This window comes from Paraburkholderia sp. BR10141, assembly GCF_056155635.1.
In genome coordinates this window covers 1-56877 of sequence record NZ_JBMIQH010000047.1, presented here as the reverse complement: position 1 = coordinate 56877, position 56877 = coordinate 1, and the positions used below count along the sequence as shown (strand labels likewise).

Here is a 56877-nt window from a genome sequence, read left to right as displayed (position 1 = left end):
GCGCATTGGCGCTGGCTGGAAGGCATCAGGTTCGCCCGGCCGGAGCAACAGATCGTCCTGCAGGAATATATCGACACAGTGCAGGCCTGCGGCGGGCGCGTGGTCAGCCTTGACCGCGAAGTCGAGACGGCCGCGCATGCCAGTCCAGCCTGGCCGGTGATCGAGGCCTTGATGGCGTTGCGCGGCATCTGTTTGCTCGCGGCTGTGACGGTGGTCGCGGAACTCGGCGATCTCGCACGCTTTGCTGGCGCGCCTCAACTGATGGCCTATCTGGGTCTGGTGCCCAGCGAACATTCCAGCGGCAAGCGCGAACGCCGTGGCGCCATCACCAAGACGGGCAACAGCCATGTGCGACGCGTGCTGGTTGAAGCAGCGTGGACCTACCGCCATGCCGCACGAAAAACTGCGATCCTGCAGCGGCGCGCAGAGCGTACACCGCCAGAGGTCCAGGAGATCGCGTGGTCGGCGCAAAAGCGGCTGTGCCAGCGGTTTCGAAACCTGATGGCACACGGCAAGCTAAAGAGCCAGGTCTGTACCGCCATTGCACGCGAGCTCGTCGGGTTTATCTGGGCTATCGGGCAACACGTCACTCCCCTCAAGCACGACTAGCCGGGATGTGACAAGTTAGTTGAACTCACAACAGGATGTTTGGGCCAGGACCAGGCAACGGTGGGAGAACCCTCGCGGCGACACTAGGAGGCAACTGGAAACAGCACAACCCTCGAATCTAGATTGAGGCAGCTCCCCGACGTTTCGTTTGTCATGCGGTAACCAATCCGCGCATATCAGAATGATCAACCGTCGGATAACCGCCTTGGTCCTGGCCCAAGCATCCTGTTGTTGACGACCGTCAGAGAGACGGTCTCGCATGGTCGTGAGCGTACAGGCGTCGCCCTCACGACCAATGCATAGCATGGGAAAACGACGTCGCGTCAAGGGTCCGCTACGCCGGGCTCACGCCCGCCCTTGACCCGTCAAACCTCGGAGAACCGCACTACTTGACACGGTCCATACATATCAGTGTTCTGTCCCAGAAATAACTTTACGTAAATTCAGATTGTTCTATGATCGAATCACGGTGAGTTGGGGGCGATCATGGGACGCAAAGGGATCGAGCTTGTCGTGTCGGATCTGGAGCGAGAGCAATTGCTCTCAATGAGCCGCTCGCGTTCGCTGCCTCACTCTCTCGTGCGCCGGGCAAACATTATCTTGATGGCCGCTGACGGTCATACGGGTCAAGAAATTGCGACGAAGTGCGAAGTAACACAGCCTGCAATTACGCACTGGAAGAAGCGCTTTGTTGCCCACGGACTTGCCGGTCTGCATGATGAAGCCCGTCCAGGCCGGCCTCGCACGCATGATGATGAAGCAGTCGCGGAATTGCTTGCGAGGATGTTGCATGAGAAGCCGGACGGGGCAACGCACTGGAGCGTGCGCTCCGCTGCTGCGCAGACAGGGATTTCGAAGAGTTCGGTGGCCCGATATCTGTCGTTGTTCGCCGCGCTCAATACGGCAACGGGTGAAGTTATTGCGCAATGTAAGCCGCGCCACCGACATCAGGAATTCCTGGCGTTTCTCAGGCATGTGGATCAGGCGGTGCCTGCCGATCTCGATGTGCATCTGATCGTCGACAACTATGCGACACACAAACATCCCAAGGTCTGGGCGTGGCTGGCCAGGCATACGCGCTACCACATACACTTCACGCCGACTTACTCAAGCTGGCTGAATCAGGTTGAACGCTGGTTGGGCCTGATTACACAGCAGGCGATCCGTCGAGGGTCGTTCAAGAACGGGCGGCAACTCATCACCAGCGAGCGATATATCGAGCAGTACAACCAACACGGCCGGCCGTTCGTATGGACCGCGACCGCCGATTCAATTCCAGAAAGTGGCTCGGCTATGCAAAGTTATTTCTGGGACAGAACACTGGATCCCGACATTGATCTGCCGAAAATTTGGGCTGATGAAGCGGCGGAGTATCGTACGGGAGTGGAAATGAAGTTTCCGAGGTTTAAGGTCAGTACCGATCAGCTGAAATCGGTGCAGGGACGCGGCGACCCAAGTCGCTTGCCATTCGACACCTCTTGCGAGTAATCGGTAGGAAGACGAGCTTCCACGAGTCAAATCGCAAGACGGCGCGCTTCGCAGGCATCAAAGGACAGCTCGCAGGTCTCGATGAAGACGCCCCGTACAGATCCTCGCCGGCGGCAAGCGTACGGAGGCGACCCTTAATTCCGCAACCGGAGCGCTCAAGGGGGCGGTGTATAGCGATATCTCGATTGCAAAAGTCGTTTGGCAGCGTAGGGCCGCTGACCAGAGTGTGGCTCCCGTTGCAAGCGATGCAGGGGTCGTCTAAGTGGGCGTGTGGGAGTTTCAAACGTGGTCGTATCTCCGACGGTCAGGGATGAGGGTAAAAGAATTGTGCCGGCAGGACTTGCACTCTGACACGATCTTTGTGTGCAATTTTTGGCGCTTGCGTTCCTCAGAGCCCCACGCTACAAGGCTTTGCTGACTAGCCGCAGGAGTGCAAGGTGGTGGTATTTAAGGTTTTTCGATCAGATCGCCAGAAATTGCACCAAAAGTACGAATACCCGGCTTGCGCCGGGGTGAGGCCGTTGTTGAGCACGATGCTCGAAAAGCCAGTTCGTGTCATCGGCAGGGGTTGGTCGATTTGGACGTCGGCATCCTTCGTCCCTAACCAGACGCATCATTCCGGAACTGGAATAGTTCGAGCCCGCTGACACGGGCTTTCAGGGATTCACCGAAGATTCGCATGCAACGAGGCGAAGGCGCGTCCGAGGTCAGACCTCGTCCTCAGCAAACACGCTGTGCTCGGCAAGCACGGTGTCCTTGTCGACGCACTGCACATGCCAGTGCCCTGCAACGACCGATCCGCTTTCGCATTCAGTGCAGCACCAGAGTGCCTCGCCTGATTCCCCCTCGAACGGGCCAGTTTGGGCTTCCACGGCGAGACCGTCGAGGATGAACAGGGGGCGCGCATTATGCGGGTCGCACACCAGCGTGCCGCGAGCATCGACCCGCAGCTTTCCCCAGTCGGGGAATTGGAGACCGGCATGACCTTCGCGCGACCACTTGTGGGTGTCGTTGTCGAGCCAAAGGATCGCATAGGCATTCGGGTCAAGGCGGTCGAAGGTGCTGAGATGGAGCGTGATGCGCATGAATTTCTCCGGTCGTGTTCGTGGCTTCGTGACCCGCCATAGTAATCGGCGGACATATCAACTGTAGGTGCAGCGGCAAGCTTGTGCATGCGTCAGGGTGTCGCTTGCTGCCGCTTTATACTTACTTGGGCGCCGGCACGGCGCTTCCGCGTCTACCGATTTAAATTCGGCAGGGCTCACGATTTCGATGTACTCCATGTCAGGCGCGTGTTCGAAACGGACGGCGCCTGATGCACGCAATCACCCGCTTCGACGAGCGTTTCCTTGTCGGTGTACACGAAGCTCGCCCCGACTTAGAGCATGCTGACGATATGAAAATCTGCTTCATGCGGGTGCCGGCCCGCGCCCGACTTTGGCGCAAGATTTGCCCTAATGTTGCGCGACCACCTTGTGCCCCTGACGATTTCCAGATCACGATAGACAAAGAAATCGCGCAGCCCACCGCGCGTGAGTGACGTGTCCTGCGGCTTGACGTGAGAAAAACCAGTGGTGAGTCCGGTTTGCATGACAGGTCTCCCGAGTGCGATGGAAGAAGGGGCACTAGGTTTGGGAAGCACGACGTCTTCCAGCATCCAGAATTTGACTTGGCACGCGGTGGTGGTTGCCCCTGTTTCCGGATTTGTGACAGACCTGGATCGACGTCAAGCTATCCATCGGCCGGCTCGCATCGACGCCAGGCTTCTGGCTGACGTACACCGTTCCTGCGAGAGCCAGCCCTCGTGGCACGTTGACTCTTATGTGATACCTGATAAAAGTGCACGAGAGTGCCCCGGTCAACGGCGGAGTATGAGCGCAGCGTCCGCCGTCCTTGCTGGTGCAAGCCGCTTCGGGCGGCATGTCGACTGCGCTCATTCAGATGGATTGTGCTGCCGGCTTCGTGGCCACGTCGCACAATGACGAGGGTGCCGCGATCGCCGAGCGCCTCGGCGCCAACCGGATATTCCGCCACGCCGATCAGTTGCCGCGCCGCACTGATGCAGTCGTGACAACATCGGGGCCGTGACCTGGGCGGACAGCCTGAGGGCTGTCAAACGTGGTGCGTCGTGGTGATCAATGGGGTCACGAGCCGCCCTGCCGCGGAAACCGATCTGCTTCGCATCTTTATCGAGCAGGTCGACATACGTGGCACGCTCGACGTAGGACGCAATAAATTTGACACTACCCGTTCCCTGTAACCAAGAGCCAAAGCGCGCCCCTCGTGACGGTTTTATTTACCTTTGAATCGTAATAAAAGCGTCAATTCGCATAAGTCCGCATTAAATTCGTCACTTCGCCTCCTAAACTTCGAATCCCGACCGTAACACCTGCGCACGCGTCTTCGCGTGCCTGCAGGCGATGCATGACGAGTTCCTGCGCCAGTGTCGCTCGGTGGACCTGACTGCAGCGGATTATCCGTTCAACATCGCGGGGCATGCGATCCGTTCCCTGTCGTGCCGGCTGAAGGCGGAAATGCTGCGCAGTTTCGGTACAGCCGCGCGCGCCGCCGGTGCATCGCACCTGAAAGGGGGTGCCGCGCTTTGATGACGACGTGAAGGTGCCGGCGACTCGTCCCTGTCAGGTCGTCGAATTCGACGGCCACCGGCTCGATATCTGCCCCAAGTCCGTGGTGCGCGATCCGCTGGGATTTGAACACGAATTCGAAATGGAACGTGTCTGGCTGCTGGTGATCATCGACGTGTGCACGCGCGTCGTGCTGGGCTATCACATCGTGCCGGCGAGCGAGTACAGCCGCTACGATGTCATCAAGACCATCGAAAACGCGCTTGAGCCTCGTCGCGTGAAGGACTTCACGATCGCCGGACTCGGCTACGGTGCGCAAGAGGGTTTCGCGTCGCAGCGTATGCCGGAGCTCGCGTATGCCGTGTGGGAACGTATGAAGCTCGACAACGCAAAAGCGAACCTGGCCGACGACACGATTAGGGCACTTTGTGAATTCGTTGGGTGCCTTGTCGATGCGGGGCCGCGCCACAGCCCGGACGAGCGACCCTACATCGAGCGTTTTTTCGGGACCGTCGCAAGCCGCCTGTCGTCGCGCCTGCCAGGCTACACCGGCTCGCATCCGCGCGATCTGCGGCGGGCGCTGGGTGATCCGAAGGGTAGCCTGCGTTTGTATGTTTCCCTCGACGAGCTCGAGGAACTGGTCGAATACGCGATCGCGAGCTACAACGGCACGCCGCACCGTCCGGGCCGCACAACGCCACGCGAAGCGCGCCTGCGGTAGCGCCCCGGGCCCTGGATCCCAGCCACGCGCTTCGCAGTAGCTGGGCCCCGCGCCCCCCTGCGCGCGCCGCACGTGCCCAGCCGCCTCCCCGCCCCCTGGCGGGTGCCGCGCCGGCCTAGGCGCCCGTCCTGCAGCAGTTCGAGTTTGCTCGCAGCTATGGCAGTCTTGACGAGTTTCTGGCGCAATCGAGCGCGGAGAAGGGGGGTGGCCAGCGGGGTGGGAAACAACTGCCTGCTGGATACAGTTCTTCAGTTCGTGCGCAACATCAGGCGACAGCCCGGGGTGGAAACGGAGCAGACGAGGGAACTCGAGGCGCAGGCGCAGGCATTGCGAAGCGGGCTGATCGCGGATGGCCTGGCCGATGAGCATGACTTCATCGACATCTACGCGGCCGGGGACAGGCTCGCGCGCAGCCTTGACATACGCATCCAGACCATTGAGGTCGATCAGAGTGGGCGGGTCACAGCGCATCCGGTTCTTGGTCAGCAAGGCCGGCTTGTGCATATCCTCCATACGCCTGCTCACTTTCAGCCATTATGGCCGCGCCCGCCAGGATCATAAAAAATCTTGGACGGCAGTCATATTGCACCTCCTGCCATGGGCCATGAGGGCGTATTCCACGCCAAACCGAACGCTGACTCCACGCCTGCCCGAGCGCGAATTCCACGCGTAACCGAGCAGTGAGCTGGAGGGATGGCGACGCGGGATAACCGTAAGCGCTAAATTCACCACACCCGATGGAGAATCGTTCGCAACCGAGAGGCGAGCGTGGCCGCATCGCGGCGGCCTGGCATGACCGACGATGTCCACGACTGCACTCGGGTATTGCGCGCCGACTTCATGGGTGGCGCGCAATTGGCCGATCAGTTCGCGCTCGTTTCGGCTTGCCGTTTCGCGTAGTTGAACGGCAGCAAATCGCTAATGTCGGCGTCCGGTGCTCGCTGCCACGGGGCGGCGTAATGGAGCCAGCGGAAGCGGGGGTAAAGCGCAGATTCGAACGGCTTCAAGAATGCCGTTTGTTGCCCGATTTGGCAACCGCGTTTTCACTGCTCGCCGGCATCGGTTTGGGCTTGCGGAAGCTCTCTCCCTCGATTACGACGCGATAGGCACCGTGTCGTAGCCGGTCCACATCACGGCGCCCAGAATGCGGTTGTCGGGGAACGCGTCGCCCCATTCACTCAGATCTAAATTTGACGTGACGGTCAAAGCCGCTCGCTCGTACCTGGCGGCGATCAGGTCGTGGAAGTCTTCGTCGTGGGGTGGGTGCAGCGGTTTGACTGCGAAGTCGTCGATGATGAGCAGCGGCACACGTACGAACTGCTGGAACTTGCGCTCGTCCAGGTCTGTGGCGCGAGCTGCGTGCAGTTTCTTGAGCAGATCAGTCTGTGAGATGAACAACACGTCACGCCCTTGCCGGGCCGCGCAGTGGCCCAATGCCTGCGCCAGGTGTGACTTGCCGACGCCTGTTCCGCCGACCAGCAAGACACAGACCTCCTCGTCGATGGAGCGACCGGTAGCGAGATCGTGGATATAGGCTCAGTCGAGCTTGGGCCCCAGATCGAAGTTGAACGTCTCGAGCGTCTTGCCCATCGCGAAGCCGGCACGGGCAAGCCGCACGCCCAACTTCTTCGTGTCGCGTCGAGCGATCTCGTCATGCAGCAGCATTGCGAGGAACTCGGTGTAGGCAAGCTGCCCGTCAATGGCTTCGCGGTTGCGCTGCTCGAGCGAGTCAAGGATGCCCGAGAGGCGCAGCTGCTTGAGGATGGGGTTCAGTTCGGGACTCGGATTCATGGCTGGCTTAATGGATCAGAAGGGATTGAAGGTCGCGGCCGAATCGGCCACCATTCAGGTTGGTATCGGTGGGCGCCGTTGCGGTAGATGGCGCCGCAGCCTCGCTGTCGAGCCCCTTGTCGAGGATCGTCTTGATGGTGCGATAGTGGGGACCGGAGAACGCGAGCGCACGCTCGCATGCGGGGTTCAGGCGCTCATCGCCCACCTTCTCGCGTAGGCGCACGATGCCCTTTGCGCCGCGCAGGTTTTCCAGCACCGTGTTGTTGAACATCGCGAGGATGACGGCGTGGCGGGCTGGCCCGATGTCCTTCGCGCGCGCGAGGCACCACTGGGGATCGTGCTCGAGCCAGGCCTGTGCCTCGGGCGGCTGGTGGTCGCGCACGGTGTGGCGGTCCCCCGGTTTGCGTAGCCGTGGATGGGTTGCGACGAGCTCGTGCCGGTGGAACGCCTGCACGACCGTGTCGGTGGCCTTGAGCCATAGCTGCTTGCCGACCAGCGTGAAGGGCACTGAGTACAGCGCCTTCTTGTAGACAACGTGGCCGTCCGTATACACCTTGACCTCGGACCACACGGCCAGTACTGGCGGCACATCGGGCAGGCGCGTGGGCAGCGGCCGCTCGATCGCAAAGCGCGTGAGCGGCCGCTCGTGCGTGGTGCCGTGATCGCGCACGCCGGCCTGCTGCAGGATCCGCTCGCGCAACTGACGGTTCGCGTCGGCCAGATCGCGGAACTCGCGTAGTGGTACGAAGGACTTCTTGGCGTACTTGACTCCGGATTCAACGATTCCCTTCTTGGCTGGGTCGTGCGGCGGACATGGTTCGATGCGGAAACCATACGTTTCGGCGACCCCCGCGTAGGAACGCTGGACTTCGGGGCTATGCATGCAGTGCCGGATGATCGCGCACTTGGCGTTGTCGATCGTCACCCGGGAAGGACAACCCCTGAACCATTCGAAGGCGCGGCGATGACAGGCCAGCCACGTCTCGACGGTCTGGTCAAGCACAACCTCGGCATACTGATACCGGGACCAGCACAGGGTCATAACGAAGATCCACGTCTTGAGCGGGATGCCGGACTCGTGCGTGAGCACGGGGCCGGCGCCGAAATCAACCTGGGTGGCTTCGGCGGCCGCGAATTCGAGGGGCGTCGTTGCCTTGACGACGCGTTCTGCCGCAAGCCGGCGCAGCATGCGCTTCACGGCGTCGTAACTGCCGGTATACCAACAGTGCCCCTTTCTCCCTTTCCCGGCCGCTCCAGATAGATTTTCCAACGTAGTTCCATGACCGTCTCCCCAGCGCCGCTCAACGGTCCAGTGTAGTCGTTGCCGTCGACTCCCGCCGGCCTCGTCCGCTCCCCCTAATTCAGCTAGCGCGATCAAGAGCGCGGGCGAGGGGGCACCATGGCGTCCTCTGACGAGATAGACAGCCGTGCCGCGAAGCTGGCGGCGGTGTTAGGTGTTGCGACCGCTCGGAGGGGGCCGCTGACTCGAGTTCAGCCTAAGCGCGCTGGACAGTTGCTTGACGTCCGGACAACTGCCTATCGGCTGCGGCAGCGATTTTTGGCGAACCCTGTGACGAGTGCTCTCGATCCGCAGCACCGTGGTCCGACGCCGGGCGTCGCCGATTAAAGCTGCGTGTCGCGCGGCTCGATCGCGGACGCCTGAGGCGCGTTGGCCTTACACTCCGGCTTTGGTGCAATTTTAATAGCAGCGAGAAGCAGCGTGTTTGCGGCGACCTCATTGAGCAGAAAGAACTGCCTTCCAAATAGCGGGCGCATTTGTATCTTCGAGGCGCAGGTTCGTAAGGTCAAATTGCGCCTTCCGAATGCGATGCATCAACTCGATGGCCGAGATCGTGACGGTCGCGTTTCTGAAGCATTTGAAGCCGAGCATCGCGTTGACCCTGGACTTGATGTTGCGCTGATCTTGCTCGATCAGATCATTCAAGTATCTCAAGGACCGCAACGTCGCGTCTTTAGGCAAGGTCCCATCGGCATTCATTTCGCACACCGCGCGGTAAGACGCGTAACCGTCCAGCGTGATCGTAGCCCGAGGGCGCCCCTGACTTCTGATCGTCTTCGCAAAGAACGCCTGGGCCGCAGCCACATTTCGCTTGGCGGGAGTCAAAGTCGACCGTTTTCCCGCCCGGTCAAGCCGCGGTAAAGATAGACACATTTGGCAGGGATCTTCACATAGGTCTCGTCGATCGGCTGACCGGCTTTCAAGGCCAGCCGATTCCAGCGTTTGACGAATTCCGGCGTGAAGCGCTGGGCCCAGCGCATGATCGTCGTGTGCGACATCGACAGACACGCTCGGCAATTATTTCAGCGAGGTGAAGTCTGAGTGTAACGCAGGTACCAGCGCACACAGAGGACAATAACTTCGCGAGCGAAGTGGCGCCCGTTGAGCAATCCGTCAATGTCTTTTAGCTTACGCATTGGCTCGTGCTCGTCAAAATCCCGAGCGTAACAGACCAGCGCACCCAAATTGCACCCTACCGTCGCGGAGAAGCGATCGCCGTGATAAAAGCAGTTCGGTATTTTGCGTTGCAAGTTGTCACCCGACGCCGCTGTCAGCAACGTGACATTGCTGAAGCTACCGGCTGAAAGCTGATTTGGCGAAGCCATCAGCGCGCATATTTCTCGCACGCATGCATTCGTTACGTGGATCTGTGTTATCCAAACAATCGATTTTTTAGTCGACATGGAAATGCCGCATAGTGCGTTCGGCGATGTACTGGGCGTCACGAATGCAAATTTTCATGACCTGCCTGAACGCAATTGGCGTTGTCGACGCGAATATGGTTGTGTCGCGTTAGTGCCGGAACGCTAGAATGCGCGTCTGACGAACTGGTACTGACCCGATGAATAAGAAGGCACTGACGCCACGAACGGCTCTTGCCCCAGAAGTTGCGAAGGTTCTGAAGCGACTGCACCATCCGCTCGATGTCATGCTGCTGATGTGCGTGCCCTCGTATGTGGACTATGGACTGAGCCTGCGAAATCTGGAAAAGATGATGGCTGAGTGCGGCACCGATGTCGATCATTCAACCGTGCACCGGTGGGCGATCAAGTTGCTGCCCGTTCGGGAAAAGCCATTTGGCGTCGCAAGCGCGAAGTCGTCAGGAGTTGGCGCGTGGATGAGACTGATATCAAGGTCAAAGGACAGTGGAAGTACTTGTACCGGGCCGTGGACAAAGCGGGAGACGCGATCGATTTCTGACAAGGCTGCCGCGAAGCGCCACTTTGAAAAATCGATCGAGCGCAACGGCGCACCCGAGGCGGAGACCGAACGACAAGAGTGGGGCAAATCTCGCTGCGTTTGAGTCTATCAACGCCGGGCGGGAGACGCCGATCAGTATCCGTCAGTCGAAGTATCTGAATAACATCGTCGAGCAGGACCACCGCGCGATCAAGCGCGGGACCCGCCCGATGCTCGGGTTTAAGAATTTCGTTGCGTCCGCATTCTCCTGGGTGGCATCGAAGTCATACACATGATCGTCAAGGGAAATTGAACGATGGCGGCGTTGGTGCAAACTCCCGCACAGCAGTTATGTTCGCTGGTTGGATAAGGAAATCCATACCATACCGGTCTTGGACGGCCTCTCGGTCTTACTGCGACAGAACCCGCCCGACCCCGGCATTGAATCAGCAAAGGGCGGAACGCGTGGCGGCGTCCCGATACAGCCTAACGACTTCGGACTGGAAGAGGTTATGAACCGGATGTCACGAGCGGCTAAGCGATCCAGTTCGCGTGCCGGTGAGCCGCTAACCGCGATCCCGCAAGACGGCCAATCTGGCCTGCGCGACTGGTCAGAACTGGCGGCCGGGACCGAGCGGGGCCGCTACGACGGTATCGCACGATTTTTCCATTGGACATTTGCTGTCTGGATTATTTACGCCAGTGTAGCGGGTTACTCGCTCACCCGGGTCGCCAATGGACCTGTGCATGATTTCCTGTCGCGACTGAACATGTCGATAGCAACGGTTCTGATTGCGCTTTTTCCGCTGAGGGTGGGTTGGAAGCTGGTCAGAATCGCGCCACCTGCGCTGCCCGATGTGTCCGTCGAACAGCAACTACTGGCACGCGTAGTACATGTCTTGATTTACGTCATGATCTTTGCAGTGCTGGCGAGTGGCTTCCTGATGGTGCCGAATGGCTATCCGTTTTTCGGACTGGTTGAAATCCATACTCCGTTCCAGAAAGGCCCGCTAACCGACGAATTGTTCGCGGTGCATCGCGCAAGTTGCGCACTGCTGGTTGGACTGGTCATGTTGCACGTGGCAGCGGTAATCAAGCACCAACTGATCTCGCGTAACGACGTGCTGCGAAGGATGCTTTAAATACGGTTTGTCTTTCATGGTCGCTGCATTTTTCATTGATGCCTGTATCTGGGAAAAGACCCGCCGGTCAAGGTGGGCCAAAACATCGACCTCATGGAGGTTAGCACATCTTGAATTTTCCGCACGGCGTTGCCGCGCAGCATGGCATGGATTCGCGAAACGCGGCGCCATCAAAGCGTATTTCACGGCACCCGAGCCTGGAATTAAGCCGCCATCGACAGGCGCGCCCGAAAGACCCTTTTGAACCGGCCGAGTGCCGCCAGCGCATGCTCAGCGCCCTACGGCTGCTCAATCTCGCGCTGCTGGACCGGCTGGGCACCCGTCGCGAGCAGTTCGTTTCCAAGGCGTGCGCCTATTTGTTCAATTCTTCACACTCCAGCTCGAAGCCCCCAACGTCCCGCGACAGGTGTACTGGATTCCTTGCGTTAGAGAGCATCAACCAGCACGGCCGGTCAGCGACAACTATTTTGGCCGGTCAACGGGGTAGTTGTCGTTCGATATCAGCTCATATTTGACGTTTCTCCTTCGTAGTTGTCGTTGCGTGATCGTGTAGTTGACGCACATCGTTACTGCGCAACGTTGTCGTGGTCAGGCAACTGGGCGCTGAACGGATTGGCAGGGTTGTCGTCGTGCAATTGACGCCGCAGTGCATTTTGTTTGTCGCCGGCCTTGCGGCGGCGGTAGCTTTCGACGTTGAGTTCGAAGGTCGTCGAGTGATGCACAAGCCGGTCGATGGCGGCGATGTCATGCCGGGGTCGGGGAACACGTCATTCCAGTCCGAGAATGTTTCGTTTGCAGTTATCGGAAGACTTTTTCGCTCATACCTCTCTGCAATCCGCTCGAACAGAACGCTGGTCTCGGCCCGATCCTTGCGAGCATACGACAGGTCGTCCAGTAACGTTTTGCATAACGTTACTCGATCTATGTGTAGTGCACCGTTATGTGGAGTCCGGTGGGTCAAGGCATAGTGATAGTCGGCAGCCGTGATTCGAACTCCACATAAGTATCAGAGTCGCTTCAACCAGTCGATAATCGGCAAGCGTCCGAATGTTCCTCGGTCGGCCGATACCTTCGTCAATATGTCGGGAAACACTTGAAGGAGTGCATGGCGCTTCATGTCGATGTCTGATACGAAGGTCGAGTACCTCCTGCACCCTTGCGCCGGTATTGAACATCAGTGAAAACAACGCGTAGTCACGCCGACCGGCGGCGGTCGCTCGATCGACCGCATTCAGCAGCGCCTCAACCTCGTCCTGCTCGAGATATTCGATCGGCGCTGACCGCGCCTCGCGTTTGAATGGAATGCTGAGGATTGCCTGCGCCACCGCCAGATGTTCAAGACGTTCAGTTGCCAAGAACCGCGCGAATGTATGAATCGCGGCAAGCCGGGCATTACGCGTGGCAATGCCGTTGTGCCGGTCTCGCTCGAGAGATGTCAGGAACTGTCCGACCGATTCGGCGGTGATCGCCGCAAGATCCAGACGTTCAATGCCGCAGTGTCGCTTCGCACTAAGAAATCGCATCAGAAGCACCAGCGTGTCGCGATAGCTATGGATCGTGTGCCGGCTCATCCCTCGCAACGTAGGTAGATAATCCTGGAAGAATCGGACAAGACTCCGTCCGAGCTCACCGGAGCAAGGACGCCGTTTCATCATTGCTCTCCCTGAACAAGATAGCCAAATCGTTTCGCGAACCTATCGCTCGCCAGCTCTCGGAGTTCCGGAATCCAGCGCAAATAGTAGGCAGTCGATACGATTGATACATGACCCATGTAGAGTGCGAGCTTTGGCAGGTTGGACTGGACGTCCGCCCCCTGACGATACCATCGCATCAGGGCTTCAATTGCAAGGGAATGCATAAAGTCGCGAATACGGGGAACCCGCCCGTCGGCATCCCGGAAGCCTGCTTCTTGCAGTAAGCCCGTGATACCTTCATGCAATCCCGTTCCAGGGTAGCCCCGCAGACCATGGTGCATATTGCACAGTAACGGTGACGACGGCGTAGTGTCGAGAGGGGTAGCGAGGCGGCGCGTGAGGTAGCGGCGCAGTTCTAGCCGGGCACCGCACGAAAGCGGAACCTATCTCGATTTGTGATACTTTGATTCGCGTATGTGCAGGACTCCAGCGTGCGAGTCTACATCGGCCAACGTTAGCCGTAGCAACTCCCTTCGCCTCAGCCCGGCGGTGTACAGCAGCACAAGCGCCAGGCGGAGGACATACGGCCTTAGAGGTGTTAACAGAATGACTTTTCAGGTGTCGCCAGCATATGATGCAGCAGGCGATTCTGAGGAAAGCCTCGTGGATGAAAGCGAGCTGTTCGAAGCGGATGCGCAGTCGACGGAAGTTGTGAAGCCAGGAGATGGTCCGCTCCACAACCCAGCGTGTCTTGCCTAGCCCGCTACCATGTGGCTGACCACGTCGAGCGATTTCGGTTGCAATGCCGGCGGCATGCAGTGGACGTCGATATTTGTCGTGGTCGTAGCCTCTATCGCCCTCAACGACCCGAGGCTTTGATAGTGGTTTGCCACGCTTGCCGCGGATTGGCGGAATTGCCTCGACCAGCGCTTGAAGTTGAGTGACGTCGTTGCGGTTGGCGCCGGTCAGAATCACCGCGAGCGGGATGCCCTGCGCTTCGGTGATGAGATGGTGCTTTGAACCGGGTCGCGCGCGGTCTGTGGGATTCGGTACTGTTTTTGACCTGAGCCCACAGCACGCACTGAAGAGGAATCGACGATGACGCGAGACCAGTCGATTTGGTCGGCTGCGCGCAATCGCGCAAGCAGAACCTCGTGCAACTGCTCCCAGACGCCAGCGGCTTGCCAGTCACGTAGGCGACGCCAGCAACTCATGCCGCTGCCACAACCCATCTCGCGAGGTAGCAGGTCCCAACGCAGGCCTGTCTGTAAGACGAAGAGAATGCCGGTGAGCACCGCACGATTGTCGCGCGGCTTGCGCCCCGGATAACGGGTTCGTCGTAGTTTGGGAGGGGGCAGCAACGGTTCGATGAGTGCCCAAAGTTCGTCGTCGAGTATCGGCTTGGCCATATCCTTTTCGTCGTCGAAACAATGAAAAGGTTAACAGCATTCATCGAGGGTTAACAGCCCCCTCATTCATTTTGTTAAGGGCTCTTAGTGGCGATGTCGCCGTGGCCTGACGCGTGTCTGCAAGTTCGAGTACCCGACCAACCTGCGCGGGAGTCAGGATAATTGGTGCGGCATGTGGTTGCGGGCGCACAAACTGGTTGATGTCCGGCACGAAACACCGGGGCTCGGTACGTTGCCGGTAGGCAGAAATTGCGCACGGCAACCTCGCGGGCCCGACGCACGTTCGAGGTGAGGGAATTGAAGGTCTTGCACCACGATTCGAACAGCGTGTTGTTCAGGTCCGATTCACCAGCTCGGGCGATGAAGTCCCTCATTGAATGCAAGGTGCGCTCCTGTTCGCTGTACTGACGCCCTAGCGCTCGGCGGTGCGCAAGGTATCGACTGATGAGCGGATCAAGTGCGGTTGAGCCGAGTTGGTGCTTCATGATGCCCCCTTCATTGAGACGCGACCACATCCAGGTACCGTTAGGGCAACCTGGCGCAGCGCCTCCACATGCAGGCGAAGATAGACATACGTGCTCTCGAGGGAGTGGTGACCGAGCAGATCGCCGATCATCTTTACTCCGACACCTCGCTCGAGCAAGCGCATGGCGAAGCTATGCCTCAGGCAGTAGGGACTGGTCTGTAGAATGGGCAGGCCACTGAGGCGTGCACGCTTGGCATAGATGTGTTCGATCGTTACTGCCTTGATCGGACCGGCCGGGCACCGCACTCTCAGGAATAGCTGGTGTGTGCTCGTCAGGGGTGGTCGACGGCGTAGATAGCGGTCGAGCACATGTCGCGTTCGGCCAGTGAGCGGCATTACTAATACCGACCGTGTCTTGCACTGGTCCACCCGCAGGATATCGTTCTCCCAGTCTATCGAATCGAGCGTCAAGCTGACGATTTCTGCTGGACGCAACCCATAACGTCGTGACACGCTTCCTGGATCACATCGAAGCTGAGCGATCTAATTCTGCGGCGACGCGCACCAGTCCTGCTGGCCACGCGGTTCGTCGTGCTGATCGGAAAGCTGTTCGCCGCCGAAGCTCGCAGCGCAAAGTGGAAGCCTGAATGTCGGCAGCGGCTGCGCGCTCGATACAGCGCCCACGTGCTTGCTGACATCGAACGCATGATGATCGAGCATCTGCCGACCGTCGTACCGTCGAGTCTGCTGGGCAAAGCGCTGCAATACATGCGCGGGCAGTGGCACAAACTGGTCCGCTACGTCGGGAACGGAAACTGGCCCATATCCAACAACCTCTGCGAAAACGCGATCAGGCCATTCGTTGTGGGCCGCAAAGGCTGGCTGTTCGCAGACACTGTTGCCGGTGCGCAGGCCAGCGCCAATCTTTACTCGCTCGTCGAAACCTGCAAGGCGAATAGCATTGACCCATACCGCTATCTCGTCTGGCTGCTCGCGAAGTTGCCGCTTGCTGTAACCGCTGACGACTACGCCGTACTCATGCCTTGGCTCATGCCTGCGCCACGAACACCCTGAATCTGAGAGGCGTGCGGCCGGCTAGGCTTCCTTATCCGAGCGCTCAGCAAACTCGGGCCACAACCTGCCGATCGTTGGCAAACGCACCTCGTTGAGCATCAGGGCTAGGCGGCCACCATCATGCGCGGGCGCGTTCACGCTGCCACCTTTTCGAGCAGTTCGTGATAGACGGCAACGGGCGGCATCTGAACCTCGACATCGGGACATTGCGCCTCACGGGGTGCGTATCGGTCAGGCAGCGCCTTGAAATCGGGAAGCTCGCCGGTTTCAAGCATCGCATCAAGCTGCCCGGCCAGTACGGCCAGCGCGCCATGCAGGCCCGCGAGCTCAAGCAGGCCGACCATCGTCTTACATGCGTCGCGTTGTGACAGGCGGGCATCGAGTTGCTCCCAGTTTTTGCGGTAAGCCGCACGTCTTCCAGGCACACCACAGGTGAGCGCAATTCTGAGATCTTGGTGCCGAAATCCACGTCCAGGATGTCACCGCGGGTCGGCATGTACAGAGTCGCCCAGACGGCGAACGGAGAAATGGTGCCCATCAGATCAGACACCGTATGATTGTCGCGGCACGATACGGACCCAGGTCCGCGCCAGCTTCCTCTACGGCCACGCCCGCGCGGTCAGTGAGATGAATTAACAACTGCACGTCGCTGTCGTTGCGATCACGTACCAGAACGTGATCAGGCACACGACGCAGAACCGCTCGGGTTGCCTCAGCGATACCCGGCTTCACGCGATTCAAGTTGGAGATGTCAAAGCGAGTAGCCAGCGAGGACACCGCGTCATCAGCGGACGCTTGGAGTTCCAATCGCTGTTCGTTGGTCCATGGAGTTGCGGGATAAACCTCGCCCAGCGCCCCGCGTTCGGCCTCGATCTTATTGATGAACTCTCGGGTTACATCATGCTTAGGCAGGTGGTCGTATGTCACGCAACCATGAAGCCCGCCTTGAGTCGGCCAGATGGTGCGGGATACTAGGCCGGACACGGTCGCGCCGAGGATGCCAGACGGAATTACCCAGTCCTCTGCAGAGCCAGCTAGCCAAGCGCGGCCGCAGGGGTCTGCCAGAACAACGAGGCGAGGATCTTCTGGGAAGCGCTTGTCGTCGTCCAAGGTGCGCTTGAGCTCACCGGAGATTGCGCCTTTTCCGGTCCAACCATCCACGAAGACGATCTTTTCGGGACCGTGCAGCTGGATGACGGCTTCCAGAGCCACCGTGTCGATACCGCGATCGCGAATGATGCTGACGCCGTAGTGGTGAGCATCGCGGCCCATTTCGACGAGTGCCCGGCGCAGCAGGACGCCGAGGGGTACGCCTGCGCGAACAAATGAAACCAGGGCGATGCTCGGCCCGGTGTAAGCGGCACTCAATGCCAAGGCCAGGGACTGAACATTGGAAGCCATACGAGCGCCGTTCTGCGCCAGGACATGGGTGTGGAAACGCTTGTGCACGTCGGTAGGAGCCTGCTCCAAGCTTATCATCTCGGAGTAATGTTTCTGATTCGTCTGGATCAGAAGTTCCTTTTCGTCAACGTTAGTGACGCTCAGCGGCACGCGCTGCAAAAGGAAATGCACATCTTCAGGGGCGTAGCTGCCGCTGCCGATGGTGCTCAGTGTGGCGAGAAGATTAGTCATTGATGAGCCCCTTCACTACGGTCGCCAGTTGACTGTGCGCCGGCGTCGACCACATATGACAGTGGTCCATGAACCCCAGGTCGGAGATGCTGTCACCGAAGCCTAGGACTGGCCGCTCGCCGTGGATCTCACGGTCGCGACGCAACCATTCTTGAACGGCGAAGCGCTTTTCCAAACCCTCAGGCAGGAAGGCGAGGTTGTTGCCGTTAACGTGGGTGTGCATGCATTCCAACATGCTTCGAGATTGAACTTCGGTCAGCAACTCGGTGAGCACCGAGTCGTTGGACTCGTTGTGCTTGGTCACGACGTAGTGGCGCAGACCTTTCTCTCCAACTACCCAACTGCGCACGGAGTAGCCCAGTTCTTTGCCGATTTGCAGGGTGGCTTCGCTCAGTGTCGACAGCCGGTCTTGAAAGGTCCGGAGCGACGCGGCCATCTGGCCGTGCCAGGTCTGGTCAGGCGATCCGTCAGGGCGGAGTATCACTCCACCATGGGAGCAAATTGCGCCTTCGGTGAAAGGAAGCTTGACGCGGTTGTAGGCCTCCACGCTGCGTGCGGTAACCGGAACGACATCGGCTGAGGCCAGCAGCCAGTTGATGAAGAAGTTCTGGACCGGGTTCATGTACCCGTTGGGCTGCCCATGCACGTCCAGAGTGGCGATGATTCGTGGTGTGGCCTCGTCCATCTTGCCTGCGGTCTGGATCAGGGTGTCGTCGAGATCGACGAATATCAGCGGACGGTTACTGCTCATCGAAAATTATCTCCGCATTCAGGACATCAACCAGTTCTGCAGGGAGCGCTTGCGCCGGGGTTTCCGTGCAGATAAGAACTCGGTCGAACTGACCGGGCTTCACGTTGTAGAGGAAGTTCGGAATACCGAGGCCATAGTTGTCAGGAAACGACAGCACGTGCTCGATCGCGTGGCCCAGGGCCACAGGGGATCTCGTGGTGGAGCTGAAGTAGACGTCTGCCCCGGCTCGCTCCGCACGCTCCGCCAGCAGGAAGGGACGCCAGACGAACTCACCGGTACCAACTATGACGACGTTCTCGCCGGGCCGGATTTGAATGTCCGGTGCGAGCGTGTCCTCCACGCGGCGAACGCCCAAGCGCCCCCAGTCATTGCGGGGTGAGAGAGGCCATTCGCCTATAGAAACGGCACCGACGCCTGGCATATCCGGCAGGGGCGCGGACTGATCTTCGTGGAACTGATACGACCCGCTCAACAAGGATACGGCGGTGGTCGACTCTCCGATGGCCTTACTCACAGCACCCGCAGACCAGTCCGTCAGGACGCACGTGACCACTCGCTCGATCTTCTTCAGGCCGGCTTCGATTAATGCGCGGTGCAGGTTGAGAAAGGTCTTGCCGGTAGAAGCCTCATCGTCCACCAGGACTAAAGATCGGGCCTGAAGCATCAAATCACGAACCTCGGGATCGACCGGCAGGTGGATTAAGTGGGTGCTGGCATGACTGTGCTCTTCCTCGAATCGAGCAAAGAGGTCGGTACCCAAAGGATGACGGGTACTGGTGAGGTACACGCTATCGGAACGCGTTGCACTATAAGCACGGTACACGCCGGCACCGAGGCCAACTGCGGTTTCGGCCACGCCGATTACTAGCACTGGGCCGGGCAGGTTCGCTGGGATCTCGCTGACGAGGCTCTCGAAACTGGCAGCCATGATCGATGGGCGCGCCGGTATGTAGCGTCCCAGAACTTTGGATACAAAGAGAAATGCCCGCTTTGGATTCCGGCGCTCCGCGAAACCGAACAGGTTAGCCGCAGGCAAGGTGGCGGCGTCGACTTTGACCTCGAGCAGTCCCCGCTTCAGTTTAGCGCGTAGGAACGTGGGTACTACATTGCTATCCATGAACTGCTTCCTAGTTTGATGCGAGGTCGTCGAGGACCTAACTGGCTGTTGAAAATTGCCCCGGTGTGACAACCGCGGCACTGTTTAAAATGATGGTATGCAATTCGTCGCTGAGTTGTAGATGGAGCGTCCGGATTGCACCACAGGCGAGTGCGCCAGCCGGCGCATTTTCGCGCGGTGGCGGCGCCTGGGCGACTCATTGCGCTGTCCTTGCGGCACCGCCGTCACTATTCCGGCCACTTGGCTCATGTTGCTAGCAGCATTTGTCAGTTGAAGGATTTTTTCGCGATAATGGCAACGGTCATAGCAAAGCGCGATATCACGGGATTGCTTATTTCGCCAGCGAATACAGTTGCTCAACGGCAGATGATTGAGTGCCGCGAATGCATTTCATCTGCCAATGCATGACTTCAATGCCAACCATAAGATGCGTGCACAGCGAAAATCTTTGAATCCCAGCATAGGACGAGTGCGGCGCTTCATGGCACGGTAGTCCTGCTCTACAACATTGTTCAGGCATTTGTTCTGGCGGTCTGCTCGAGGTGGCGCAGACTCAGCGGATAGGCAACGTACCAGCGCAGGCATAGAAGGATTACGTCAAGTGGATAATGCAGGCGCTTGAGCACCTTCGCCACTGCGGGATTCAGGTTCTGCCTCATTGGTCAGATCGTCCGTCTTTGGGACTCGTATCCTCACCTCCGTGTGAGATGGACTTCCGAAAATGACCGACGCAATTTTCGCGCCGGACGGACGGTCATATAGACACAACACAATTCCGAACTGCCTGTTGCAAATGTCCAACATTTGTCGCGCATCGGACAATTTCGGAGATATTGCAACGCAATTCAACGGGATAAGGTAAGGTGACCAATGAACGCTTGATTGCATGGGTGCATTGTTGCTTAGTTTCGGTTCAGCACGGAGCTACTCTCCTCATCATCCGCCAGGAAATCGCCGAATAGGCCGGGACCTGCGAGGTAAGCAACTCGCGAAGACCCTTCTCGACAGCTGATGGAGTCGATTGGTATTTGCTATCCAAATTATGGCGGCACCATAATGGACGAGACAACGAGCCATTCCTGACTGGCGTTGCGCACGCAACAGCCATGGTTCTGCGAAATCCCCTTGGACCTTGTTCGGCACCAACGTTTCTCTGGGGCGGCTAACCGCCAGGGCAGGCGTGAGTTCCATCACTGCGTCCTTGAACCCGATGGGTGTCTGGTGCGATGCGGTTCGCAACCCGCTTGAGAAAACGGGTGCGATATCCGGCCCTGCAGGCAAGGCGACAGCATAACGGAACCAAATTCGCAGGATTGCAATGACGATGAAAAACCGATCGTCATTGCTCGCAGCGGCAGGAAATCGTTCAGGTTGTATGGAATTGAGCGTTTTTTTCTACCTTTGTTTCTTACTCTTTGGGGCGGTGCGCCGGTCGGGTGTCGGTACCCCTCGAGGTACCGAAGCAAACTATCGACAGCTTCCTGGTCGCCCTCGATTGCAGCGCGTTCGTCATCAGCGAGAGGAGTTTCCTACAACATCCGGATCATGCCCGTCTTCGAAGAGAGCAAGTCGGCTTGGGACGATTTCTTCGGAACGTAGAAGTCGCAACGCACACACGCCATGCGGTGTGGACATTGATCGAAGAACTCATATGAGTACAGCCCGTGACCAAGGTCATAGCACTTCCACGGCTGGTCCGTGTGCCGATCGTCGATCGCCTGCCGGTCAATGAGCACCTCCATCATTCGAAGGTTGCGCTGGAAGTACTGTGCTTCAGAATGAGCTCTGGCCAGCTTTGTGGGCGTGATTGCGACGTAATGCTGGGTCGTTGCTGGCGACCGATGACCAAGCCACGCTTGCAGTTCGAACAGGGACATTGGTTCCCGCGCGTTAAAGAGCAGGCTCCCGATGGTCGAGCGTGCCCCTGTGGCTGCTGATCTGTCCGCGAGCATCCACGCAAGGAATGCCTGCCCTCCGGCAAAGCAAGGGGATGAGATGTCGGTTCAGGTGCTGGCGTGGTATCGCCCTTGCACGATACGAGAAGAGGAAGTCAACCTGCTCTCCGGTTTTGACGTCGAGCGCAGCCGGTTGTACGGGACGTACTCGCTCCCACGCCAATATTGCTTCTCCGACGACCGAGTCAATCGGTTTGGTAAATGCAGTTCCGGTCTTGTGAACCGGAACGTCGAGCATCCGGCATTGTGTACCTGGTTGCCCTATCGATGTTTCTTCACGTACACAGCCAACTCTTAGCCGTACGATATCCTCACTACTTAGTGCGGCGAAAAGAGTGCGCCATTCGAATGCAAAGGGTATAAGCAAGCCCAAAGCGACAGAAATAGACAGCTTTCCGCTGAAGTCGCGAGGTTCCCTGACAAATGGAGCGATGTCGGCCGTGCGCTTTCTGTTGAGATAGAAGTCGAGCATCTGCTCGACCTGGAGATGAAGACGCAGGATGCACCCAATATCATCTTCCATTTCTGCCGCAAGAATCAGGGTATCTGCGTCGAGAAGAGTGCCTAAATCTAGATTGACGGTTGTTGGTGTGTTGTCATTGTTGTTCTCAAGGAGGGGGCAGAAGCCCCGGCGACACTTCCGTAGCGGGCGCAGTCGCCGTGTCAGGCCCGGCGAGTGTCAGTTATCGGCATCGTCGTCCGAATGCATGGCAACATCATCTTCTTCCGGCTCGGGCTGGTTCTCCGGCGTGTCGTCGAGCAGGTACATGACCCGAATTAGTAAGGACTTTCCCGATCTCGTGGCATAGCGATATGCCAGGATGGTTGGTGCTGGACAACCCATCTGAGAAGGGGAAAGTCATGGACAAGATTACTCGTATCGGCGTGGATCTGGCCAAGAACCTGATCCAAGTGCACGGCGTGGACAGCATGGAACGCGTGGTGGTCAGGAAAGCCATCTCACGGCAGAAGTTTCTCGAATGGTTTGCCAACCTTGCGCCGTGTCTGGTCCCAATGGAAGCGTGCAGCGCAGCCCACTACTGGGGGCGCAAGCTGCGCGCACTTGGTCGCGAGGTTCGCCTGATTGCGCCGCAATTCGCTGCGCCATACCGCAAGGGCGGCAAGCACGTGAAGAACGACAGGCTGGATGCCGAGGCCATCTGTGAGGCCGCGGGGCGACCGCATATGCGCTTCGTGGCCGTCAAAACGGCAGACCAGCAAAACGTGCTGTTGCTGCACCGGATGCGGAACGGTTTCGTCGAGGAGCGTAGCTTCGTTGCATGTGTTGGGGCACTGCACCCGTACACCGAGCTCGACCAGATAGTCGAGCTTGTGCGAGAGTTCGCTCATCTGTCGCGTCGAATTGCGCAGCGGTACCGGCCACAGCCATTTCTGCAGGCTCGATGCCTCGCCATGGGGCTTCGGCAGCAGCTTGCCCCAACGATCCAGTGTGGCTTCGCCAAAGGCGGCCTGCGTAAGCTCGCCCGTGTGCGTGGCTTCGACGTCCCGGATGGCCTGCACGATCAGTTCCCGCAAGGTGCGATCGCGCGGCAACAGGATCCCGTGTTCGTAGAGCCAGCGTTTGAGTTCGTGCAGCAGACCATTACGATCCTACCGGCCCGAGAGCTCGGCTTTGAGCCAGCGCATCACGTAGCGGCGTTGGTGTTCGGTCATGGAGCCGAAGCCGAGCGCTTGGTACGCGCAGGCCTGATATTCGACCAGCGTGTCGGTATGGCCGTCGTACAGCGACGTCATCGTCCCGAGATCGGGCGGTTCGATGCCGAGCTGTTGCCCCAGGTGCTGCCAGAGATTACGTGGCACGTACCGGCAAGCATCGAGCGTGCGACCGGTCATGCAACAAGGTGAAGCGCCAGCGCGAAGCGATAGACGTGTCGGCGACGCGCGTTGATCAACGCGCATTCCTTCGCGGAAAGCGTGAAGAACGTGGCGAGCTCGAACTCGTTGAGCGTGTGCGGGATGGACTGCATCCCGAGATAGGTCTGCCGCCAGTGTTCCATCGCCGTCCGCTCCGCAGCCGAAAAGGAAACCGCTCAGCGTATGCCAACAATATCGCCTTGGCAGTTGGGGGGCGAGGCACTGCGGGCCTCCGTCATCGCTTTCTACAATCCAGTGCGCTTGCACTCCACGCTGGGTTATCTGTCGCCCGCCGCCTGCGAGGCGAAACCGACAGCGAAAGAAGCTATCTGCCTGTCCGAAATTAATTAACCCATGCATCAAAACAGCAGACGTGCCGTCACCCACACCGCGACTTGGCAATGCAACTCTTACGGGCGTCATCTCGACGACGTAGCCGTCGCTCAGGTCACGGCACCGCGCTTGGCGAATTCAGGCGCACGCCAGGTTTCTTCGGTAAGCACGTGGCGCAGACGCTCAGCGGCATCCCACACATCCACGTGGCGCGTATACAGCGGCGTAAAACCGAAGCGCAACACATGCGGCTCGCGATAGTCGCCGATCACGCCGCGCGCGATCAACGCCTGCATCACCTCGTAGCCGTGCGGATGCTCGAAGCTCGCGTGTGACCCGCGTTGCGCATGCGCGCGAGGCGTGACGAGCGTAAGCGGAAATTCCTTGCAACGCGTCTCGATCAGTTCGATGAAAAGGTCGGTCAGCGCAAGCGACTTTTGGCGGATCGCCAGCATGTCGGTTTGCAGGAATACATCGAGTCCACATTCGACCAGCGCCATCGAAACCATCGGCTGCGTGCCGCACAAAAAGCGGCCGATGCCGTCGTCGGCGATATATGTCGGGTCCATCACAAACGGCGCACGATGCCCCCACCAGCCTGACAGCGGCTGCTCGAACTCACTCTGATGACGACGCGGCACCCACGCGAACGCAGGCGAACCGGGACCACCGTTCAGATACTTGTATGTGCAGCCGACCGCGCAATCCGCGCCGACACCGTTCAGATCGACGGGCACGGCGCCCGCCGAGTGCGCGAGATCCCACAGCACTAGCGCGCCCCTGTCGTGAACCAGCTTCGTCAGTGCGGCCATGTCGTGCATGTAGCCAGTGCGGTAGTTGACGTGAGTGATCATCGCGACGGCGACGTCGTCGGTGATCGCCGCGGACAGCTCGGACGGATCGTCGACGAGGCGAAGTTCATAGCCGCGATCCAACTGCTTGATGAGCCCTTGCGCGATATACAGATCAGTCGGGAAATTCGAGCGTTCCGACACGATCACGCGGCGCTTCGGGTCGCGCTTGTCCTGCATCCGCAGAGCCGCCGACAACGTCTTGAAAAGGTTGATCGAAATCGTATCGGTGACGACGACTTCGTTGTGCGCTGCACCGATCAGTGTCGCAAGCTTGTCGCCCAGTCGCCGCGGCAGCGAAAACCAGCCAGCCGCGTTCCAGCTGCGGATTAGCCCTTCGCCCCATTCGGCGCCGATGACGGTCTGCGCCCGCTGTGCAGCCGCGACGGGCGGCACGCCGAGCGAGTTGCCGTCCAGATAGATGACGTTCGGCGAGAGCGTGAACTGGTCGCGCAAGAGTGCGAGAGGGTCGGCCGCATCGAGTGCGAGTGCTTCTTCACGTTGATTCATGATAGTTCGCTCTTGTCATCCGAAAGAGAAGCGCGTTCGTGCGGAACGCGGTGATACGGTTGCATCGGTTTCAATGCCTGCGTACCGCAGGTTTGTTGCACGAATGACGCCGGAAAAACACCATCCACGTCACTTCGCAATCTTGAATACCGACACGGCGTCCTGCAGCCTGGTGGCCTGCTCATCGAGGGAAAATGCCGCCGCAGCGGACTGCTCCACCAGCGCAGCATTTTGCTGGGTAACCTCGTCCATCTGCAGGACCGCCTGATTCACCTGCTCGATGCCTCGGCTTTGCTGCTCCGATGCGATAGCGATTTCACCGACGATGCCTGAGACCTGCCTAATCGCCTGCTTGACATCATCCATCGTCACACCGACCGCGCTTGCCTGCTTCGCCGCGTGGTCAATCGATTGGACCGATGAATCGATCAACTCCTTTATTTCCTTCGCGGCTGCAGCCGAACGCTGTGCAAGGCCGCGCACCTCACTCGCAACGACGGCGAAGCCCCGACCCTGTTCACCAGCGCGCGCCGCCTCCACTGCAGCATTCAGCGCAAGAATATTGGTCTGGAAGGCAATCCCTTCTATAACAGCCGTAATTTCCGAAATCTGCGTCGAGCTGCTGTTCATCTTTCCAATCGCACGGACCATATCCTGCACAGCATCGTTGCTCTCGTCTGCTATGACGGCTGCCTTCATTGCGAGATGATTGGCTTGCGACGCGTTGTCAGCATTCTGTCTGACTGTCTCCGTCAGCTGCGTCATGCTGGCAGCCGTTTCTTCGAGCGACGCCGCTTGAGCCTCGGTACGTGCAGATAGATCAGCATTACCACTAGCGATCTCTCGCGACGTTACCGTTACTGCATCGGTGGTCGCGTGGATGCCAGTGATGAATTCCGCTAGCTGGCTGTTCATCTTCCGCAATGATTGCATCAAACGTCCGACCTCATCCCGGCCGTAACTTTCGATACGTGAGGTCAGGTCTCCGCACGCGACGGTCTCCGCCACGGAGACTGACTTGCGCAGTGGAAGGACAATGGTCCTCGTGATCAGGAGTGCGGTGAGAGAGCCCGCCGCAAGCGCTAATCCAATCAACCCAATTGTGACTTCTACGGCCAGCCGGTAGTCCTCTGCTGCAGTGGTTCGAGCAATTTGGCTTCCGCTTCTGGTGAGCTGGACTTCCGCTTCGATCAATTTGGCGACAGCGGTGAACGCATCGGCAGACCTTCCCGTCGCGAGCGAGCGGGCCGAGGCAAAACTTCCCTCACCCTGTTCGGAAAGCGAAAGCAGTCTGTTATCCATCTCCAGATAGGATTTCCACGCCTTCCGGGTTTGCTGGTTGAGCTGATCCTCTTTCGCTGACGAGACGAGTCGCCCATATGCTTCGATTTTCGCGTCGAGTGTGCGAAGCGCAAAGTCCCTCATGATGCGCTGGGATGCTTTTTGCACGGGATCCGTTTCAAGCACACTTCGTAGCGTTGACTTGCGAACGTTGTTTGCCCATGTACGAATGTCCCCAAGCACGGCGACTTTCGGCAGCCAGCTATCGGCAAACTGAACTGCCCCGTTGTGCACCCGAGCTGTCTGGAACAGGGCGACGGAGCCTGTCGCGCAAAGAAGGATTAGCACGAGCGCAAAGCCAGCGCCAAGTCGGACGCCAATTCGGACGTTTGCAAGAAGGTTTCGCATAACGGGATCTGTCTGAGCGAAAATGCAAAAGCGCTGGAGTTCACGACCGATGGTGCCATTCCTGGTCGATTCCTCCAGCTTCCGCGGAAGACATCCTAGAACTTGTGCCGGATTCCCGTTACCGCCACGAACTGATTACCCGTTGAGGACGCTGAGAAACCCGTGATGTTCGCGACCGCCGATTTGTCAGTAGAGTCCGTTCCCGTCGCATGCTGGTAAATCGCGGAAATATAGACGTCGGTCCGCTTCGACAGGAAATAATCGACACCTGCGTCGACCTGGTGATAGGTCGCGTGATTGACGCCGTAGCCCTTCGTATAGTCGTAGGAGACACCCAGATTCAGCGCGGGGGTCACGAGATACTTGAAGCTGACCTCAGCATTGTGGAACGCGGCGTTGCCATGATAGTGCAGCGAATTCAGGGCACTTAGTGCGCCAAGACCCCGGAACTGGGTGTTGGTGTACATCGCACCAAGCGTGGCCTGTCCTAGCTGATACGCTGCGCCCGCTGCGATGATCTGCTGCGTGCGCGCTGACGCATAGCCCGAATAGACGGTACTGGCAGTCATGTTCGACGCTGTCGTGCTGGACGTCGAATTGTTGCCGAAGAACGAGAAGTTCGGGTCTCGCACATTCAGGTATGCTGCGCCGAGGGAAAGCGGACCGTTGTCGTAACCTGCGCCGAGGGACCAGATCTGGTTGGTGCCAAGGTGGCCGGCAACGCCACCCAAGCTGTACAGTCCGCCGAATTTCAGGCCTGCGTAGTCGACGCTCCTGAACTTGATTGCGTTGTTCACCCGATTGGTGTTCTGGAGGTTGTCAAGATCACCGGGGTGCGCGCCATAGCCCGTTGCCCACTGTGCAGCGGATTCAAAGCGCGCCGTGTAATCCACTACCGCATCGTACTGGCGCCCCAGTGTGACGGAGCCGAAGCGATCCGATGCCAGTCCGACGTAGGCCTGGCGACCGAACAGGTCTCCGCCTTGCAGCAGTTTTCCGTTGATCACGCTAAAGCCGTTCTCGACGGTGAACAGCGTCTTGAGTCCATTGCCGAGGTCTTCGACGCCACGCAGCCCCCATCGGCTGCCTTGCATGTTGCCGCTCGCCAGCGTGTAGAGCTTTTGACCGCCGGAATTATTATTGAAAGCGAAGCCCGCATCGACAATGCCATACAGCGATACGCTGCTTTGTGCGTAGGCGTGACCAAATAAGGACATCATTGCCGCGCCGGCAAGCAGACTCTTTCTCACAGTGATCTCCAGGTGAATTTGAACAGACGGAATAGACGCTTCGCGTGTGACCCGCGATGTCAGCGTTGGCGCACTCTACCGCCTCTGTTCTCCTGGCGTATTCGAAATCAAACAAACTCGCTTTGCGCCTTTCGCAAAGCTTTGCTATGCCGAGGGGGGATGCCGATCGTTTGTCCGCCGCAGGTCTGCGACCAGATGATCGAGACAGAGGGTGGCGAGCCCGGTCAATGGGCGCGTCGATGACGTTTTGACCTGCAGGCGACGCTGTTGCAGCAGTGCATTGGCGAACGGGATTGCGACCAGACCGTCGGAATCCATGCGGTTCGCGACCGAGACAAAGCCAGTCAGCATGATGGCGTTCGGAATCACCTGGGTAAACCGGTACAGTGACGCAACGTAGCGGCTCGTGATCGGTGTCACAACCTCAAATCCTTCAACGTTGCAGGCGATGTCAAACAACTGGCGAACCGTCGTACCGGTGTCCTGCAACAAAACCGGGTGGAGGTGGAGGTCTGGCAATGTAAGCGATTTTTGACCCGCAAGCGGGTGGTCTCTCGACATCAGCGCCATGACGGGCGCGGGAAGCGTAAGACGAGCAACCACATCCGGTTCGGGCTTCAGGCTGAACGAAAGCGCGATCGACGCATCCCCATCGACCAGCATGCGGCTTGCGTTATCAGACGATGTGACCTCGATCACGACCACGGCCTCTGGGTACAGCTTGTAGAACGCTGCGAGCGAGTTCGGCAGGAAATCGAGGGCAAAGCCTTCGGTGCATGCAATCTTGATCTTGCGCTGTCGCCGCCTCTGGTCGCCGTGAATCGCGCTCATCACGGCCTCGGCATCCGTAAGGCTATTTTGCGCATAGCGCAACAGCATTCGGCCAGCGTCAGACAGCACCATGCCACGCGCGTGTCGTTCGAAAAGCGGCGCGCCGACGTCGCCTTCGAGCTTCGCGATATGGCGGCTCAACGCTGACACAGTTGCGCCGAGCTTTTCGGTGGCAGCCGTCAGCGATCCACTCTGTGCCACGACTGAGAAGTAATACAGCGACGAATCCAGCAGGTTGCGCATTTCGGACCTGGCATACAGGGTTGCGATTTCCGCAAATATACGTTGATTGATTGCGAATACAAAAGATTGTTTACCCGGGTACTCTGGGGACATCGATTCTTTGATTCCAGAACATGAGCCGCTCAGAAGCTATCTCGCACGTCTCCCGTCACTTCGAAAGCGGAGCGTTCCAAGCGGTATTGCGCCGTCGCGTCGGCCTTCGCACGGAGAGCCAGAACCCGGATGCACAGGCTGCGCTGACTGGCTATTTGTCCGATGAGATCGCTCCCGCGCTAGGCGCTATGGGATTCACGTGCGACATCGTGGAAAACCCTGAAGCAGGCATGCCGCCGATGCTGATCGGCGAGCGCGTGGAAGCGGTCGGACTGCCCACGGTGCTGATCTACGGTCACGGCGACGTAGTCAACGGCGACGCAGCCAACTGGACAGACGCGCGTTCCCCGTGGGAGCTGTACACAGACGGGGACAGCTGGTACGGCCGCGGCACGGCAGACAACAAGGGGCAACATTCGATCAATCTGGCGGCTCTTGCGTCGGTACTTGCCACGCGCGGCAGGCTTGGCTTCAACGCGAAGGTGATCATCGAAATGGGGGAAGAAGTCGGGTCGCCGGGACTCGACGCGGTATGCGCGCGGTATGCGGACCGGCTGGCTGCCGATCTGCTCATCGCCTCCGACGGACCGCGACAACGCGCTGCTGCACCGACGATGTTTCTTGGGTCGCGAGGCGCATTGCATTTCCGGCTGCGCGTGTCGAATGCATTTGGCGCGCGTCACTCGGGCAACTGGGGCGGCGTGCTGGCCAATCCCGCGACCGTGCTGGCGAATGCGCTTGCGAGCCTTGTTGATGGCAGTGGCCGGATTCGCGTCAACGGCCTGTTGCCGCCGCCGATTCCGCCGCGCGTGCGCGAGCTCGTCGCGAGTCTCGAAGTGGGTGCCGACGAAGGCGATCCGCCGTTGTCACAGGGGTGGGGCGAACCCGGTCTTAGTGATGCGGAGCGGGTGTACGCATGGAACACGCTGGAAGTGCTGGCGATGCAGGCAGGCAACGTCGGCCGGACAGTCAGCGCGATTCCGGGCAGCGCGGAAGCGGTGTGCCAGTTGCGCTTCGTGGTCGGCACGGATTGGTTGAACGCGCGCGAATTGCTGATCGCGCATTTGCGCCGCGAAGGTTTCGAGAACGTCGACGTGACGATCGAAGCGTCGGGCAGCGCGACGCGGCTCGATCCTGATCATCCGTGGTCGAAGTGGGCGGAAGCCTCGATTGCAGCAACCTCTGGCAAGCCGGTGACCATCCTGCCGAATCTCGGCGGCACGATCCCTAACGAGTGCTTCGCGACGACGCTGGGGCTCGCGACCGTCTGGATCCCGCACTCTTATCCGAACTGCCGCCAGCACGCTCCCGATGAACATCTGCTGGGGAGTGTTGCGCACGAGTCGCTGCAAATCATGGCCGGCCTGTTCTGGGATATGGGGGAATCGGGGCACACGGTTCGCGAGACGCTCCGGGCTTCGACGAAGCGCTAATGGCAGTAGTCCCACTCTCAAGCAGTCTTTCTTCCGGGTCTCAAGATCATGCAATCTGTTGCTACTGAAGGACGTGCTGTGCGCCAGGACAACCGGCCACTGAAGCGCCTTATCGTCGCGAGCAGCGTCGGCAACGCGCTCGAATGGTTCGACTTCGCAGCGTATGGCTTCTTCGCCGTCACGCTGTCGAAGCTCTTTTTCCCCGCGCATGACGAAACGGTGTCGCTGCTGCTGACCTTCGGCACGTTCGGGCTTTCGTATATTTTCCGTCCGCTCGGCGCGCTGGTTCTCGGACGCTATGCGGACCGGCACGGCCGCAAGGCGGGACTGCTCGCATCGCTTTGGCTCACCACGCTCGGCACGCTGATCTGTGCGCTGATTCCGACCTACGCAAGCATCGGCCTGGGCGCGCCCATTGGCCTCATGCTGGCGCGCGTGCTGATCTCCTTTTCGACAGGCGGCGAGTTCGGCAGCGGCACCGCGCTGATGATCGAACAGAAGTCCACACGAAAGTCTTTCCTTGGAAGTTGGCAGTTTTCGAGCCAGGGTATGGCCACAGTGCTTGCTTCGTTCGCGGGCCTCGCACTCAGCAGCCAGCTTTCGACGGATCAGATCGAAGCGTGGGGATGGCGCGTTCCGTTTGCTTTCGGCCTTTTGGTAGCGCCCGTCGGTCTCTATATTCGCCGTCACATTGACGACACGCTGCAGCCTTCAGCGGCGAAACATGCAGCGCCCATTCGAGATCTGCTCGTGAGTCACAAGGGGCGCGTCCTGCTTGCGGCAGGCATCATGGCGGTGTCCACGGCGGCCAGTTATCTGATGATTCTCTTTATGCCGACGTATGCCGTGAAGCAGTTGCATCTGCCAGCGTCGACGGGTTTTGCGGCGACGGTGCTGACGGGCGCGATCCTGATGGTGTTAACGCCGTTTATGGGGCATCTCGCCGACAAATATGGACGCAGCCGGATGATGACGGTCTCCGCGGTTCTCACGCTGCTGACCATCTATCCCTGCTTCCGATGGCTACTGGCGGCGCCCTCTCTGTCAGTGCTGATGTCGATAATGATGCTGGCGGGCGTCTTGAAGGCAATCTACTTCGGTCCGCTCGCAGCGGTGCTGTCGTCGCTCTTTCCCGCCTCGCTGCGCAGCACGGGACTCGGCTTCAGCTATAACATCGGCGTCATGGTGTTTGGAGGATTCACGCCGTGGCTCGTGACGGCCATGATCGGCTGGACGCACGATCCCGTATCGCCGAGCATCTATCTGATGGGCTGCGCCGTGCTCAGCCTCGTATGCATCGGCATCTATCATCGGTTCATCGTCAAACACATCTAGTTCGAAGCGAAGCGCTGACATGACTTTATTTTCTACCGCGCAGGACAGCGACTTCAGTGGCTGGATGATGTACCACTCGGTTGGTGTATTCCCCGGCCAACGGGAGGCCGTGACGGCGGCGCTCGCACGCTTCACATCCGACTGGTATGCACCCGACGAACGACGCTGGAGCGTCGGGCTCGGTGCGCGTGACGCGCTGCTGTCGAACTGGGCGACGCTGATCGGCGCAGACGCCGCGCACGTATTCGGCGCGCAAAATGTCACCGACGTCTTCGCACGTTTCATCGACGGTCTCGACGATGCGGCCTTGCGCGCACGCACGGTACTGATTGCCGCCGACTGTTTTCCGAGCCTGCACTTCCTGTTGAACGGTGTTGCGGCACGGCGCGGCTTCACGTTGAAAACGGTGCCGGTGCGCGCCGGTGAAGCCTACGTTCGCGACGAGGACTTCGTCGCGGCGTGGGATGCGCATGTTGGGCTCGCGCTGATCACGTGGGTATCGTCGCTGACGTCCAAACGCGTCGATCTGGCCGCGCTCGCTGCGCACGCGCGAACCACGGGCAGCCTTGTCGCGGTCGACATCACGCAGGGCGCGGGCATCCTGCCGTTCAATCTGCGTGAGATACCGTTCGATTTCGTCTGCGGCTCCACGCTCAAATGGCTGTGCGGCGCGCCGGGATCGGGTCTTGGGTATGTCGCGCCGCATCTGCTGACGTCCGCCGTCACACCTTGCGTGCGCGGCTGGTTCAGTCAGGCCGACCCGTTCAACTGGAACCTCGATGCGTTTTCGTATGCGCCCGACGCACGCCGGTTCGACACGGGCACACCGTCGCTGCTGCCGTTCGTCGCATCGAAGCCGGGCTTCGACTGGCTGCTTGCGCAGCCGCCGGGCAAGCTGCGCGCGCAGAACCTGTCGTTGTGCCATCAACTTGTCGAAATCACCGGCGGTCTCGGCTACGCGCTGTTGTCGCCACGCGACGATGCATCTCGCGGTGGCAGTGTCATGGTGCGGACGCCCGCACATCTGGATCCTCAGGAGGTCGTGGCGAAGCTCGCTTCGCAGCATATCCTGGTCGACTCGCGCGGCCGCACGTTGCGGCTGTCGCCCGGTGCGTGCACGACGGTGGCGGGCATCGAACGTCTCGCTGCGCGGCTGCCGCGATGAAAGCGAAAGCGCCGCATGTAGTGCGGTCAAATGCGCCGCGCGCAGAAGGCGTGTCGTGCGTCCTGACGGGGCCGCCCCGGATGCCAGTTGCTGCACCGCTGCATTTGTGAAACCCCGCTCTTCAGCTCAGGATCATGATCATGACCAGTCCATCGTTTCTTCCCGCTCCGCTGACCGGTATTCGCGGCTTTCTCGTCCCGATGTCGTGTACCGATCTGGCCGCGACGACGCAGTTCTTTATCGAACGTCTCGGCTTCCGCATCGATGCCATTTTTCCCGCTGACAGTCCTCGCACGGCGATCCTGTCGGGCTGCAATATCAGGTTGCGCCTCGGTGTAGACCTCGTCGGCGGAGTGACGAAGCTCGACGTGCTGTGCGACGACGAGTTTCAACTCGGCGACGATACGCGAACACTGACCGCGCCGAACGGCGTCGAGGTCAGGCTCGTCCCGGCCGAGCCTCGCATGAAGCAGCCTGTCAACAGACAGGAACTCGTGTTGTCTCGTGCGCAGGATGGGGCACCGTGGACCGTCGGTCGTGCGGGCCTGCGTTACCGCGACCTGCTGCCAAACCGGCACGGAGGTGCGTTTATCGCATCACATATTCGGATCCTCGGTGGCGGCCCCGTTCCCGATTACGTGCACTTCCACAAGATCCGTTTTCAGACGATTTTCTGCCGCAAGGGCTGGGTTCGGGTCGTCTACGAGGGGCAAGGCGATCCGTTCATTCTGGAAGCGGGCGATTGCGTGCTTCAGCCGCCGGAGATCCGGCACCGCGTGCTGGAAAGTTCGGCCGGGGCAGAGGTGATCGAAATCGGTAGTCCGGCCGAACATATCACGATGGCCGACCACGATATGGCGCTTCCTTCGGCTGTCTATGATCCCGCCCACGATTTCAACGGTCAGCGCTTTGTTCGGCATGTCGCAAAGAACGGCACGTGGAGTCCGTGGAAATCGCCGGGTTTCGTCGTAACGGACACGGGTATCGGTGCGGCAACGAACGGCCTCGCGGGCGTGCGCGTGGTGCGCCCGCAAGGCGATGGCAAGGCCGTTTCGCGCATGCACGATACGGAGTTCTGCTTTTTCTTCGTGCTCGCAGGAACTCTCGATGTCGTGCAAGGCGACGACCAATGGCATCTTCGAGCAGACGACAGCATTGCGATCCCCGGCATGCTTCCCTATGCGTTCAAGCACTGCAGCGCCGATTTGCAACTGCTCGAAGTGACCTTGCCAGCCGACTTCTCACTCGCGTGAGCAGTCGCTCGTGTTCGAGCACGAGATCGTCGCCTTAGTTCGAGCGCGTGATTCCCGTCGCGCTCGATGTGACCGGGGGGGAGGGTGTGGCCACGCTGCGCGTTCCGCCCCGGGTCTCGCGTTGCCTGTCAACAATGTGCGTGCATGAACCGCCTGCGGTCGTTTATCGCGGTGCAGAACACTGACGATACGCGGGCCGAAATGGAAGTCAATTACTTCGGCGTTGCGACACCAAACGCTTTCACTGCGCCGCACGCGTTCATGACCGACATGCTCGCCGCGACGGTGTCCCCTTCGCGCACCTTGGCGTTATTGCGGAGCGTGCTCGATACGAGCGGCCGACCGTCTCTGGCATCCGGACGGCGAGGAAGATGCCACCGTCATGCCGCGCCTCGTCGAGGTGTACGGCCAGCAGAAAGCCGAGTGCATGATGCATCGGCTGCGCAACCTGAACGTCTATCCGAGCCTCTTTTTCATGGATCAGATCAGCTCTCAGTTGCGCATCGTACGTCCAGTCGCCTGGAACAAGACTGAAGTCATCAGCCAGTGCATCGGCATAAAAAGGCGAATCGGATCAGGATCGCGAAAACCGCATTCGTCAGTTCGAAGATTTTTTCAATGTCTCGGGAATGGGCACGCCCGACGATCTCGTGGAATTCCGTGAGCAGCAGCGGGGCTTCCAGGCGCGCCTCGAGCGCTGGAGCGACATCTCGCGCGGCTACCACAAGTGGGTGTCGGGTGAAACGGCGAATACGCGCTTGCTCGGCATTGCACCTGTGCTCTGCGGCACGGAGCTGACGCAGGAGGAGCTTTACGTCAATCAGCATGGCGCCTGGCAGGCATTTCTCATGAGCGGCCTCGCACAACAATCGAACGTCGGGAAGGAGGCATGAATCATGGCTGTCACGCAAACGCTGCAGCAATCGGTCGACCAATTTCTGTATCGCAAGGCCGAGCTTTGCGATGCGCAGAGTTGGGACGAGTACCTCGAGCTCTTCGACGAAAACAGCACATTTCACGTGCCTCAACGGGGCTCCGAGCACGTGTACACGACCGACCCGAAGCGCAGCATGTCGCTGATCTACTACGCGAACCGAACGTGGCTCGAGGACCGTGTGTTTCGGCTGCGCACTGGCAAGTCTGCGGCCTCCACGCCGCTGCCACGTACACTGCATCAGATCACCAACGTGCGTATCGCCGAATGTGAACACGGGGAACTGGAAGTGAAGGCCAACTGGGCGACCTTTTACGCGCGGCACGGCGTGGCTGAACACTTCTTCGGGCGTGCTACCTACCAGCTGCAGCCTGCGGGCGGTAGCTGGAAGATCGCACGCAAGCACGTGCTGCTGCTGAACGACACGATCAACGCCGTGCTCGACTTCTATCATCTGTAGGCGGGAGTGCGGACAATGAGCCATAAGATCGCGTTCAGTTTTGCCGACTGCAAAACTGTGTTCTTCGACGTCCGTTAAGGCGAAATCCTCCTCGACGCCGCCCTCCGCAGCGGCGTGAACATTCCGCTCGGCTGCCGCGAAGGTGTGTGCGGGACCTGCCAGGGACGCTGCGAGTCGGGCAGCTACACGCAGGATTATGTCGATGAAGAAGCACTGTCTCCCGACGATCTGGCTGCGCGTAAGATCTTGTCCTGTCAGACGCGCGTGCAGTCTGACGCCTCGTTCTACTTCGACTTCGATTCGAGCCTATGCGGCGCGGGGGGAAAGCGGTTGCTCACGGGCCAGGTTTCTGGCGTCAGGCAGGTATCCAAAACGACGGCGATCCTGGATCTGGACGCAGGCGCTCACGCGGGACGCCTTGATTTTCTGCCGGGGCAGTACGCCCGCCTGAAGGTGCCGGGCACGGACGTGTGGCGTTCATATTCGTTCGCCAGCCGGCCCGGCGACGACAACCAGTTGCAATTCCTGATTCGTCTGCTGCCCGACGGCGCGATGAGCAACTACATGCGTGAGCGCTGCACGCCGGGGCAGACGATTGATTTCGAGGCGCCGCTCGGCACGTTCTATCTTCGGCAGGTGGAGCGGCCGCTCGTGATGGTAGCAGGTGGAACTGGCCTGTCCGCATTTCTCGGTATGCTCGACGGTCTCGCTCACAAGGGTAATTGCGACCAGAAGGTGCATCTCTACTATGGTGTGACGAACGCGCGCGACCTGTGCGAACTCGATCGTTTGGCCTCTTACACGCAACGCATCGCAAACTTCGCGTGCGACATCGTGGTGACGAATCCTTCTGACGGGTGGCAGGGAAGGACTGGCCTCATTCCGGAGCATTTCGACCGCGGGATGCTCGAATCAAACCCCTTCGACATGTACGTGTGCGGTCCGCCTCCGATGGTGGACGCCATCAGGGCATGGCTTGCGCGCGAAGGCGTAGGCGACCACCGCCTCTACTACGAGAAATTCGCGGATAGCAACGGCGCCCAGCAGGTCCCGTGAGGTCGCGGCGCAGCACCCATTCAGGGTCTTTTTGTATTCTTTTCCGCGCCCGGGGTGGTTTACTATCGAGTGACCATCAGCCCTCAGTGACACGCCATGTACGCGCCTGCTCTCAACGACAGCCAAGGTATTGACGCGCTGCGTCACGACCTCGAAGGCGCGCAGGAATGGATGGCGTCGATCTGCGGACCGCATCGGTTGCAGGTACGGAGCCCGAAGAAACTGCAGTTCCACCATTCGGGCACGGTGTTGCGGTCGACGGCGAGCTCGTTGGGGTACGTGGAATACGGCACCGATGTCACCGTTTCCATACATAACGAGGCGCCGCTCAACTGCTATAGCGTGAGTCTGCCGCTTACCGGGCAGCAGGAACTGGCCGCGCATGGTCGTTTGTGGCTATCGGACGAGGACAACGGCCTCGTGTTGTCGCCGCATGAGAGGCAGGACCTTACGATCATGGGAAACTGCCGGAAGATCATCGTTGCGATCCCGAGCCAGGCCCTGCGTCAGGTGCTTGAAGATCTTCTGCGACGGCCGGTTGGTGTCCTGTTGACGTTCGAGCCGCAGATGAATGCCGCCGACGGCGATCAGGCAGCCTGGTGGCGCATGGTCAAGTTTCTGCTGAACGAGATGGGCCACGCCGCGCCGTTGCTCAATCATGAGCAGATGGTCGGAAATCTAGAGGAAGCGTTGATCAAGGGGCTGTTGCTCTGTCAGTCGCACAACTACTCGCAGGCGCTCGCGGGGGCCATGGGCCCCTCATGTCCGCACTATCTGTTGCGAGCGAAGCAGTTCATCCACGACAACGCCCGTGAGGACATTGCGCTCGAAGACATCGATCGCGCGGCCGGTGTGTCGCGCTACAAGCTGTTTGGTGGCTTTCGGCAACACTTCGGGCATGCGCCCATGGCATATCTGAAGTGGCATCGGCTCGAAGCAGTGCGGCGTGAGATTCTTTCCGACTGCTCCGAGCGTAACGTTTCTTCCATTGCGATGAGCTGGGGTTTTTCGCATCTCGGACGCTTTTCCAACGACTACAAGGCCCGTTTCGGCGAAACACCGTCGCAAACACTCAAGCGGGTGACAAGACGCTAAGTGAATATTAATTGCGTGTAGATTGCCAACTATGATGACTGGGAGACAGTAGAGACGTCGCTCCGACGTATACAGCGCCGTGGGATGGGCGGTTGCCGAAGCACGCCCGCAGCCTTGATGAGATCCGAGCACCCCGTCCTTAGCAAAATCGCGGCTTGCCACGAGTGGCAGCCGGCACGAAAAACAGGCTTCAGGATGCTGGTTCAACCTATTTCGTCATCACTTTGAGAAGCTTCGCAAACCTGGGTGGGGGCTCCTTACCGGCGGCTTTGGGAGGTTATGTTGCCGCGGTTCTCGTCATATAAGTCGCTTCGCTGCTGAGCAGTGCCTGGATGATCCGCGCGTTCCTGTTGGCCAGTGCGACCGCTGCGCAGTTATGGCCCGCGTCGAGCCATCAGCTCTTGAAGCCAGATGCATGACGACTGCGGATTCGGCCCTTCGAGAAACGTCCCAACGTGTGGCCGCTAACATGTGTTTAGCGGCCACCGCGCGTGGCGAGCTGTCAGCGTGCCGGCAATTGCCGTCGCGCAATCTCAGCAAAGTATCGCGATCCGACTGACAGTATGTCGTCGTTGAAATCGTAGGTAGCGTTGTGCAGAGGAACGCCGCCGTTTTGGGGCTCCGTTCCGTTGCCGATGAAGATGAAATTTCCCGGTACAACCTGCAGAAACGCACCGAAGTCCTCCGAGATCATCATAGGCTGAACGTTGGCGTCCACATTCTCCGCGCCAACGACATGCGAAGCGGCTGAAACCGCTACATCAACAAGCTCTGGTGTATTCACGGTCGGGACGAACTCATGCGTGTACTGGAAGTCGCACTCGGCTCCGTGTGTACGGCAGATGCCCTCACTGACTTCCCTCATCCGGATCATCAGCAGCTTCTGCACTTCTGGGGCGTAGCTGCGCGTGTCGCCTTTGATGATGACATTCGAAGGAATGACGTTTCTAAGACCGTCCGTAACTATCTCAGTACACGAGATGACTGCGGACAGGCTTGGGTCCAAATTGCGCGAAATAATCGTCTGGAGACCGAGCACAATTTGCGAGGCAATGACAATGGGGTCGACGCCCATATGAGGCCGTGCTGCGTGCGTGCCTCTTGCCTTGATGTGAATGACGAAGTTGTCTTCGCTGGCCATAATGCCGTTCGGACGTGTTGCGAAGCTGCCTGCGGGCATCCCGGGCATGTTGTGCGCGCCGAAAATGGCGTCGACAGGAAACCGTTCGAACAACCCGTCTTGCATCATCGCTTTCGCGCCACGTCCGTGTTCTTCGGCGGGCTGGAAAATGAAGCGAACCATGCCGTCAAAGTCTTTTCGCTCCGCGAGAAGTTGCGCTGCGCCGAGAATCATCGCCATGTGTCCGTCGTGACCGCATGCGTGCATTTTCCCCGGAATACACGATGCGTAAGGTCTGCCGGGCGCATTCTCGGTGATGTTTAGTGCATCCATTTCGGCGCGAAGGCCGATAACCCGTTTCCCGTTGCCAATCTTCAAGTTGGCGACCATCCCGGTTCCGCCAATGTTGCGATGAACCTCGAGGCCGAGTGTCTTCAGAACACTGGCAACGTAGTCCGATGTCTGTACTTCTTCGAAGCCTGTTTCGGGATTCTTGTGGAACTGATGTCGCCAGTTCTTCAGGCGCTCTTGTAGGGACATTTCCATGGTGCGGTCCTCGATTTGAGGCGGTGATTGGATGTCAGTGCTCGAGCGATTTTTGCCACTCGCTCTGGCGCGCAAGAACGGCTTCCGCCGACTCGCCAACGAGGTCTCGATACACTGCGGGCGCCGTGGCACCCTCGGTATTGATGGCCAGCACGTGTGAGTCGGGTCCAAGTCCTACCTGCTGGGCAAGGGCCGGGTTTTGCATGAGCACGCTCAGGCCCGCGAATCCCGCGGCACCGGACTCTCCAACCACTAAAGGAGCGTCACGGTCGCTGCCAGCGGCAAGTGAACGCATTGCTGCCACCGCGTCATCGTCACTGATGGTCATGAAATGGTCGACGCACCGCTCGAGAATTTTCCAGGCCAAGGGGGATGTCTCTCCGCAGGCGAGGCCGGCCATGACCGAATCAACGGAGCCAGTCGCTTTCGTGGCGTAGCCTGCGATGGCGCTTTGATAAAGACAGTCTGCCTGCTGAGGCTCGACGACAACGAATCGGGGCCGCCGCGCTTCGGCGTGCTCCCAGAGATAACTCGCGACGCCTGCTGCGAGACCACCGACGCCTCCTTGCAGGAATACGTGGGTGATTGGTTGCGAAAGGGTGGAACTGCCGAGCTGCCGTATTGTTTCAGCGGCAATCACGCCATATCCCTGCATCACATCCCGAGGAATCGCTTCGTAGCCTTCGTAGGACGTGTCTGAGACAACGTGCCAACCATTTTGGGCCGCCAGTGCTGCCGCATGCTCAACCGATTCATCGTAGCTACCCGCGATGCGAATAATCTTCGCGCCGTACAAAGCGATGGCCTGCTCCCGTTCTACGCTGACGTTGGCGTGAAGGACGATGACACACCGACAACCGATGTCGCGTGCGGCGGCTGCCAATGACTTTCCGTGATTACCATCGGTGGCGCTGATAACAGTCAGGTTCGAAAACATCCCGGCATATTGCCCGCGAAGAAGACCGGCCGGATTCAGGCTATGAGTGTGCCAGTGCCGAAGAATCAACCGCACGAGTGCGATGGGCGCGCCTAACGCTTTGAAGCTGCCAAGCGGCGAGCGGAAGCCTTCGTCCTTCAGGCTGATACGTGCGACGCCCAATGCTGCCGCGGCGTCCGGGAGGTCCCAGAGCGGCGTCGCTGAACGAGAGATCTGGTCCCAATCGGCTAGCCAGGCGCCGCTTTCGTCTGCCGCCCGAATGTTCAGAATGCTTTTGAGTTCATCTGGGTACGGCCCTTTGGACGCGCGGGAATTTGCAGTCAACATTGAGAAGAGCTCCAGGGAGGCATCCGATATGCCGTATTTCTATTGCCAAAGTCCAAGTGCTGGCTCGGTGGAACAGCAGGAATAATATTGCAATGCTTTGTTTATTTGGGATCTAAAACTCGGCACAAATCGAGAAAATTTCTCGCATGGGGTGCTGGAGGCATTATGGCACCGCCGCACCCAACTGCGCGTTCGGGTTAGCGGACTACCGACTTGTCGTTCCAGACGTTGTTGTCAAACTGCCGTACCGTGATTGCACCGTTGCGGATGTCACCTGCTTCATCGAACTGAATGGGGCCGGTCACACCGTCAACCTTCACCGACCGCAATTGCGCCAGGTAAACTTTCGGGTCGGTAGAGTTGGCTGCTTGCATAGCGGTTGCCATGGTCATGACTGCGTCGTATGCATAGGGAGCGTAAAGCTGAACCGGCGTCTTGAACCTTTGTTCGAACCGTTTGAAGAATGCCGGGCCTTGTGGCATCTGAGAAGGCGGTACGCCGGCGAGTGTGCAATACATATCGTTGGTCATTGATGAGCCGCCGAGGGCAATGAACTGCGGCGTGCACGCTTCGTCGCCGGCAATGAACTTGACCTTCATTCCGAGCCGACGCATTTGTTGTATAAAGGCGGCCGCCTGCGTGTCGCCACCCGTGAAAGCAACGGCATCAGGTCTGCGATTTTTGATCGTCGTGAGAACCGCCATCCAGTTGGTTGTCTTGTCGGTCCCGAATTCGCGGTCGACGACGGTACCGCCGGCGGACTGCACCGCCTTCTCAATCTGGTCAGCGAGGCCCTGGCCGTACGCTGTACGGTCGTCCACGATTGCAACCCTGGGAGCTTTCAGGTCTCGTACCAGATAAGTTCCGATGACCGAGCCTTGGCGGACATCGTTTGCGACCATTCGAAACACCGACTTGAGTCCTTGCTGGGTCAGCAATGGATTAGTAGCCGATTCGGTAATCATCGGAATTCCAGCGCCTGCGTAAATCCTCGAAGCGGGAATCGATGTGCCGGAGTTGGCATGCCCCACGACGCCGGCAACACGGTCGTCTACTAGCTTCTGCGCGACCGTCACTGCGGTCTTCGGGTCGGCGGCGTCATCTTGCGAATCTAGCTCGAAGGTGATCGAGTGGCCGCCGATTTTCAGCTTCCTGGTATTCAAGTCCTCGATTGCAAGCCGTACTCCGTTCTCGTCATCCTTTCCGATGTGTGCGAGCTCGCCAGTCAGAGGCGAAACCTGGCCAATTTTGACGGTAACGTCTGCGTCGGCCGCCGATGCAGATGCGCCAATTGAAACCGCCATCAACGTGTTGAAAAGTTGTCTGGTTTTCATGATCTTCGGTGGGAATACGAAACGGGGTGGGAGGGTGCCGAAGTCCCCAGCCGTCAGCTGCTCTAGCAGCGGTGACCGAAAGCACTTGACATGAACAGTTTATTGCGAGTAAACCGTTAGTATTTATTCTTTTGCGCCCACGTTTCGAGAAAAATTCTCATGTCGAATCTTCGAGATGTCGAGCTAGACGCTTTCGATTTGCGGATCCTCGCAATCGTGCAACGGAACAATCAGATGCCCCATCGTGAGATCGGGCATGAAGTGAACCTGTCCGTCCCGTCCGTGGCGCGAAGGCTCCAGAAGCTTAGAAGTGCTGGCGTTATTGCTGCGGACCGCAGCTTACTGAATCCCGATGCGCTCGGTTCCCGGGTCACGATAATCACTCACGTTTCCGCGGAGAGTGAGGCGATAGAGTTGCTCGATGCGATGAAGGCACGGTTCGATGCCTGCGAGCAAGTCCAGCAGTGCTATTACGTGACCGGCGACGTCGACTTCATCCTGATTTTCTGCACGCGGGACATGGCGGAGTACACGGCCCTAACGCGGGCGCTGTTCTTCGCGGAGGGAAACGTTCGAAGCTTCCGTACCTTTGTCGCGATGGAGCGGGTCAAAATAACGCTCGATGTGCCACTCGGTCGGACGAAGTAGGCCTGTCTCCCGATTGGTCAACCGCCACCCAGAAGTGCACATCTCTTCTTCAAGGTAAGCTATCTACGCAACGAATAGGCCCGTCAACACGAACTGCACGAGCTTCGGCAACACGACCAACCATTGGCACACTGAGTTGGCCGATACCCTTAGTCTTGCGTCCGTAGACGGTGTGACGGTGCTTCTGCTCCCGCGTGTACGCGATGTTCAACGCGCTATCCATGCAACCAGATTTCCAAGCGCGCTTACGCAGGCGGCCGACGAAGTTTGAAAAAAGATTGATTGAAGATTTAAGTGCCCCTCGCTTGGTACGTGCAGCTCAACTACACGCGAGGCGTCAACATATCCCTGTGCCATTAGCAGGACTACCTGTTACGTGAGCTACCGGTACGTGGCCTCGTTGAGTGCTCTCGCCAGCATGCGGATGTCTGCGGAATTGTCCGGCTCATTGTTGCCCGACTCATTGGCCGGTAGGCCCCCGAAAGCGCGTCGTGCGGAGCCCATGAGCCTGCAGGCGTCACAGAACTCCTCCAGATATGGGTTTGACAATCCGTTTGATGGAGCGATGGTCCCGTTAGACAACGTTGATATTTGACCTGGCGGATCTTGATGGGCGCTTCCCGTTCGGCATTGATGGCGTGCAGGGCATCCAGATTGGCGCCGCTCTTATCCATAGTGATGGTCTCCGGCTCGCCGTTCTGGTCGATGGCTTTCTCGAAATAGCGACGGGCGGCAGCCTTGTCACGATGGGCTCGAAGCAGGAAATCCACCGTCTTTCCGGCCTTGTCCGCAGCGCGATAAAGGTATTTCCACTGGCCACGCACCTTGGCGTACGTCTCGTCGACCCGCCAGCTCTTGCCGACCGGGCGCTTGCAGCGGCGGAACGCCTTTTCAAGTACCGGCAGAAGCTTGATGGCACCACCGGTGCACGGTCGAATGATCGACCGCGATCCCGCGTTCGGCCCTCATCTCCTGAAGATTGCGCAAGCTCAGCGGGTAGGCCACGTACCAACGCACGCACACCAACATTATCTCGAGCGGATAGTGCAACCGCTGCAGCACTTTGGCTACCGCCGGACTCAGGGCTTTCATTGTCGTTCACAGCATTCGGTAAGGTCCCGCAGCATACCAGCCTCTGCTATTGCAATAGAACCGAAAGGAATAACAAATGTCCGGCGTGCCAGAAAGGATAGCCGATGCGGGACTAAAGGCGAACGTGGTCTGTCGGCTACTCTGACGAGGGTCCCGGTCGCACAAACCCCTCATTGCCAATGGCGGGACGGGAACACATGACGAAGAGATGCGAGGTGGCCTTTCGCTTTCGACAACAGCCCAACGGGGACAGGCGGGATCTCTGGCCGTTCTATCTCACACGCAGACAACGCCAGTGGCTTGCATCGGTGCGCGAGCAGTGGGGAGAAAACTGCGTCGTCCAGATTGCAAACCGCGAAGCGCGAATTATCGCCGAAAATGGCGAGCTTGCGTTTTGCAGTGCATATTTCGCGGAAAGCAAAGCAATTTCGCGAAAAACAGGCCTTGCCTCCCTCCACCGTACCGAGTGGGCGCCTTGATTGTCCACAGGTTCGCTGCGACCCGGGGCAGCGCGCGGGTACGCGATTGAAGCAGGAGCGTCTGCGCGGCCGGATTCGGGTTCGGCTAATCGGTTGCGGCCGACACTTCGATCAAGACGACTTTGCCGTTGGCCTGATACCGGCGATGTCCGCGACGGGCGACTCGCGCGCCCGGGCACGACGGCGGGCGTGCGGGGGGAGTGCCCGTGCGACCGTGTAGACATGGCCGCCGCCCCGGGTTGTCGGTCGTGGAAGGGTGCATGTCGAATACGCGTCCACGATGCCACGGCTATGTCGATGCGGCCGGATGGTCCGGAAGTTTCACCTTGATTGTCGTGCCGGCTCCCGGCGAACTGATAACGTTGATCTGACCGCCCAGCATCAGAACGCGTTCTTCCATGCCCGCGAGTCCGAATGAACCCTTTTTGGCCGGCTGAACATCGAATCCTCGACCGTCGTCGCGCACTTCGAGCAGACAGCAGTCCCCTGTCCGCTCCAGCATGATGACCACATGGGGCGCCGCTGCGTGGCGGGCGACATTGGTCAGCGCTTCCTGAACGAGACGGAACAGCACGACAGCGCAGGGCTCGCTCACGACGATATTCTCGTCGGGCAAGTGCAGGCGGCATACCGTGCGACCGTTTCGGTTGAACTCGGCCGCGAGCCACTCGAGCCCCGCTGCAATGCCGGTGTCGAGTGCCGCAGGGCGCAGCGCCGCGATGACGCCCCTGACGACCTGCATGGTTTTGTCCACCAGCGCAATCAGCGCCTGCGTCTGCTCGACCAGTTCCGGGCGATCGTTGCCCAGTTGCATACGTAATGCCGACGCCTGCAGGCGAAGCGCGGTGAGGTGCTGTCCAAGTTCGTCGTGCATTTCACGCGCGATGTGCTTGCGCTCTTCCTCGCGAGCCATTTCGCGATGTGACGTGAGTTCCCGCAGCATCTCATAGGACTCGCGCAGGCGGCGCTCCGCCTCCTTGAGCACCGTCAGATCGATCACGAACGCGACGCCTTCCTTCCCACTGCCGTCGAATGCCGCGCGGCCGACCAGGACGGGCACACGACTCCCATCCTTCCTGAAGTATTCTTTTTCGGTCGGCTGAATGCCTCCCTGGTGCCCGATCTGCGCAAGAGCCCGTTCGCTGCTTTCGCGCCACTCCACTGGGGTCAGGTCTCGCCAGGGCAGACGACCTGAAACAAGATCCTCGCGGTCATATCCCACCATGCGCAGGAATGCCTCATTGGCCTCAAGGATGTCGCCCTCTGCGTTCCACACAATGATGCCGATGATATTGGCGTCGACGAGTCGCCGGATCCGGGCCTCGCGCTCCTTCAGGTCGCGGTACAGTCGGGTATTCTCGATCGAGGTTGCCGCTTGCGACGCGAGCAGCCGCAGCACACCAATTCGCGCTGGCGAGAAGGCACGGGTGACTAGGTTGTTTTCGAGGTACAGGGCGCCCATAAGCCTGGCCTGATTCGTCAGGGGCAGACACACAATTGAGCGGGCTCGATGCTGGAGGATGTAGGCATCTGCAGCGAACGCGGACGAGCGTGTGGCATCGTCGAGAATGACGCTCTGGCCCGTTCGCAACACATGATAGAGGACCGACTCGGGTATCACGGTGGGGCTCGTGGGGTCATCGCGTAGTTGCACGCGGAGTGTGTCCCCCGCGATTTTGGCTTCCGCGGCTATCCTTTGTCCGCCCGCGTCTGGAAGAATCAGCAATCCTCGCTCGGCGCCCGCCTGTTCGATCGCAGTGCGCATGACCATATCGATCAGCTTGTCCAGGACGATCTCTCCGGAAACGGCCTGCGACACCTTAATGACAGTAGCAAGGTCGAGGTGTTCAACGGGGGTGCCGATCGTGCTGCCCGGGCCGGGCGCTCGCTCTTCGTCCCCGAGAAGCGGATACAGCGCTTCAAGTTGGCGTACCTTGCCTTCGGCACCCCAGCGTTGGTAGCCCCGGCGTGCGTCCTGCAAATACACGCGGGCAATCCTGTCGAAGCCGCGCGCCGCGTAGAAGCCTGACGCGAGTTCATTGGCAAGTGCTTCGTTGTGTACGAAGCCATGTGTACGCGCCGAGCGCATGGCCTCTTCGTAGAGACGCATTGCTTCGACATCGCAGCCGTTCAGGCGAGCCAACTCGGCGCCCACCAGCGCCGCACGGGTTGCAAAATTCTCCGGACAGTTCTCTGCCCAGATCTCCAGCTGCCGGCGATGTGCGGCGATCGCGTCGTGGTGCTGCTGTCGCTCCGCGGCCGGGGCACGGTCACAATGTGCGGCCCGTGCCAGTGCACCGAAGAAATGGTATTCGCTTTCCTCCAGGTGCAATGACGAACTCCACAGTAGCTGCTGCGCCATCAACGCCGCGTTGATGGCGGCCACATGGTCGCCTGCAAGGAATCGTGCCTGCAGTTTCCGGATCCAGTACCAGCACGCGGCCGTTGCGAGCGCGGGGTTTCCGGACAAATGCTGTTCCATACGAAGTTCGTTAAATTCGTCGTCGTCGAAGTGACCGAATTTCAGCGTCGAGCCCCGGAGCATCCGGATCAGCGCGAGTTGCGTAGTGATGTTATCTACGACAAGACCGAAATGCGCCTTGCTGGCGAACGCGAGGCCCCGTTCGGCTTCGCGCTCGACCTCGATCAATGGTGCACCGGCGAAAAGCAGGTCTGATACGATATGGCAGCACGTATAGGCGCCAGACGGGACGTCGCCGATCCGGCTCGCTGCTTCGAATGCGCGGCGCAGCACCTCGCTACTAACGCACACATGTTTTGTCCAGCGCACGACATACAGGGCGAAGCAGAGATATGTCACCGCCTCGAAGCGTTTGAGCCCACGGAGCTCGACCAGATCGAAGCCAAGCTGGCCAAACTGGATTCCAGCGAGGTAATCGCCAAAGCGTGGTCCAGCAATCCGCGGGAACATGACATACGCAAAACACGACGCATCGCAGTTGCCATGCTCCAGGCTAAGGCTGATCAGCTTGCATATGGCCAGGGAAGCCAGGTTCGCGTCAAAGAACCAGGCCGGCCTCTGGAGCTTGCTCAGCACGTTGGCGGTCGCGAGAGACGGCAGGTCCTTCATCAGAGGCAGATCGATGAGCGTCCCGATCGTCCTGCCGCCGAGCCGTGACCGGATGCTTTCGTACTCCTGTTGTACGTCGCTCTCTTCCGGATGCGCTAACCAGTCGATACCAACGCGCCGGAGATGCTCGAGACAGACGTCGACTGCGTGACCACTTTGGTCGAGGGTCAGATAGACATCCATTTGCAGACACGTGACCTGCGCCTGTTCGACCGTGGTCCTGGCACGGCTTGATAGCACGGATAGTCGCTCTTGCGCGACCGATAACCGGCCGGTGAGGAATTCGCATTCGGCAAGGTTCAACTGCAGCGCAAAGACCAGATCGCGCCTGCGTTCCCAACAATCGTCCCGCATGAGGTCCGCACCGGCGCTCAGATAGGTGAGCGCCGATGCATAGGCTGTTGACGCTTTTGCCCGCTGGCCGGCGCTCAGGTTGAACCCGGCCAGCTGCTCACGCTCTTGCCGGGAGGTCACCAGCGCTGCGCCACGGTTCAGTTGTGTAACGATCTCGAAGATCGCCGCTTCACGTTTGTCAGCGGGCGTTAGCGCCGCGAGCAGGCGTCCGATACGCAGGTGGACGCCGGCGCGCGAGTGCTCCGGGATCAATGAATACGCCGCTTCCTGTACGCGGTCGTGTGCGAACCGGTAGGCAAGTTCCAGTTGCTCGACCAGCCCTTGATCGACCGCTGGCTGCAGTAGCGCCCGGACCGCCTGCCTGGAGACCCCCAAAACCTTCGGTAACATCGCGACGGGGGCGGCGTTGCCAAGGCAGGCGAGCTGTTGCAACGCGCGCTGCGTTTCGATGGGCAAGCGTGCGAGCTTCGCGACCATCAGGTCCACCACGTTGTCGGTATATCCCTTGCTGTGAATGCTGGGCAGATCCCAGCGCCAGCAGGTCGTGTCATGGTCGAAGGTGACCAGATCGACATCAGCAAGCGTGTGCACGAACTGGATCACAAAAAACGGATTGCCGGCCGTTTTCTCATGCACGAGCGCGGCAAGCGGTGCGGCGCGTTCACGCTCGCAGCAAAGTGTTTCGGCAATCAGTTGCTCCACGTGCTCGCGGGCGAGCGGCTCAAGGGCAATTTCGTCGAGCCTTGCGCCTGTGGTCCTGACGGTTTGAAGTTTGCGCATTAGTGGATGCTCAGCATCAACTTCATTTGCGCGGTAGGCGCCGATCAGCATCAGGTATCGCTGGTCTGGCCGGGTGAGGAGATCTTCCACCAGGTCCAGCGTCGCGGCGTCGAGCCATTGCAGGTCATCGAGAAACAGGGCCAGCGGATGTTCACGTTGGGCGAAGACACCGATGAAGCGCCGGAAAACGAGCTTGAAGCGGCGTCGCTCCTCGTGAGGTTCGAGTTCCGGGACGGGTGGCGGATCGCCGATGATGAGCTTCAGTTCCGGGATCAGTTCGGTCATAAGGCGCGCATTCGGCCCTAGTGCCCCGATCAACGTGTCGCGCCAGATGGCCAGTTCCCGGTCGTGCTTGCCAAGGAGCGGTCGCACCAGCCCCTGAAAGGCTTGCACCAGTGTCGAGTACGGTATGTCGCGTTTGTACTGGTCGAACTTGCCCGACGCGAACAGCCCCCGCGGCGGTACAAGCGCCCTGTGCAATTGGTTGACGACTGCGGACTTGCCGATGCCGGAATAGCCGGACACCAGCACCAGCCCAGGCGTGCCGCTCGTGACGACGCGCTCGAACGCAGCGACCATGGCCTCTATCGCGCGCTCGCGCCCGTAAAGCTTCTCGGGGATGCGAAGCTTGTCGGATGTGTCACGTTCGCCCAGCACGAAGGCATCGATGTGGTGCTGGCGCTGCCAATCGGACAGGCACCGCCGCAGATCATGCTCGACACCGGCCGCAGTCTGATAGCGTTCCTCGGGAGTCTTGGCGAGCAGCTTCATGACAAGTTCCGAGACGACAGCCGGCACACTTGCTACCCGCGCGCCGGGCGGTACCGGGTTGCGTGCAACATGGCAATGTACCCACTCCATCGGGTCGGCCGCGGTGAACGGCAGGGTCCCTGTGAGCATCTGATAGAGCGTGACTCCGAATGCGTAGAGGTCGCTGCGCGAATCGATCGAGCGGCTCATCCGCCCAGTCTGCTCGGGCGCCATATAGGCGAGGGTACCGACGATCGTTTCCGGCGGTTCCGGCGATTGCCGTTCATACGTGCGTCGAGAGGCGCTGCCAAAGCCAGTGAGCCGCACGTAGCCGTCGACGCAGTCCACCAGAATATGCGCGGGTTTGATGTCCTTATGCACGAGGCCGTGCTGATGGACTTTACCCAGCGCCGCTGCAATGCCCACAGCGAGGGACAACACATGTCCCACCTCGCCAGGTCCGCCGATTTGCCGCTCGAGCAGTTCGCCAAGCGGATCCTCGAGCACTAGTACCATCCGTGCGTCATCGCGCACCAGCTTCAAAGGGCGCGCTGCCCACTGACTGTTGAGTACGTCCTTCAGCGCGAACTCGTGAGCGAGGCGTTCGAGAAGGGCGGTTGGGGGATGTTCGTCGGCGGGACGTACCACCAGCACACTGCCGGTGCTGCCGGTGGGCTGGACCCGGTAGAGCGTGAGCTCACCATCCTCCCGCAGTATGCTTGCGCGATTTACGTCGGTACCGTGTAGGGAGTTCATCTGACGTAGTTTATCGTCGCGCTCGTGCCCGTCAATCAAGAGAGGCAACTCATTCGTCTGCTCATACAGCGGCGGACGTGCCCTTCAAGCACACTACACGGCAACATCTGTGGAGTCAGCAACGCGTGTAGAGCCAGGCGTTCTCCTCTACAACCGCCTCAAGTCGGCCGTGCTGGAGCCGAATCAGTACTTTCATTTATTGGCTAGCTAGCCCATGTGGCGCGGCCTTGGTCGACACAGCCGTCCCTTCCAACGGCGGAACCGAAGGGGCTCGATGAGGGCTATCGACTACGTCGTCGCCGGCCCCGGTATCAAGTCGTTCACGTCTACGGAGTCGACCGGCTTCTGATTGAGAAAGACCAGTACCCGGCGGCGCGTAGCACGGTAACGCACCGAGGCGCGTCAGCCCCGGCGACGTCGACGGACTACGTTGTTACAATTGTCCGCTAGGCTCATGACTTCGGTGAAGAACGCTTCCACGACTTCATGCTCCAGCAACCGGTCGCGGTTCTTCGAGAACACCGAGTGGTCCCACACGGCGACCTCAATCCCCAGCCCGACAAACCAGCGGAACAGCAGGTTGTAGCGCATCTGCTCCATCAGCATGCGCTCGCTGCGCACTGAGTAGAACACCTGCAACAGCAGCGCCCGCATCAGCTTCTCAGGCGCAATCGAGACACGGCCGGTGTCCGCATAGATGACGCTGAACAGCCCGTTGAGTCGTTTCAACGCATCATTCACCAGCAACCGGATCGGTCGCAATGGGTGATCTGCCGGGACGAGGTCCTCCAGCTTGACCCTGCATCTCATCCATTCCGCGCGTCGCATCCGCTACCAAAGATCATGAACACGATATCCATAACGCTCGTCCCTCAAACCCCGTTTACACGGGATCCAAATTCAACAGCCTGTTAGGGAAGCTATAAACTGATCCACCTGTCTCGAGCGCTCCATCACTTTGTCGCGTGAGGCCGCCACGACTGACGAACCCAATGCCTACGACGTGATCGCGCGACTCACTAGTCCCGCTTGAGCGCAAACAATTGCTGTCGGCGGCTCGTAGCCAAACGGTGCGCGCAGCGGACACGCGGCGTGCCCGGTTGATCCTGATGCTTGACGACGGAGAGACACGTGAGGCGATCATGCGGCGGCTGCGCTGTGACTCCCGCTTCATTAGTCGTTGGTCGAGCCGGTTCCTGGCCGAGCGGCTGGCAGGCCTGTACGCGCGCCATCCGGGACGAGCTCCGGTGCATCCGCCTGACAAGCTGGAGGCGCGGGTTCTGAATCTCACGCTCAAGCATCGACCTGCGGACGGCTCGACGCATTGGAGCAGTTATAAGCTTGCTGCTGCTTTGGGCGATGTGGGTGCCTCGACGATTCAGCGCATCTGGCGAAAGCACGGCGTGCGGCCCCATCGGCTCGATACGCACATGGTTTCAAATGATCCTGACTTCGAGACCAAGGCGGCAGACGTGATCGGGCTGTATCTGAACCCGCCCGCACGCGCGGCGATGTTCTGCGTAGATGCGAAGACGGTCATTCAGGCCCTGGATCGTAAAGACCGGATGCTGCCGCTGTCACCCGGACGCGCCGAGAGCCACGGCATCGAATACAAGCGCAACGGCACGCTGAGCCTGATCGCCGCGCTCAACACGACGACGGGGGAAGTCATCGGCAAGACGGCGCCGCGCCATACTAGCGAGCAGTTCGTGGCCTTTCTCACCGACGTTAGCCAGCGGCCCAAACAAGAGATCCATATGATCTGCGACAACGTCAGCAGCCACAAGACCCCGCGCGTGCAAGAGTTCCTGCGGCAACACCGAAACGTGCGGTTGCACTACACGCCGACCTATACCTCTTGGCTCAATCAGGTGGAGAACTGGTTCTCGCGCATCCAGCGCGACGTGATTGCGTGAGGCATCTTCACTACGGTAAAGGATCTGGAGCGCAAGCTGATGCGCTGTATCCGCGAGCACAACAAGAATCCCAAGCCGATTAAATGGAAGTACGACGATCCATCGCGGCGAATTCGACGAGTGCCATTTCAATGACGCAGTTGACTAGCGAGACGAAAAGGCCAGAATGGTCGCGCTCATCAGGTTCGACAAAGTGGCCGCAGTCAGCGCCCGCAGACCATATCGGCCGACGCGTCCGCGGATGTCCGGGTTGATCGCGCCGAAGCTACCGGTCAAGATTGCGATCGAGGAAAAATTGGCGAACCCGCACAATGCGAATGAGATAATCGCCAATGTTTTAGGCGTCAAGATTTGCAGCCCGCTTGCGGCAACCTGAGCTGTAGTTTGCAGGTACGGTGCCAAACCTGTATAAGCAACATACTCGTTCAAGATCAATTTCACGCCAATGAAGTTTCTGGCGATCGATGCGTCGTGTCAAGGTGCGCCGATCAGCCACGCAAGTGGTAAGAAGAGTAGCCCAAGCAGCGACTGCAAGGTTACATCGTGGAACCCGATGAAGGTTGCGATGCCTGAGACCATGTTATTGAGCAGGGCAATGAGACCAATGAAAGTGATCAGCATCGCCGCCACGTGCATTGCGATCTTCACGCCAACAGCACCGCCCGCGGCAACTGCATCGATGACGTTGGCAGCTAGCTTCTTATCGAACTCCAGTGAGTCGACTTCATTGTGATTCATCTCGGTAACCGGGCAGATTATCTTCCCGAAAAGAATACCGCCCGGTCCCGCCATGAAAGACGCCGCGATCAGAGGCTCTGTCGCGATCAGGTTGGCGGGACGAGAAAGCCCCGATATGATGAGGATTACTTACATGGCCAGCGAATAAAATTGCTCGGCAGCAGTCAACTGGATCCCAGCGGCTTTCATCTGCCCCTTCCTGATCATATGCATCACTCGATGCCAGACAGGATGATGCGGGCGCAACGAAAATCCTTGAAGCCCATCATGGGTTTGACAATCCGTTTGATGGAGCGATGGTCCTGTTCGACAACGTTGTTCAGGTATTTGACCTGGCGGATCTTGATGGGCGCTTCCCGTTCGGCGTTGATGGCGTGCAGGGCACCCAGATTGGCGCCGCTCTTATCCATAGTGATGGTCTCCGGGCTCGCCGTTCTCGTCGATGGCTTTCTCGAAATAGCGACGGGCGGCAGCCTTGTCACGATGGGCTCGAAGCAGGAAATCCACCGTCTTTCCGGCCTTGTCCGCAGCGCGATAAAGGTATTTCCACTGGCCACGCACCTTGGCGTACGTCTCGTCCACCGCCAGCTCTTGCCGGGGCGGCCAGTGGAAATGTTTGCACTGGGCCGCATGAAAAAAACTGCTGCTCCACACAGTTTGTTCTGGCTGAACTACATATCAATTATTTTGATGTTAATTGTCTTGTGTCTCTCCCCCCAGGAGGCGAAACTTTTATCTCGCGCGGGCAGTGTGCGGTAACCAAGCGGGCTCGCCAACGGTTGAAAGATTGATTCAGAGTAGTGGGCGGCACCTCTTAAATCAGCAGGATCAGGTATGGTCGTTGAGCCACTAGCTGCTCAGGAATGGTTCGGCACCTTGCTGATGTTAGGCGGTGCATCACATCGCGTTTCCAATATCTCCTTCGTAAATTTATATGGCAGAGCTCGCAAAAATTACCGATGACACCCTTGGTGCTGTGCAAATTTGGGGGTTCCATGGAGAATGCAACGTAAGGGACGTCGCGGCGGCTCTTGAGGAGATCGCTGCGGGGCTAAAGGGCGACGGGCATACAATTCACGTGATGTCAGGCACCCACGGCTGTTGCGTGGGGCGAGTCGGTGCTGTCGCAATGCGCGAGCAAAGGTTTTCGGAACAAGATCGGGCTCTTGCCCACCCCATGACGGCAGACAACAAGGCCATTGTTGTGGCTGTCCACGACTTCAATACGGACAAGTTGCCGGCTCCCGACTATGTGTCCGCAGCGATGGCCAAGCTCAACAAGGACATCCGCACGATCGTGGCAGAGACGCCCGGGATTCCTACATTCCTGCTCGCCTATTGCTGCAGTGCAGGCACGAAGTAGCAGCGATGGGTTCCGCGGGGTTTTGTCTTCAAGTCGCCCCGGGCATGCAGCCAATCCACTGCTCGCTCAGCCCGAGCCGGAGCGAATGAGCCGTCCGGCGCGGCCGGGCCAACTCAAGTCCGAAGCAAGTCGATGAAGCGCGACTGGCCCGTCATGCGGACGGCCGACGCGGCGCGCACTCGCACGTTCAGGAAAGCTGATCTGATCGCGGCGCTGTGTGATCGTGCGGGGCTAAGCCGGGAGGAGGCGACTGAAATGATCGAGGCGTTTTTCGAGACCCTACGCGCCACGCTGGCTGCCGGCGAAACGGTCAAGCTTGCCGGGTTCGGGGCCTTTGCGTTGCGTGACAAGCCACCGCGCCCCGGACGCAATCCGCAGACCGGCGTCGCTGCGCCCATTGCGGCACGCCGCATCGTAAAGTTTCGCGCCAGCGCGCAGCTGCAGGCGCGCGTGGAGCGGGATGACGCATGAAGAATGAAAGATCCCCCCAGGTCGCGCTGATTCGGGCAGCCCCGTGCTGAGGCGAACCGTTGTGTGGGTGATCGCGTTCATTGACGGTGCAACGACCCGGTGGTGGGGCAGCATCAATGACTGGCAGCCGGACGAAACCCGTCTGAGCTCGGCGCCACGCTTGAGCGCTACCTTGGGCTCGTGGAAGCGTACCGGGCAGGCCGGGTGCCACAGCGCACGCACTCATGGTGTACCGCGACGGCACGTTCGCTTCGGTGATGCTGGGCGGCAGCACGCCTGAGGCCATCGGGTCTTACCCAGCAAGGCAGCGGGGTGGCGCGCACGCGCAACGCCGCCCTTGGCTGAAGGCATGACCCGGCAGGCGCACTGAAGACTGATCGCCACTGCTTCGGCGCGTGAAACTCCCCCCAGAAATGCGAACGTATTGCACCGCCCCTGTCAGGACAGGCAAGTACATCCCGGCCGGTTTTCGGCCACAGTACAGGAACGTGACGTTTTCAAGTGGAGGCGCACGAAGGGAAGATGGAGAGCCTTCATAAAAAACGGGAGAAGTCGGTGGGAAAACAGGCAAGGCACCCTGACGGCGGCGCGAGACAGCCTTTGAGGGACGGGGCTCAGTCAACCAGTCCCGTTGTTTTGATCGCCCAGCGGATGGAATTGGCACGCAATCCGGCGACGGGCAAGGAGATCAACGAGGCGACAGGAATCATCCGGGTGAAGACGCCCCTCTGCAGGGTAGCAATACCCGCGTCGGCTATTCAGCAAGTTTCTTTTTTCCGCACCGTGCCCCGGTTCACGGTTCCATTCTTGACGGGAGAAGTCAACGCTCAGTCCACACGAATTTGCAACCCTGATGCTGGTTCGCCACGCAGCGGATCAGCTCGACATGAACCGCGCCGAACTGGACGCGCTCCTCGAACGGCAACTGGTGATGCTGGAACACGGCTCCGTGGGCAGGCGTCGCGCGCACCTGACGGAAAGGGGGCGGCCAGTCCTCGACGTGCTGCATCCGGACAGCGTTGAGCGGCGAAATCGCGCACCCGGGGCTAACGCAGGCGGCGATGCCAGGGACGGAGTTCCTAGGCCAGTGTCCGCCGCGACGGATTCCGCAATGCCGCAAGACGGAGGCTGAATACTGGTGTCCCGAATGACGACTACCGCGACGGCAGTCGCGCATATCAGGTGCAAGAAAAGGCAACGAAAATAGGGCGCTGGGCTGCACCGCGGCAAAGAGGGATAACTGATAACGACGGCCATTAGGAATCCCGCGTCCGCCCGGGCACTACTGCGCTACAACCCCGGCTCGCTGGCCGGGCTCCCGCATTCCGGTACGGTCACAATAATCTACAGGAAGGCAGGAGGACGAAGATGTCGTCATTGCCGTCACCGGCGGATAATTGCTGCGTCATCCTGACGCTCACATGAGTCGAAGGACGATCCTCTGGAGCAGGGCCGGCAGGTCGCGTCGCGTATCGACCACGAGGTGAATGAAAACCGTGTCGTCCCGCACCTGGTAGATGATCCGGTTCCTGCCGCATAGGGCCTGCCGGAAACGCTCATCGACGAAGCCTTCGAGTTCGGCAGGAATATGGCCACTGTTGGGATACTGGCGAATCTGCGTGATGGTTTCCTGAATCTGCGCCGATGTCTGACGCCAGGTCTCCCATCCGAAGGTTCGGACAATGTAACTTCTCAGCTCGTCGATGCCGATCCGCGCGGTCGGCAGGACGCGGTACTTCAGCGGCGAGGCCGGCATCAGCGAAGTTTTTCCTGGCGGTCGAGTTCGTTGAGCTCCCCGAAGAATTCGTCGCCGTCGACATGGTCGTCGCGCTCGATATGCTTCTGGCCGATGGCCAGGATCTTCAGCAGCGCGATGGTCTGCTGGGTCGCGTCGTAGGTTCGCACGTCCTGGACCACGAGTTTTGCTTCACCGTTCTGCGTGATGATGAGCGGCTCTCCCGAGTCGGTGAGGTCCTTGACGATCTGGGCGGCTTCGCTTTTGAGGTAGCTGATCGGCTTGACGTGATCGGCGAGGTGCATGGGGCGCTCCGTTGGGTCTAATAGGACTAAATATAGACCGTTATCGGTCACATCGCAATCGGTCGGCGTATTTAACATAATATAATTTATCGAACTTTTTTGTGTGGGGGCTACGTCCTAATGTCGTGTTCTGGCTATTTACAGATGTCGTGTTTT

Annotated in this window: 39 protein-coding genes and 18 pseudogenes; 23 read left to right on the top strand and 34 right to left on the bottom strand. The window is 59.4% G+C overall.

Features of this window, described 5'->3' with window-relative positions; translation table 11 throughout:
- Positions 1-609: transposase (locus ACOJB8_RS37055; RefSeq protein ID WP_475017115.1), on the top strand; the 609-nt coding region annotated here is incomplete at its 5' end.
- A gap of 486 nt (positions 610-1095) precedes the next feature.
- A pseudogene (locus ACOJB8_RS37050) lies at positions 1096-1930 on the top strand (IS630 family transposase); the annotation flags it as partial.
- Positions 1931-2804: 874 nt separating this feature from the next.
- Here the strand turns inward: ACOJB8_RS37050 and ACOJB8_RS37045 are convergent.
- Positions 2805-3182, bottom strand: a complete 378-nt coding sequence (locus tag ACOJB8_RS37045) for a DUF3564 family protein (protein WP_475017113.1) — start codon at positions 3180-3182, stop codon at positions 2805-2807.
- A 57-nt stretch (positions 3183-3239) separates the two neighbouring features.
- Positions 3240-3688 (bottom strand): annotated as a pseudogene (locus ACOJB8_RS37040) (cupin domain-containing protein).
- A gap of 329 nt (positions 3689-4017) precedes the next feature.
- On the opposite strand from ACOJB8_RS37040, the gene ACOJB8_RS37035 reads away from it, so the two are divergent.
- The 3 genes and pseudogenes from ACOJB8_RS37035 to ACOJB8_RS37025 all read left to right on the top strand — a co-directional run bounded on the left by ACOJB8_RS37035 (position 4018) and on the right by ACOJB8_RS37025 (position 5964).
- Positions 4018-4185, top strand: a complete 168-nt coding sequence (locus ACOJB8_RS37035) for a hypothetical protein (RefSeq protein ID WP_218108692.1) — start codon at positions 4018-4020, stop codon at positions 4183-4185.
- 301 nt (positions 4186-4486) lie between these two features.
- Positions 4487-5391: pseudogene (locus ACOJB8_RS37030) on the top strand (integrase); the annotation flags it as partial.
- Between the two features lie 216 nt (positions 5392-5607).
- Positions 5608-5964 carry a hypothetical protein gene (locus ACOJB8_RS37025; RefSeq protein WP_475017111.1) on the top strand — a complete coding sequence of 119 codons (357 nt, stop codon included), beginning with the start codon at positions 5608-5610 and terminating at the stop codon, positions 5962-5964.
- 442 nt (positions 5965-6406) lie between these two features.
- Here ACOJB8_RS37025 and istB read toward each other — a convergent pair.
- From istB to ACOJB8_RS37010, 3 pseudogenes are all read right to left on the bottom strand, one after another.
- A pseudogene (gene istB, locus ACOJB8_RS37020) lies at positions 6407-7194 on the bottom strand (IS21-like element helper ATPase IstB).
- Between the two features lie 7 nt (positions 7195-7201).
- Positions 7202-8413 (bottom strand): annotated as a pseudogene (gene istA / locus ACOJB8_RS37015) (IS21 family transposase); the annotation flags it as partial.
- Between the two features lie 516 nt (positions 8414-8929).
- A pseudogene (locus ACOJB8_RS37010) lies at positions 8930-9630 on the bottom strand (IS6 family transposase).
- Positions 9631-10055: 425 nt separating this feature from the next.
- Here ACOJB8_RS37010 and ACOJB8_RS37005 point away from each other — a divergent pair.
- The 3 genes from ACOJB8_RS37005 to ACOJB8_RS36995 all read left to right on the top strand — a co-directional run bounded on the left by ACOJB8_RS37005 (position 10056) and on the right by ACOJB8_RS36995 (position 11535).
- Positions 10056-10517 (top strand): hypothetical protein, encoded by a 462-nt coding sequence (locus ACOJB8_RS37005; protein WP_441830792.1) that lies wholly within the window; start codon positions 10056-10058, stop codon positions 10515-10517.
- Positions 10411-10689: a DDE-type integrase/transposase/recombinase gene (locus ACOJB8_RS37000; RefSeq protein WP_475017122.1), complete on the top strand. Its 279-nt coding sequence runs from the start codon at positions 10411-10413 to the stop codon at positions 10687-10689. The genes ACOJB8_RS37005 and ACOJB8_RS37000 overlap by 107 nt, the downstream gene beginning before the upstream one ends.
- A 66-nt stretch (positions 10690-10755) precedes the next feature.
- Positions 10756-11535 (top strand): cytochrome b, encoded by a 780-nt coding sequence (locus tag ACOJB8_RS36995; RefSeq protein ID WP_475017109.1) that lies wholly within the window; start codon positions 10756-10758, stop codon positions 11533-11535.
- A gap of 566 nt (positions 11536-12101) precedes the next feature.
- Here the strand turns inward: ACOJB8_RS36995 and ACOJB8_RS36990 are convergent.
- The 6 genes and pseudogenes from ACOJB8_RS36990 to ACOJB8_RS36965 form a co-directional block, all read right to left on the bottom strand.
- A pseudogene (locus ACOJB8_RS36990) lies at positions 12102-12436 on the bottom strand (ATP-binding protein); the annotation flags it as partial.
- 37 nt (positions 12437-12473) lie between these two features.
- Positions 12474-13187: a tyrosine-type recombinase/integrase gene (locus ACOJB8_RS36985; RefSeq protein ID WP_475017120.1), complete on the bottom strand. Its 714-nt coding sequence runs from the start codon at positions 13185-13187 to the stop codon at positions 12474-12476.
- Positions 13187-13474, bottom strand: a complete 288-nt coding sequence (locus tag ACOJB8_RS36980; RefSeq protein WP_475017107.1) for a site-specific integrase — start codon at positions 13472-13474, stop codon at positions 13187-13189. The genes ACOJB8_RS36985 and ACOJB8_RS36980 overlap by 1 nt, the downstream gene beginning before the upstream one ends.
- 138 nt (positions 13475-13612) lie before the next feature.
- Positions 13613-13741 (bottom strand): hypothetical protein, encoded by a 129-nt coding sequence (locus ACOJB8_RS36975; RefSeq protein WP_475017119.1) that lies wholly within the window; start codon positions 13739-13741, stop codon positions 13613-13615.
- 52 nt (positions 13742-13793) lie between these two features.
- Positions 13794-14578 (bottom strand): annotated as a pseudogene (locus ACOJB8_RS36970) (IS5 family transposase); the annotation flags it as partial.
- 481 nt (positions 14579-15059) lie between these two features.
- Complete coding sequence (locus ACOJB8_RS36965) at positions 15060-15557, bottom strand: tyrosine-type recombinase/integrase (RefSeq protein ID WP_475017105.1); 498 nt, start codon at positions 15555-15557, stop codon at positions 15060-15062.
- 45 nt (positions 15558-15602) lie between these two features.
- Between ACOJB8_RS36965 and ACOJB8_RS36960 the strand changes: the two are divergent.
- Positions 15603-16118 (top strand): annotated as a pseudogene (locus tag ACOJB8_RS36960) (IS66 family transposase); the annotation flags it as partial.
- Between the two features lie 134 nt (positions 16119-16252).
- Here the strand turns inward: ACOJB8_RS36960 and ACOJB8_RS36955 are convergent.
- From ACOJB8_RS36955 to ACOJB8_RS36925, 7 genes and pseudogenes are all read right to left on the bottom strand, one after another.
- Complete coding sequence (locus ACOJB8_RS36955; RefSeq protein ID WP_475017103.1) at positions 16253-16462, bottom strand: hypothetical protein; 210 nt, start codon at positions 16460-16462, stop codon at positions 16253-16255.
- A gap of 193 nt (positions 16463-16655) precedes the next feature.
- On the bottom strand, positions 16656-17750 hold the full coding sequence (locus ACOJB8_RS36950; RefSeq protein ID WP_475017101.1) for a cysteine protease StiP domain-containing protein: 1095 nt from the start codon (positions 17748-17750) through the stop codon (positions 16656-16658).
- Positions 17743-18501, bottom strand: a complete 759-nt coding sequence (locus ACOJB8_RS36945) for an HAD family hydrolase (RefSeq protein WP_475017099.1) — start codon at positions 18499-18501, stop codon at positions 17743-17745. The genes ACOJB8_RS36950 and ACOJB8_RS36945 overlap by 8 nt, the downstream gene beginning before the upstream one ends.
- Complete coding sequence (locus ACOJB8_RS36940) at positions 18491-19618, bottom strand: phosphoribosyltransferase domain-containing protein (RefSeq protein WP_069269012.1); 1128 nt, start codon at positions 19616-19618, stop codon at positions 18491-18493. The genes ACOJB8_RS36945 and ACOJB8_RS36940 overlap by 11 nt, the downstream gene beginning before the upstream one ends.
- A 331-nt stretch (positions 19619-19949) precedes the next feature.
- Positions 19950-20277, bottom strand: a pseudogene (locus ACOJB8_RS36935) (DDE-type integrase/transposase/recombinase).
- 870 nt (positions 20278-21147) lie between these two features.
- Positions 21148-21495, bottom strand: a complete 348-nt coding sequence (locus ACOJB8_RS36930; RefSeq protein ID WP_069269013.1) for a hypothetical protein — start codon at positions 21493-21495, stop codon at positions 21148-21150.
- A 13-nt stretch (positions 21496-21508) separates the two neighbouring features.
- The gene (locus ACOJB8_RS36925; RefSeq protein WP_475017097.1) at positions 21509-22096 is read right to left on the bottom strand and encodes a hypothetical protein; all 588 of its coding nucleotides are present in this window, start codon (positions 22094-22096) and stop codon (positions 21509-21511) included.
- 338 nt (positions 22097-22434) lie between these two features.
- Here ACOJB8_RS36925 and ACOJB8_RS36920 point away from each other — a divergent pair, with 338 nt between their 5' ends.
- Positions 22435-23439, top strand: coding sequence for an IS110 family transposase (locus ACOJB8_RS36920; protein WP_475017095.1), 1005 nt, complete (start codon positions 22435-22437; stop codon positions 23437-23439).
- Here ACOJB8_RS36920 and ACOJB8_RS36915 read toward each other — a convergent pair.
- The 5 genes from ACOJB8_RS36915 to ACOJB8_RS36895 form a co-directional block, all read right to left on the bottom strand.
- Positions 23424-23591 carry a hypothetical protein gene (locus tag ACOJB8_RS36915; RefSeq protein ID WP_475017093.1) on the bottom strand — a complete coding sequence of 56 codons (168 nt, stop codon included), beginning with the start codon at positions 23589-23591 and terminating at the stop codon, positions 23424-23426. The genes ACOJB8_RS36920 and ACOJB8_RS36915 overlap by 16 nt on opposite strands.
- 300 nt (positions 23592-23891) lie before the next feature.
- The gene (kynU, locus tag ACOJB8_RS36910; protein WP_475017091.1) at positions 23892-25142 is read right to left on the bottom strand and encodes a kynureninase; all 1251 of its coding nucleotides are present in this window, start codon (positions 25140-25142) and stop codon (positions 23892-23894) included.
- 129 nt (positions 25143-25271) lie between these two features.
- The gene (locus ACOJB8_RS36905) at positions 25272-26831 is read right to left on the bottom strand and encodes a methyl-accepting chemotaxis protein (RefSeq protein ID WP_069269021.1); all 1560 of its coding nucleotides are present in this window, start codon (positions 26829-26831) and stop codon (positions 25272-25274) included.
- Positions 26832-26926: 95 nt separating this feature from the next.
- Positions 26927-28081 carry a porin gene (locus tag ACOJB8_RS36900; protein WP_475017089.1) on the bottom strand — a complete coding sequence of 385 codons (1155 nt, stop codon included), beginning with the start codon at positions 28079-28081 and terminating at the stop codon, positions 26927-26929.
- 144 nt (positions 28082-28225) lie between these two features.
- Positions 28226-29248 carry a LysR family transcriptional regulator gene (locus ACOJB8_RS36895; RefSeq protein ID WP_256095076.1) on the bottom strand — a complete coding sequence of 341 codons (1023 nt, stop codon included), beginning with the start codon at positions 29246-29248 and terminating at the stop codon, positions 28226-28228.
- A gap of 20 nt (positions 29249-29268) precedes the next feature.
- On the opposite strand from ACOJB8_RS36895, the gene ACOJB8_RS36890 reads away from it, so the two are divergent.
- The 8 genes and pseudogenes from ACOJB8_RS36890 to ACOJB8_RS36855 all read left to right on the top strand — a co-directional run bounded on the left by ACOJB8_RS36890 (position 29269) and on the right by ACOJB8_RS36855 (position 37979).
- Positions 29269-30681 (top strand): M20 family metallopeptidase, encoded by a 1413-nt coding sequence (locus ACOJB8_RS36890; protein ID WP_475017087.1) that lies wholly within the window; start codon positions 29269-29271, stop codon positions 30679-30681.
- 48 nt (positions 30682-30729) lie between these two features.
- Positions 30730-32016: an MFS transporter gene (locus ACOJB8_RS36885; RefSeq protein ID WP_475017085.1), complete on the top strand. Its 1287-nt coding sequence runs from the start codon at positions 30730-30732 to the stop codon at positions 32014-32016.
- A gap of 19 nt (positions 32017-32035) precedes the next feature.
- On the top strand, positions 32036-33181 hold the full coding sequence (locus ACOJB8_RS36880; RefSeq protein WP_342922294.1) for an aminotransferase class V-fold PLP-dependent enzyme: 1146 nt from the start codon (positions 32036-32038) through the stop codon (positions 33179-33181).
- Positions 33182-33321: 140 nt separating this feature from the next.
- The gene (locus ACOJB8_RS36875) at positions 33322-34434 is read left to right on the top strand and encodes a cupin domain-containing protein (protein WP_475017083.1); all 1113 of its coding nucleotides are present in this window, start codon (positions 33322-33324) and stop codon (positions 34432-34434) included.
- A 376-nt stretch (positions 34435-34810) separates the two neighbouring features.
- Positions 34811-35327: pseudogene (locus tag ACOJB8_RS36870) on the top strand (SRPBCC family protein); the annotation flags it as partial.
- A 3-nt stretch (positions 35328-35330) separates the two neighbouring features.
- Positions 35331-35828 (top strand): anthranilate 1,2-dioxygenase small subunit, encoded by a 498-nt coding sequence (gene antB, locus ACOJB8_RS36865; protein ID WP_069269027.1) that lies wholly within the window; start codon positions 35331-35333, stop codon positions 35826-35828.
- A gap of 15 nt (positions 35829-35843) precedes the next feature.
- Positions 35844-36884 (top strand): annotated as a pseudogene (antC, locus tag ACOJB8_RS36860) (anthranilate 1,2-dioxygenase electron transfer component AntC).
- 96 nt (positions 36885-36980) lie between these two features.
- Positions 36981-37979, top strand: a complete 999-nt coding sequence (locus ACOJB8_RS36855; protein WP_475017081.1) for an AraC family transcriptional regulator — start codon at positions 36981-36983, stop codon at positions 37977-37979.
- Positions 37980-38256: 277 nt separating this feature from the next.
- Here ACOJB8_RS36855 and ACOJB8_RS36850 read toward each other — a convergent pair.
- The 4 genes and pseudogenes from ACOJB8_RS36850 to ACOJB8_RS36835 form a co-directional block, all read right to left on the bottom strand.
- Positions 38257-38389, bottom strand: a pseudogene (locus ACOJB8_RS36850) (IS110 family transposase); the annotation flags it as partial.
- A 92-nt stretch (positions 38390-38481) separates the two neighbouring features.
- A complete protein-coding gene (locus tag ACOJB8_RS36845) occupies positions 38482-39645 on the bottom strand; it encodes a M20 aminoacylase family protein (protein WP_069269029.1) in 1164 nt (387 codons plus the stop codon).
- Positions 39646-39679: 34 nt separating this feature from the next.
- Positions 39680-40909: a diaminopropionate ammonia-lyase gene (locus tag ACOJB8_RS36840; RefSeq protein ID WP_069269030.1), complete on the bottom strand. Its 1230-nt coding sequence runs from the start codon at positions 40907-40909 to the stop codon at positions 39680-39682.
- Between the two features lie 197 nt (positions 40910-41106).
- Entirely contained in the window at positions 41107-42243 is a 1137-nt protein-coding gene (locus tag ACOJB8_RS36835; protein WP_069269031.1) for a branched-chain amino acid ABC transporter substrate-binding protein, read from the bottom strand.
- A 159-nt stretch (positions 42244-42402) separates the two neighbouring features.
- Between ACOJB8_RS36835 and ACOJB8_RS36830 the strand changes: the two genes are divergently transcribed.
- A complete protein-coding gene (locus tag ACOJB8_RS36830) occupies positions 42403-42891 on the top strand; it encodes an Lrp/AsnC family transcriptional regulator (protein WP_069269032.1) in 489 nt (162 codons plus the stop codon).
- A gap of 529 nt (positions 42892-43420) precedes the next feature.
- Here ACOJB8_RS36830 and ACOJB8_RS36825 read toward each other — a convergent pair.
- The 3 genes and pseudogenes from ACOJB8_RS36825 to ACOJB8_RS36815 form a co-directional block, all read right to left on the bottom strand.
- Positions 43421-43983 (bottom strand): annotated as a pseudogene (locus ACOJB8_RS36825) (IS6 family transposase); the annotation flags it as partial.
- Positions 43984-44751: 768 nt separating this feature from the next.
- A complete protein-coding gene (locus ACOJB8_RS36820) occupies positions 44752-50193 on the bottom strand; it encodes an AAA family ATPase (RefSeq protein ID WP_475017117.1) in 5442 nt (1813 codons plus the stop codon).
- Positions 50194-50634: 441 nt separating this feature from the next.
- A pseudogene (locus tag ACOJB8_RS36815) lies at positions 50635-51007 on the bottom strand (transposase); the annotation flags it as partial.
- Positions 51008-51236: 229 nt separating this feature from the next.
- Here ACOJB8_RS36815 and ACOJB8_RS36810 point away from each other — a divergent pair.
- Positions 51237-52244 (top strand): annotated as a pseudogene (locus ACOJB8_RS36810) (IS630 family transposase).
- Between the two features lie 10 nt (positions 52245-52254).
- On the opposite strand, the pseudogene ACOJB8_RS36805 reads toward ACOJB8_RS36810, so the two are convergent.
- Positions 52255-52934, bottom strand: a pseudogene (locus ACOJB8_RS36805) (nucleoside transporter C-terminal domain-containing protein); the annotation flags it as partial.
- 42 nt (positions 52935-52976) lie between these two features.
- Positions 52977-53443 (bottom strand): annotated as a pseudogene (locus tag ACOJB8_RS36800) (IS6 family transposase); the annotation flags it as partial.
- Positions 53444-53781: 338 nt separating this feature from the next.
- On the opposite strand from ACOJB8_RS36800, the gene ACOJB8_RS36795 reads away from it, so the two are divergent.
- The 3 genes from ACOJB8_RS36795 to ACOJB8_RS36785 all read left to right on the top strand — a co-directional run bounded on the left by ACOJB8_RS36795 (position 53782) and on the right by ACOJB8_RS36785 (position 55813).
- Positions 53782-54210, top strand: a complete 429-nt coding sequence (locus ACOJB8_RS36795; protein WP_475017078.1) for a hypothetical protein — start codon at positions 53782-53784, stop codon at positions 54208-54210.
- A 132-nt stretch (positions 54211-54342) separates the two neighbouring features.
- Positions 54343-54681, top strand: coding sequence for an integration host factor subunit alpha (locus ACOJB8_RS36790; RefSeq protein WP_475017076.1), 339 nt, complete (start codon positions 54343-54345; stop codon positions 54679-54681).
- An 853-nt stretch (positions 54682-55534) separates the two neighbouring features.
- The gene (locus ACOJB8_RS36785; protein ID WP_475017074.1) at positions 55535-55813 is read left to right on the top strand and encodes a hypothetical protein; all 279 of its coding nucleotides are present in this window, start codon (positions 55535-55537) and stop codon (positions 55811-55813) included.
- Between the two features lie 285 nt (positions 55814-56098).
- On the opposite strand, the gene ACOJB8_RS36780 is transcribed toward ACOJB8_RS36785, so the two are convergent.
- Complete coding sequence (locus ACOJB8_RS36780) at positions 56099-56437, bottom strand: type II toxin-antitoxin system RelE/ParE family toxin (RefSeq protein ID WP_083245687.1); 339 nt, start codon at positions 56435-56437, stop codon at positions 56099-56101.
- Positions 56437-56721 (bottom strand): type II toxin-antitoxin system Phd/YefM family antitoxin, encoded by a 285-nt coding sequence (locus ACOJB8_RS36775; RefSeq protein WP_069269038.1) that lies wholly within the window; start codon positions 56719-56721, stop codon positions 56437-56439. The genes ACOJB8_RS36780 and ACOJB8_RS36775 overlap by 1 nt, the downstream gene beginning before the upstream one ends.
- Between the last annotated feature and the right edge of the window lie 156 nt (positions 56722-56877).

Coding starts and splice junctions, on each gene's coding strand:
- ACOJB8_RS37045 (WP_475017113.1), bottom strand. CDS start 3,182: ATGCGCATCACGCTCCATCTCAGCACCTTCGACCGCCTTGACCCGAAT.
- ACOJB8_RS37035 (WP_218108692.1), top strand. CDS start 4,018: ATGTCGACTGCGCTCATTCAGATGGATTGTGCTGCCGGCTTCGTGGCC.
- ACOJB8_RS37005 (WP_441830792.1), top strand. CDS start 10,056: ATGAATAAGAAGGCACTGACGCCACGAACGGCTCTTGCCCCAGAAGTT.
- ACOJB8_RS36985 (WP_475017120.1), bottom strand. CDS start 13,187: ATGAAACGGCGTCCTTGCTCCGGTGAGCTCGGACGGAGTCTTGTCCGA.
- ACOJB8_RS36955 (WP_475017103.1), bottom strand. CDS start 16,462: ATGGTCGGCCTGCTTGAGCTCGCGGGCCTGCATGGCGCGCTGGCCGTA.
- ACOJB8_RS36950 (WP_475017101.1), bottom strand. CDS start 17,750: ATGACTAATCTTCTCGCCACACTGAGCACCATCGGCAGCGGCAGCTAC.
- ACOJB8_RS36945 (WP_475017099.1), bottom strand. CDS start 18,501: ATGAGCAGTAACCGTCCGCTGATATTCGTCGATCTCGACGACACCCTG.
- ACOJB8_RS36940 (WP_069269012.1), bottom strand. CDS start 19,618: ATGGATAGCAATGTAGTACCCACGTTCCTACGCGCTAAACTGAAGCGG.
- ACOJB8_RS36930 (WP_069269013.1), bottom strand. CDS start 21,495: ATGTCCCTGTTCGAACTGCAAGCGTGGCTTGGTCATCGGTCGCCAGCA.
- ACOJB8_RS36925 (WP_475017097.1), bottom strand. CDS start 22,096: ATGGAAGATGATATTGGGTGCATCCTGCGTCTTCATCTCCAGGTCGAG.
- ACOJB8_RS36920 (WP_475017095.1), top strand. CDS start 22,435: ATGGACAAGATTACTCGTATCGGCGTGGATCTGGCCAAGAACCTGATC.
- ACOJB8_RS36915 (WP_475017093.1), bottom strand. CDS start 23,591: ATGGAACACTGGCGGCAGACCTATCTCGGGATGCAGTCCATCCCGCAC.
- kynU (WP_475017091.1), bottom strand. CDS start 25,142: ATGAATCAACGTGAAGAAGCACTCGCACTCGATGCGGCCGACCCTCTC.
- ACOJB8_RS36905 (WP_069269021.1), bottom strand. CDS start 26,831: ATGCGAAACCTTCTTGCAAACGTCCGAATTGGCGTCCGACTTGGCGCT.
- ACOJB8_RS36895 (WP_256095076.1), bottom strand. CDS start 29,248: ATGTCCCCAGAGTACCCGGGTAAACAATCTTTTGTATTCGCAATCAAT.
- ACOJB8_RS36890 (WP_475017087.1), top strand. CDS start 29,269: ATGAGCCGCTCAGAAGCTATCTCGCACGTCTCCCGTCACTTCGAAAGC.
- ACOJB8_RS36885 (WP_475017085.1), top strand. CDS start 30,730: ATGCAATCTGTTGCTACTGAAGGACGTGCTGTGCGCCAGGACAACCGG.
- ACOJB8_RS36880 (WP_342922294.1), top strand. CDS start 32,036: ATGACTTTATTTTCTACCGCGCAGGACAGCGACTTCAGTGGCTGGATG.
- ACOJB8_RS36875 (WP_475017083.1), top strand. CDS start 33,322: ATGACCAGTCCATCGTTTCTTCCCGCTCCGCTGACCGGTATTCGCGGC.
- antB (WP_069269027.1), top strand. CDS start 35,331: ATGGCTGTCACGCAAACGCTGCAGCAATCGGTCGACCAATTTCTGTAT.
- ACOJB8_RS36855 (WP_475017081.1), top strand. CDS start 36,981: ATGTACGCGCCTGCTCTCAACGACAGCCAAGGTATTGACGCGCTGCGT.
- ACOJB8_RS36845 (WP_069269029.1), bottom strand. CDS start 39,645: ATGGAAATGTCCCTACAAGAGCGCCTGAAGAACTGGCGACATCAGTTC.
- ACOJB8_RS36840 (WP_069269030.1), bottom strand. CDS start 40,909: ATGTTGACTGCAAATTCCCGCGCGTCCAAAGGGCCGTACCCAGATGAA.
- ACOJB8_RS36835 (WP_069269031.1), bottom strand. CDS start 42,243: ATGAAAACCAGACAACTTTTCAACACGTTGATGGCGGTTTCAATTGGC.
- ACOJB8_RS36830 (WP_069269032.1), top strand. CDS start 42,403: ATGTCGAATCTTCGAGATGTCGAGCTAGACGCTTTCGATTTGCGGATC.
- ACOJB8_RS36820 (WP_475017117.1), bottom strand. CDS start 50,193: ATGAACTCCCTACACGGTACCGACGTAAATCGCGCAAGCATACTGCGG.
- ACOJB8_RS36795 (WP_475017078.1), top strand. CDS start 53,782: ATGGCAGAGCTCGCAAAAATTACCGATGACACCCTTGGTGCTGTGCAA.
- ACOJB8_RS36790 (WP_475017076.1), top strand. CDS start 54,343: ATGAAGCGCGACTGGCCCGTCATGCGGACGGCCGACGCGGCGCGCACT.
- ACOJB8_RS36785 (WP_475017074.1), top strand. CDS start 55,535: ATGCTGGTTCGCCACGCAGCGGATCAGCTCGACATGAACCGCGCCGAA.
- ACOJB8_RS36780 (WP_083245687.1), bottom strand. CDS start 56,437: ATGCCGGCCTCGCCGCTGAAGTACCGCGTCCTGCCGACCGCGCGGATC.
- ACOJB8_RS36775 (WP_069269038.1), bottom strand. CDS start 56,721: ATGCACCTCGCCGATCACGTCAAGCCGATCAGCTACCTCAAAAGCGAA.